Origin of the sequence: Porcincola sp. LCP21S3_C12 (assembly GCF_052118625.1) — a bacterium.
Taxonomy (GTDB): Bacteria; Bacillota; Clostridia; order Lachnospirales; family Lachnospiraceae; genus Porcincola.
Genome location: NZ_JBQKGW010000018.1, coordinates 1 through 57,671, shown reverse-complemented (window position 1 = coordinate 57,671; position 57,671 = coordinate 1). Strand labels below are relative to the sequence as shown.

At 53.5% G+C, this 57,671-nt stretch carries 51 protein-coding genes (1 of these 51 running past the window's edge); 16 read left to right on the top strand and 35 right to left on the bottom strand.

Annotated elements, in window-relative coordinates; genetic code table 11:
• Positions 1-812, bottom strand: partial view of an NAD(P)/FAD-dependent oxidoreductase gene (locus ACTQ1N_RS10045; RefSeq protein ID WP_441956619.1) — the 5' portion only. It extends 154 nt beyond the left edge of the window; 812 of the gene's 966 nt are visible here — the first part of the coding sequence; it begins with the start codon at positions 810-812; its stop codon lies off the left edge, out of view.
• Between the two features lie 307 nt (positions 813-1,119).
• Here ACTQ1N_RS10045 and ACTQ1N_RS10040 point away from each other — a divergent pair, with 307 nt between their 5' ends.
• Positions 1,120-1,398, top strand: coding sequence for a type II toxin-antitoxin system HicB family antitoxin (locus ACTQ1N_RS10040; RefSeq protein WP_441956618.1), 279 nt, complete (start codon positions 1,120-1,122; stop codon positions 1,396-1,398).
• A gap of 165 nt (positions 1,399-1,563) precedes the next feature.
• Here ACTQ1N_RS10040 and ACTQ1N_RS10035 read toward each other — a convergent pair whose 3' ends face one another.
• The 4 genes from ACTQ1N_RS10035 to ACTQ1N_RS10020 all read right to left on the bottom strand — a co-directional run bounded on the left by ACTQ1N_RS10035 (position 1,564) and on the right by ACTQ1N_RS10020 (position 5,029).
• Positions 1,564-2,322 (bottom strand): glycerophosphodiester phosphodiesterase, encoded by a 759-nt coding sequence (locus ACTQ1N_RS10035; protein ID WP_441956617.1) that lies wholly within the window; start codon positions 2,320-2,322, stop codon positions 1,564-1,566.
• A gap of 1 nt (position 2,323) precedes the next feature.
• On the bottom strand, positions 2,324-2,578 hold the full coding sequence (locus ACTQ1N_RS10030) for a kinase to dihydroxyacetone kinase (RefSeq protein ID WP_154525992.1): 255 nt from the start codon (positions 2,576-2,578) through the stop codon (positions 2,324-2,326).
• 157 nt (positions 2,579-2,735) lie between these two features.
• Positions 2,736-3,671: an alpha/beta fold hydrolase gene (locus ACTQ1N_RS10025; RefSeq protein WP_441956616.1), complete on the bottom strand. Its 936-nt coding sequence runs from the start codon at positions 3,669-3,671 to the stop codon at positions 2,736-2,738.
• A 53-nt stretch (positions 3,672-3,724) separates the two neighbouring features.
• Positions 3,725-5,029 carry an O-acetylhomoserine aminocarboxypropyltransferase/cysteine synthase family protein gene (locus ACTQ1N_RS10020; RefSeq protein ID WP_441956615.1) on the bottom strand — a complete coding sequence of 435 codons (1,305 nt, stop codon included), beginning with the start codon at positions 5,027-5,029 and terminating at the stop codon, positions 3,725-3,727.
• Positions 5,030-5,358: 329 nt separating this feature from the next.
• On the opposite strand from ACTQ1N_RS10020, the gene ACTQ1N_RS10015 reads away from it, so the two are divergent.
• Positions 5,359-6,678: a class I SAM-dependent rRNA methyltransferase gene (locus tag ACTQ1N_RS10015; protein WP_441956625.1), complete on the top strand. Its 1,320-nt coding sequence runs from the start codon at positions 5,359-5,361 to the stop codon at positions 6,676-6,678.
• A 59-nt stretch (positions 6,679-6,737) separates the two neighbouring features.
• Here ACTQ1N_RS10015 and ACTQ1N_RS10010 read toward each other — a convergent pair whose 3' ends face one another.
• From ACTQ1N_RS10010 to ACTQ1N_RS09985, 6 genes are all read right to left on the bottom strand, one after another.
• Positions 6,738-7,973, bottom strand: a complete 1,236-nt coding sequence (locus ACTQ1N_RS10010; protein ID WP_441956614.1) for a glycerate kinase type-2 family protein — start codon at positions 7,971-7,973, stop codon at positions 6,738-6,740.
• A gap of 22 nt (positions 7,974-7,995) precedes the next feature.
• A complete protein-coding gene (locus ACTQ1N_RS10005) occupies positions 7,996-8,472 on the bottom strand; it encodes an acyl-CoA thioesterase (protein ID WP_441956613.1) in 477 nt (158 codons plus the stop codon).
• 118 nt (positions 8,473-8,590) lie between these two features.
• Positions 8,591-9,772, bottom strand: a complete 1,182-nt coding sequence (locus ACTQ1N_RS10000; protein WP_441956612.1) for a thiolase family protein — start codon at positions 9,770-9,772, stop codon at positions 8,591-8,593.
• Between the two features lie 203 nt (positions 9,773-9,975).
• Positions 9,976-10,719: a 3-oxoacyl-ACP reductase FabG gene (fabG, locus tag ACTQ1N_RS09995; protein WP_441956611.1), complete on the bottom strand. Its 744-nt coding sequence runs from the start codon at positions 10,717-10,719 to the stop codon at positions 9,976-9,978.
• A gap of 78 nt (positions 10,720-10,797) precedes the next feature.
• On the bottom strand, positions 10,798-12,378 hold the full coding sequence (locus ACTQ1N_RS09990) for an acyl CoA:acetate/3-ketoacid CoA transferase (protein WP_441956610.1): 1,581 nt from the start codon (positions 12,376-12,378) through the stop codon (positions 10,798-10,800).
• Between the two features lie 32 nt (positions 12,379-12,410).
• Positions 12,411-14,015 carry a class I adenylate-forming enzyme family protein gene (locus ACTQ1N_RS09985; RefSeq protein WP_441956609.1) on the bottom strand — a complete coding sequence of 535 codons (1,605 nt, stop codon included), beginning with the start codon at positions 14,013-14,015 and terminating at the stop codon, positions 12,411-12,413.
• Between the two features lie 262 nt (positions 14,016-14,277).
• Between ACTQ1N_RS09985 and ACTQ1N_RS09980 the strand changes: the two genes are divergently transcribed.
• The 6 genes from ACTQ1N_RS09980 to ACTQ1N_RS09955 all read left to right on the top strand — a co-directional run bounded on the left by ACTQ1N_RS09980 (position 14,278) and on the right by ACTQ1N_RS09955 (position 21,130).
• Complete coding sequence (locus tag ACTQ1N_RS09980) at positions 14,278-15,030, top strand: N-acyl homoserine lactonase family protein (RefSeq protein ID WP_441956608.1); 753 nt, start codon at positions 14,278-14,280, stop codon at positions 15,028-15,030.
• A gap of 71 nt (positions 15,031-15,101) precedes the next feature.
• Positions 15,102-16,235 (top strand): ABC transporter substrate-binding protein, encoded by a 1,134-nt coding sequence (locus tag ACTQ1N_RS09975; RefSeq protein WP_441956607.1) that lies wholly within the window; start codon positions 15,102-15,104, stop codon positions 16,233-16,235.
• A gap of 206 nt (positions 16,236-16,441) precedes the next feature.
• A complete protein-coding gene (locus ACTQ1N_RS09970) occupies positions 16,442-17,932 on the top strand; it encodes a sugar ABC transporter ATP-binding protein (protein ID WP_441956606.1) in 1,491 nt (496 codons plus the stop codon).
• The gene (locus tag ACTQ1N_RS09965) at positions 17,925-18,896 is read left to right on the top strand and encodes an ABC transporter permease (RefSeq protein WP_441956605.1); all 972 of its coding nucleotides are present in this window, start codon (positions 17,925-17,927) and stop codon (positions 18,894-18,896) included. Before ACTQ1N_RS09970 ends, ACTQ1N_RS09965 begins: the two co-directional genes overlap by 8 nt.
• Positions 18,896-19,852, top strand: a complete 957-nt coding sequence (locus ACTQ1N_RS09960; protein ID WP_441956604.1) for an ABC transporter permease — start codon at positions 18,896-18,898, stop codon at positions 19,850-19,852. Before ACTQ1N_RS09965 ends, ACTQ1N_RS09960 begins: the two co-directional genes overlap by 1 nt.
• 201 nt (positions 19,853-20,053) lie before the next feature.
• Complete coding sequence (locus ACTQ1N_RS09955) at positions 20,054-21,130, top strand: LacI family DNA-binding transcriptional regulator (protein ID WP_441956603.1); 1,077 nt, start codon at positions 20,054-20,056, stop codon at positions 21,128-21,130.
• 689 nt (positions 21,131-21,819) lie between these two features.
• Here ACTQ1N_RS09955 and ACTQ1N_RS09950 read toward each other — a convergent pair.
• The 5 genes from ACTQ1N_RS09950 to ACTQ1N_RS09930 form a co-directional block, all read right to left on the bottom strand.
• Positions 21,820-22,284: an IS30 family transposase gene (locus ACTQ1N_RS09950; RefSeq protein WP_441956602.1), complete on the bottom strand. Its 465-nt coding sequence runs from the start codon at positions 22,282-22,284 to the stop codon at positions 21,820-21,822.
• 220 nt (positions 22,285-22,504) lie between these two features.
• The gene (locus tag ACTQ1N_RS09945; RefSeq protein ID WP_441956601.1) at positions 22,505-22,726 is read right to left on the bottom strand and encodes a helix-turn-helix domain-containing protein; all 222 of its coding nucleotides are present in this window, start codon (positions 22,724-22,726) and stop codon (positions 22,505-22,507) included.
• Between the two features lie 245 nt (positions 22,727-22,971).
• Positions 22,972-24,465, bottom strand: a complete 1,494-nt coding sequence (locus ACTQ1N_RS09940) for a glutamate synthase subunit beta (RefSeq protein ID WP_441956600.1) — start codon at positions 24,463-24,465, stop codon at positions 22,972-22,974.
• Positions 24,466-24,667: 202 nt separating this feature from the next.
• Complete coding sequence (gene gltB / locus ACTQ1N_RS09935; protein WP_441956599.1) at positions 24,668-29,221, bottom strand: glutamate synthase large subunit; 4,554 nt, start codon at positions 29,219-29,221, stop codon at positions 24,668-24,670.
• A gap of 165 nt (positions 29,222-29,386) precedes the next feature.
• A complete protein-coding gene (locus tag ACTQ1N_RS09930) occupies positions 29,387-30,718 on the bottom strand; it encodes an aminotransferase class I/II-fold pyridoxal phosphate-dependent enzyme (RefSeq protein WP_441956598.1) in 1,332 nt (443 codons plus the stop codon).
• Positions 30,719-31,096: 378 nt separating this feature from the next.
• Here ACTQ1N_RS09930 and ACTQ1N_RS09925 point away from each other — a divergent pair, with 378 nt between their 5' ends.
• Positions 31,097-32,143: a C39 family peptidase gene (locus tag ACTQ1N_RS09925; protein ID WP_441956597.1), complete on the top strand. Its 1,047-nt coding sequence runs from the start codon at positions 31,097-31,099 to the stop codon at positions 32,141-32,143.
• Positions 32,144-32,239: 96 nt separating this feature from the next.
• On the opposite strand, the gene rpiB is transcribed toward ACTQ1N_RS09925, so the two are convergent.
• From rpiB to ACTQ1N_RS09895, 6 genes are all read right to left on the bottom strand, one after another.
• Complete coding sequence (rpiB, locus tag ACTQ1N_RS09920) at positions 32,240-32,680, bottom strand: ribose 5-phosphate isomerase B (RefSeq protein WP_441956596.1); 441 nt, start codon at positions 32,678-32,680, stop codon at positions 32,240-32,242.
• Positions 32,681-32,770: 90 nt separating this feature from the next.
• Complete coding sequence (locus ACTQ1N_RS09915) at positions 32,771-33,712, bottom strand: transketolase family protein (protein ID WP_441956595.1); 942 nt, start codon at positions 33,710-33,712, stop codon at positions 32,771-32,773.
• Positions 33,700-34,539, bottom strand: coding sequence for a transketolase (locus ACTQ1N_RS09910; protein WP_441956624.1), 840 nt, complete (start codon positions 34,537-34,539; stop codon positions 33,700-33,702). Before ACTQ1N_RS09910 ends, ACTQ1N_RS09915 begins: the two co-directional genes overlap by 13 nt.
• Before the next feature lie 38 nt (positions 34,540-34,577).
• On the bottom strand, positions 34,578-35,285 hold the full coding sequence (locus ACTQ1N_RS09905) for an L-ribulose-5-phosphate 4-epimerase (protein WP_441956594.1): 708 nt from the start codon (positions 35,283-35,285) through the stop codon (positions 34,578-34,580).
• Positions 35,286-35,606: 321 nt separating this feature from the next.
• Positions 35,607-36,407, bottom strand: a complete 801-nt coding sequence (locus tag ACTQ1N_RS09900) for a DnaJ domain-containing protein (protein WP_441956593.1) — start codon at positions 36,405-36,407, stop codon at positions 35,607-35,609.
• 66 nt (positions 36,408-36,473) lie between these two features.
• Positions 36,474-37,526, bottom strand: coding sequence for a S66 family peptidase (locus tag ACTQ1N_RS09895; RefSeq protein WP_441956592.1), 1,053 nt, complete (start codon positions 37,524-37,526; stop codon positions 36,474-36,476).
• Between the two features lie 162 nt (positions 37,527-37,688).
• On the opposite strand from ACTQ1N_RS09895, the gene proB reads away from it, so the two are divergent.
• Positions 37,689-38,498: a glutamate 5-kinase gene (gene proB / locus ACTQ1N_RS09890; protein WP_441956623.1), complete on the top strand. Its 810-nt coding sequence runs from the start codon at positions 37,689-37,691 to the stop codon at positions 38,496-38,498.
• Positions 38,499-38,517: 19 nt separating this feature from the next.
• Entirely contained in the window at positions 38,518-39,519 is a 1,002-nt protein-coding gene (locus ACTQ1N_RS09885) for an alpha/beta fold hydrolase (RefSeq protein WP_441956591.1), read from the top strand.
• A gap of 148 nt (positions 39,520-39,667) precedes the next feature.
• On the opposite strand, the gene ACTQ1N_RS09880 is transcribed toward ACTQ1N_RS09885, so the two are convergent.
• The 4 genes from ACTQ1N_RS09880 to ACTQ1N_RS09865 form a co-directional block, all read right to left on the bottom strand.
• Positions 39,668-40,513 carry an SIMPL domain-containing protein gene (locus ACTQ1N_RS09880; protein ID WP_441956590.1) on the bottom strand — a complete coding sequence of 282 codons (846 nt, stop codon included), beginning with the start codon at positions 40,511-40,513 and terminating at the stop codon, positions 39,668-39,670.
• 52 nt (positions 40,514-40,565) lie between these two features.
• Positions 40,566-41,039: an acetolactate synthase small subunit gene (gene ilvN / locus ACTQ1N_RS09875; protein WP_154525962.1), complete on the bottom strand. Its 474-nt coding sequence runs from the start codon at positions 41,037-41,039 to the stop codon at positions 40,566-40,568.
• 12 nt (positions 41,040-41,051) lie between these two features.
• Positions 41,052-42,677, bottom strand: a complete 1,626-nt coding sequence (ilvB, locus tag ACTQ1N_RS09870; RefSeq protein WP_441956589.1) for a biosynthetic-type acetolactate synthase large subunit — start codon at positions 42,675-42,677, stop codon at positions 41,052-41,054.
• A 240-nt stretch (positions 42,678-42,917) separates the two neighbouring features.
• Complete coding sequence (locus ACTQ1N_RS09865) at positions 42,918-43,157, bottom strand: FeoB-associated Cys-rich membrane protein (RefSeq protein WP_441956588.1); 240 nt, start codon at positions 43,155-43,157, stop codon at positions 42,918-42,920.
• A 212-nt stretch (positions 43,158-43,369) separates the two neighbouring features.
• On the opposite strand from ACTQ1N_RS09865, the gene ACTQ1N_RS09860 reads away from it, so the two are divergent.
• The 5 genes from ACTQ1N_RS09860 (at position 43,370) to ACTQ1N_RS09840 (ending at position 47,195) form a co-directional block, all read left to right on the top strand.
• Entirely contained in the window at positions 43,370-43,609 is a 240-nt protein-coding gene (locus ACTQ1N_RS09860; RefSeq protein WP_441956587.1) for a heavy-metal-associated domain-containing protein, read from the top strand.
• A 30-nt stretch (positions 43,610-43,639) separates the two neighbouring features.
• Complete coding sequence (locus tag ACTQ1N_RS09855) at positions 43,640-43,903, top strand: FeoA family protein (protein ID WP_441956586.1); 264 nt, start codon at positions 43,640-43,642, stop codon at positions 43,901-43,903.
• A gap of 50 nt (positions 43,904-43,953) precedes the next feature.
• Positions 43,954-44,172 carry a FeoA family protein gene (locus ACTQ1N_RS09850; protein ID WP_154526124.1) on the top strand — a complete coding sequence of 73 codons (219 nt, stop codon included), beginning with the start codon at positions 43,954-43,956 and terminating at the stop codon, positions 44,170-44,172.
• 223 nt (positions 44,173-44,395) lie between these two features.
• Positions 44,396-46,585, top strand: coding sequence for a ferrous iron transport protein B (gene feoB, locus ACTQ1N_RS09845; protein WP_441956585.1), 2,190 nt, complete (start codon positions 44,396-44,398; stop codon positions 46,583-46,585).
• Positions 46,586-46,751: 166 nt separating this feature from the next.
• Positions 46,752-47,195 (top strand): metal-dependent transcriptional regulator, encoded by a 444-nt coding sequence (locus ACTQ1N_RS09840; RefSeq protein WP_441956584.1) that lies wholly within the window; start codon positions 46,752-46,754, stop codon positions 47,193-47,195.
• Between the two features lie 166 nt (positions 47,196-47,361).
• Here the strand turns inward: ACTQ1N_RS09840 and rbr are convergent, their stop codons facing one another.
• The 9 genes from rbr to ACTQ1N_RS09795 form a co-directional block, all read right to left on the bottom strand.
• Positions 47,362-47,904 carry a rubrerythrin gene (gene rbr, locus ACTQ1N_RS09835; protein WP_441956583.1) on the bottom strand — a complete coding sequence of 181 codons (543 nt, stop codon included), beginning with the start codon at positions 47,902-47,904 and terminating at the stop codon, positions 47,362-47,364.
• A 133-nt stretch (positions 47,905-48,037) separates the two neighbouring features.
• Complete coding sequence (locus ACTQ1N_RS09830; RefSeq protein WP_441956582.1) at positions 48,038-48,685, bottom strand: potassium channel family protein; 648 nt, start codon at positions 48,683-48,685, stop codon at positions 48,038-48,040.
• Between the two features lie 46 nt (positions 48,686-48,731).
• Positions 48,732-50,063 carry a TrkH family potassium uptake protein gene (locus tag ACTQ1N_RS09825; protein WP_441956581.1) on the bottom strand — a complete coding sequence of 444 codons (1,332 nt, stop codon included), beginning with the start codon at positions 50,061-50,063 and terminating at the stop codon, positions 48,732-48,734.
• A gap of 295 nt (positions 50,064-50,358) precedes the next feature.
• Positions 50,359-52,089, bottom strand: a complete 1,731-nt coding sequence (locus ACTQ1N_RS09820) for a bifunctional metallophosphatase/5'-nucleotidase (protein ID WP_441956580.1) — start codon at positions 52,087-52,089, stop codon at positions 50,359-50,361.
• Between the two features lie 295 nt (positions 52,090-52,384).
• Complete coding sequence (locus ACTQ1N_RS09815; RefSeq protein ID WP_441956579.1) at positions 52,385-53,623, bottom strand: permease; 1,239 nt, start codon at positions 53,621-53,623, stop codon at positions 52,385-52,387.
• Positions 53,624-53,863: 240 nt separating this feature from the next.
• Positions 53,864-54,988, bottom strand: coding sequence for a DUF362 domain-containing protein (locus ACTQ1N_RS09810; RefSeq protein ID WP_441956578.1), 1,125 nt, complete (start codon positions 54,986-54,988; stop codon positions 53,864-53,866).
• 59 nt (positions 54,989-55,047) lie between these two features.
• Positions 55,048-55,914 (bottom strand): aldo/keto reductase, encoded by an 867-nt coding sequence (locus ACTQ1N_RS09805; protein ID WP_441956577.1) that lies wholly within the window; start codon positions 55,912-55,914, stop codon positions 55,048-55,050.
• Positions 55,915-56,168: 254 nt separating this feature from the next.
• On the bottom strand, positions 56,169-56,642 hold the full coding sequence (locus tag ACTQ1N_RS09800) for a GNAT family N-acetyltransferase (RefSeq protein ID WP_441956622.1): 474 nt from the start codon (positions 56,640-56,642) through the stop codon (positions 56,169-56,171).
• A 48-nt stretch (positions 56,643-56,690) separates the two neighbouring features.
• Entirely contained in the window at positions 56,691-57,551 is an 861-nt protein-coding gene (locus ACTQ1N_RS09795) for an alpha/beta hydrolase (protein WP_441956621.1), read from the bottom strand.
• Positions 57,552-57,671: the final 120 nt, after the last annotated feature.

Genomic DNA, 57,671 nt, shown 5'->3' with positions numbered 1-57,671 from the left:
GGCAGGTTTGTCGCCATGCTGCGGTCAACCTTCACATGGCTGCCGGAAAGCTCCAGCCCCGGTACCAGCTTGTCCGGTGCAACGCTCTCCCGAAGAAGGAAGATGCAGTCCGCCTCCAGATGATCCGGAAGCTCTCCATCCTGCAGCGTGCCCCCTTCGCCGCCCCTAAGCAAAGCACCTTCGGGTCTGTAGGGTGATTCTGCGATCTGAAGCCGCATCTTCCTGTCTGCCTTCCCGACCGACACCGGCTTTGCCCAAAGTACATGCACCGATGCCGGAAGCGACACTTCTGACCGGTACATCGGAAGATATGTCACCTTCGAGCAGGTTTCACTTAGAAATGCTGCCTCGCTCTCCTCCTTCGGGTTCCATCCGACAACAATGACTTCCTTTCCCTTGTAGAGCGGTGCGTCGCAGGTTGCACAGTAGCTGACGCCGCGTCCGAGGTTTTCATTCTCTCCCGGGAGCGGCTTCCCGAAGGAGGTTCCTGTTGTCAGAATCACGGAACTGGCTTCCAGAAAGTCCTGATCTGCCTGCAGGCTGAAATAGTCTCCCATTGCATAGATGCCTGCCACCCTTTTCTCTGTGATCGGGATGCCTGCAGCCTTTACCTGATCCAGAAGCCTCCGGTTCAGCTCCGGGCCTGTCACATCCGGCAGCCCCGGGTAATTCACAATCATATGCGTCTTCCCGATCTTCTCGGATCCTTTTTCGCTTCCGATCAGAAGAATGCTTTTGTTGCGGCTTTTCGCCGTCAGGGCCGCCGAGATTCCTGCCGGCCCCGTGCCGACAATCGCAATATCATATCTCAATACGGCTTCACCTCCCTGCTTCCGCCATCTCTGCTGCCGCCATCCCCGCCATGGACCGCTGCATAAAGAATAAACAAATTCTTTCATTCATGATTCAATTAGATTGTGTGCAATCTTTATGGCTCCACTATACCTGTACAAAGGATATCTGTCAAGCCCAATTTTTACATGTCCGCAGCACATCCCCACATCCCCTGCTGTATTTCTGTTGTGATGTGTGTTGCGATGTACCCCTGCTGTACGGTTGACACCCTCCGGCAACCCTTTTACAATGGCAGGGTGACAGCAGCATAGAAAGGATATCATCATGAAATTTTATTATCCGGTCGTAATCGGTAAAAAAGATGAGGGAGGGTGGCATGCCTCCTTCCCGGACCTTGCGATGTGCGAGGTTGACGGGACAGATGAATTCGATGTGCTCCAGAATGCACGCGATGCGGCATACAGCTGGATTGACCTGGAGCTTCAGGAAAAAGACCCGAAGCTTCCTTCTCCATCAGACCCGAAGGATGTAAAGACAGCCCCCGGGCAGGAAGTACGGATGATCCTGGTCAATTACCGTATGACTGAAGGCTGGGACGAGTGATTTCCAGCCGTATATTTCTCCCCCAGACAGGAGAGTTGGCTTTTTATACATCCGTACCCCTGCTTCGAGAAAGAGCTGCAGCCCGGGAAGGCTGCAGCTCTTTCTATCTGTTCATATGCTGTTCATATGGGTTCACATCTTTCCTGCAGTTCCAGTCATCCTGCATTATACAGGATAAGACCTGCTGGCACTCATCTCCTCGCGCACTTTGATCGCGCGGTCCGGATAGTTCGTGATGACAGCATGCACGCCGGCCTCCATGCAGGCTTTCATGTCCGCTTCCCGATTGATCGTCCAGACATTGACGTCCAGCCCGAGTCTTCTGCAGTCCTCCATATACCCGGGATACTGCAGGCAGCAGCCCGATGGATGAAGAGCATTGACATGGAGCGCCGCCGCATACTGCGGTACATCGATGAACCCGTCCTCATACAGAAGACCGACCTTCGCCTTCGAATCGATCTGCTGCACACGCCTGACTGAATAATGGTTGAAGGAGGAATAGATCACGCGATCCTCCATTCCGAACTTGTGGACAAGATGCACCGCCGCAGCCTCAATTCCAGGGTAGAAAAAGACGCCGGTTTTCAGCTCGATGTTGATCACCATCTTCGTCTCATCGTGCACATACGCGAGCACTTCCTCCAGCAGCGGAATCTTTGCATCGCCGGCCCCGTACTCCGGATGGAGCTTTCCGAATGACATGCTCCGAAGCTCCTGAAGGGTGTAGTCCTTCACATATCCCTTGTGGTCGGATGTCCGGTCGATTGTCTCGTCATGACAGACGACAAGGCTGCCGTCCGCCGACAGCTGGACGTCCAGCTCGATACCGTCTGCCCCGAGGGCTGCGGCATACTCATACGCCGCCATCGTATTCTCGGGAGCATATCCCGACGCGCCTCTGTGCGCCCACACCTTGACCATCTCAGCCTTTCAGCCCCCTTGCCTGGCGATCCATGTCCTCGACGACAATGTCGTAGATCTCACCGATCGACCTTCCGTACTCAAGCAGCTTCCAGGGCTCATTCGTATGGAAATGAATCTTCACCGGATCTCCGTCCCCTCCGACAGCGAGCAGGCAGTCTCCGTCGAAGTGCTCCGTGATATAATCCCGGATCTCATCCTCGTCCAGATCCTCTCCATCAATCAGCATCTGCGTATCATAACGGTATTGAAGCATAGCCGGCTCCTCTCATCATTCCTGATATACTGAACAAACATGCATGTTGTTTCTGATTCTTCCGTCATTTTAAGGCGGCACAGCCGCCCCTGTCAACAAACAGCGCCTGACTGAAAATGCGAGCCGCCCCGGCTTCCTCCGGCTTTGAAGCTGTCCGCTACACCGGTCCCTTCCCGGTCAGATGCCGGCCTATCCAGTTCCTGATATCCTCGTACACTTCCTCTTTGCCGATTTCATTGGTCAGCTCATGTCGTTTTCCCGGATACAAGTGTATATCCACGTCCTTGATTCCGGCAGCGCGATAGCTTTCGAAGACCTTCTTCACTCCTTGTCCATACGAACCCACCGGGTCTTCTTCCCCGGATATGAACAGAATCGGGATGTCCTTTGGGATCCTTCCGACATGCCTCGGGTCCTGAATGTACCGGATGACATCAAACAAAGTCTGATATCCATTTACCGTGAACGTATAGGTGCAGAACCGATCGGCATTGTATCGATCGACAATCGCCGGATCACAGGTCAGCCAGTCATTCGCCGTACGCGGGTTCTGAATACGATCCAGATATCCCTTGAAGGAAAGCTGTTTCAGAAATGCGGAGCGGTAGCGCTCTCCGTGCGTCAGCCTCAGCCAGCCGGCGATCAGGCCCGCGGCACCCAGAACAGGTCCCGGCGTATAGCCTGTCCCTGAAAGAATTGCGCCATCGAGTTCGCCGCCATATTCCATCAGGTATCTCCTTGCCAGGAAAGAGCCCATGCTGTGTCCGAACAGAAAAAGCGGTACATCTCTGTATGTTTTCTTTGCATACTTGGTAACCTCATACTGATCATCTACCAGCGTTTTGCTTTTTCCCGCCCCGATATAACCCAGGTCCGCATCGCCTGCCGCCGTCTTCCCGTGACCCAGATGATCATTTCCGATTACCAGAATTCCATACTGATTCAGCCAGAGCGCAAAGTTCTGAAAACGTTCGACATACTCGACCATCCCATGCGAAATCTGCAGAATCGCACGGATCTCCCCCTCCGGCTCCCAGACTTCCACATGCAGCTTGTTCTTCTGATCGGTAGAGGGAATCGAAAGCTCTGTCATGATAATCTGCCTCCCATTGCACATTGAAAATCCGGCCGGTTTCAAAAGTGCCGTCAGACAAGTGTATCCAGCGCCTGTTTCAGATCCGCGATCAGATCCTCCTTGTCCTCGATGCCGATGGACAGGCGGATGGAATCCGGATAGATTCCTGCGCCTTCCAGCACCTCCTTCGGCTGGCCGAAATGAGTGGATGTTGCCGGATGAGTGATCAGGGACTTGGCATCGCCAACGTTGACCATGAAGCCGAACAGATGCACCTTCTCAAGCAGAGAGGCAGCATCCGCCTGGCTCCCATTGACCCGGAACATCATCATGCCGCTGCAGCCAAGAGGGAAATACTTCTGTGCGAGCGCATGATATCTGGAAGACTTCAACCCCGGATAGGAGACGGAGCGGACAGCCGGATGCTGCTCCAGGAACTCCGCGACTGCCTGCGCGTTTTTGCAGTGCTCCCGCATCCGGAGCGACAGTGTCTCGATCCCCTGCAGGATCAGCCACGCGCTGACCGGACTGAGATTCGCACCGACATCACACAGATACACCTGGCGAAGTCTCTGGGAGAACATCTCCCGGTCCATCTTCTCAGCGCCGACCCAGTCTCTGTACTTCTGATTGAACGCCTCAAACTGCGGGAATTTCCCGTTCAGCCACGGGAATCCGCCCCTCTCGACGACCAGCCCGCCGATCGTCGTACCGTGCCCGCAGAGATACTTCGTCGCTGAGTACACGACGATATCCGCCCCATGCTCAAACGGCCGAAACAGATAGGGTGTCGCGAAGGTATTGTCGATGACAAGCGGAATCCCGGCATCATGTGCGACCGCCGAGAGCGCTTCGAAGTCTGGTACATTGATCAGCGGGTTGCCCAGACACTCCACATAGATTGCCTTTGTGTGCTCGTCGATCTGTGCCCTGAATGCCTCCGGGTCATCCGGGTTGCTCACAAACTTCCCGGTGATGCCATACTGCGGAAGAATACCGGTCAGAAGGCTCGTTGTCCCGCCATAGATCGTCTTGACCAGGACAATGTTGTCGCCCGCCCGGCAGAGATTCAGGATCGTATTCGTGATGGCAGCCATGCCGCTCCCGAAGGAAACCGCCCGTGCGCCCCCCTCCAGGGAGGCAATACGGCGTTCCAGAACGTCATTCGTCGGATTCTCGAATCTGGAGTAGCTCTGCCCCTCCTTTGCGAACTTGAATACGTCGATACAGTTGTCAATATCTTTCAGGGAATAACAGGCGCTCTGGTAGATTGGAACTGCCTTTGACCCATAAGTATCCTCGTCCGGATTGTAGCCTGCGTGGAGCTGTCTCGTCGTAAAGCCAAGTGTCTGATCCCGGTCTGCCGTGAATGCCATCTCTGTTCTCCTTCCAGACACAGGAGGATCGGTTGGTCTTCCCGTGTCATTATCTGCTGTCTGTAATCAAGTCTTCTCGATATTGTACGCCGAACGCCCCTTTGCTGTCTAATATCCGATTATTGTACCCCGATATAGATGATATCTATATCGGGCAGTGCCCTTTCGCTTCATTTCAGTTATAATATGATGACAGTGTCAAAAGTCCGCCACCACGCCTGCCTGCATGCGAGTGGTGGCAGGACTTATTGACACGCATATCATTACAGCACAAGGAAATCCCGCAGCACAGTCTGCATTCACAGTTATTCCGGAAAGAGAGAATGGATATGACACTGAGCGAATGGTTTGAAACACAGAACTTCCCGGCGGAGGATGAGAACCTGGCATCTTCTTCCTGCCTGTATCTCAAGAAGGGCGCCGGCCGCAGCCTTAAGTCTGGCGGGGGATGGGTCTACGACAACGAGGTCGACCGTACAGAAGGTTCCTTCGACAACGGAGCGATCCTGAAGATTCTGGATTTCGACGGTTTCCCGCTCGGGTACGGCTTCATCAACACGGCATCCAGAATCCGCGTCCGGATGCTCTCAAGATATGAAAAAAATGGAATCACCCCCGCTTTTCTGAGGCAGCGTGTCCGTGATGCCTGGGCGTACCGCAAGGCCGTCATGGATACGGATTCATGCCGGGTTCTGTTCGGGGAGGCGGATTTTCTGCCGGGTCTCACGGTGGATAAGTTCGGGGATGTGCTTGTCGTGGAGTCCCTCGCGCTCGGGACGGAGCCTTACAAAGTGATGATCCTGAACATGCTCGCGGATGCAATGGCCGAAGACGGTATCCGGATCCGAGGCATCTACGAAAGAAGCGACGCCAAGGTACGTCAGCTGGAGGGGCTTCCTCGCACAAAAGGGTTTATCGGACCGGAGTTCGACACGAATGTGCCGATCGTTGAGAATGGCGTCCGGTATCTGGTCGACGTAAAGGACGGACAGAAGACCGGCTTCTTCCTGGATCAGAAGAACAACCGTGCGGCCGTCGCCGGAATCGTCCGGCGGCTTCAGACTCCGTCTGTGCTGGACTGCTTTACGCACACCGGCTCATTCGGACTGAACTGCGCCTTGGCGGGCGCCGGGAGTGTTCTGTCTGTGGATGCCTCCGACCTTGCCATCCATCAGGCGATGGGCAACGCCCGGCTCAACGGCTTGTCCCCTCGCCTGCTGCAGATGGAAGACTGTGTTCCATCCGATCAGAGCGCTCAGACAGGGCTCTGCTATCTGACCGCGGATGTCTTTGATCTTCTCCCAAAGCTTGAGGCGGCAGGCAGGCAGTACGATATTGTCATTCTCGACCCGCCCGCCTTCACAAAGTCCCGGCAGGTCACAAAGAATGCCGTCAAGGGCTACCGCGAGATCAACCTCCGCGGAATGCGGCTTGTAAAAGACGGCGGGTTCCTCGCGACCTGCTCCTGCTCTCATTTCATGGAGGAGGACCTGTTCCGCAAGACCTTGAAAGAGGCCGCCCACGGCGCCCGTCGCAGGCTCCGCCAGGTCGAGTTCCGCACGCAGGCACCTGATCACCCGATTCTCTGGGGCGATGATGAATCCTACTATCTGAAGTTTTATATCTTCCAGGTGGTCAAAGAAATCTAGTTTAAAGGCGTGACAGGGACGTTTCTCTGTCACGCCTGAGTCCCCTGTCACGCCCACTGTCATTCAGAAAACAATGCCACCGCCACATCATTTACGTTGGTCCCGGTCGGTCCTGTTATGATCAGCCCATCCACCGCTTTGAGGGCATGATAGGCATCATTCTGAGCAAGCACCTCGCTGACGGAAAGTTCTTTCTCAGACAGAGCTTCCAGGGTATCTCCATCCACATATCCGCCTGCCGCATCCGTCGGACCGTCCGTTCCGTCACTTCCCACAGAAAATACTGCGGCTCCGCTGATCCCGGCTATGGCCGGTGCAGCCGCCAAGGCCAGCTCCTGGTTACGGCCTCCCAGGCCTTTTCCGGTAAGGTGGACAACGGTCTCGCCGCCTGCGATCCACGCCGCTTTCTGCCCTTCCGCCGCATGAGCCCGGATGATGCTTCCCATAAACCGGCCGGCTTCCCTTGCCTCGCAGGAGAGCTGGTCAGTGAGTAATATCGGCGTATAACCCATTTCACGGCACTTGAAAGCTGCCGCCGCACATAGTTCGCGGACACTGCCGTTGATCTGTGTGGTCACATTATCAAGTTCCTTGGGGGTCTCCTGGTGCAGCAACTCCATTGCCCTGTCGGACAGTTCCAAGTTGTATTTCTTTACGATGGACATTGCTTCTTCGCAGGTAGATGAGTCGGGATAGGCCGGTCCGCTTGCGATCATATCCAGGGGATCTCCCAGGATATCGCTCAGAACGATGCTGAATACATTTGCCGGCGCACAGGCCCTAGCAAACTTTCCTCCCTTAACGGCACTGAGCCGTTTACGGATGGTGTTCATCTCCACGATATCAGCCCCGCAGGCGAGCAGCTGCCTGGTGATGTCCTGTAGTTCCTCTCCCGGGACCAGGGGTTTTTCAAAAAGGGCGCTCCCGCCTCCGGAAAGCAGGAATAATACTGTATCCTTTTCTGTCAGTGAACCGACAAGTTCCAGGGCTTTGGACGCTGCGATGAAGCTGTTTTCATCCGGCACCGGATGGCCTGCCTCATAGCAGGCAACACCGGGGATCTCTCCCATGACATGTTCATATTTGGTGACAACGATACCGTCATCCACCCTTCCCAGTTCATTTACCGCGGCATTGGCCATCTGCCAGGCAGCTTTCCCTGCTGCGACCAGGACGATCTTTCCCTCTGTTCTTTTAAGACTTCCTAAAGCCCGTACCACCGCATTGTCCGGAAGGACCGCATTCAGGCAGGCTCTGATGATCTCATCTGCGTCATTTCTAAGCTTATTATTCATGTTTTACCCTGCTATCTGTTATTCAAAATCCTTCCACACGCCTCTGCCGGCGCAGTTCATATCGCTTTTCCCCGGCGTTCCACTCGGCCTGTTCGGCCTCTGAAGATATTTCCAGAGCCGGAATTTCAACCGCCTTCCCGTCTTCATCGATCGCCACCATAATGACATAGGCACGGTTTATGTTATGCCTGTACCCCTGCAGGTTCTCAATATATGTATCGACGCGCACCTCCATGGAGGTACGTCCCACATAAGTGATCTTTGCGACCAGTACAATCATATCGTTCTGGAAGGCAGGATACTTGAAATTCAGGTTGTCTATCGCCGCGGTGGTGACTGTACTCTTCGCGTAGCGTTTGGCCACGATCCCGGCCGTCTCGTCGATCCACTGCATCAGCTGCCCTCCGAAAAGTCTTCCATAGCCGTTTACGTGAGGCGGCCTGACAGTATAGACCTGCTCTATGACGGTATCACTTGCTTTCTGACTTGAATGGATCATCTTTAATAACCTGCCTTCACTTTGAGATTAATAATGCTGTCATCTGTCCGGATACTCCAAAACAGCACCGAAATGATCAGTGCTGCCCCGGAGTTTTGCCATTCTTATATATCGGATATTACTCAGCTTTGGTAAAGTACATGCTCATGCCCTGGCCGCCGCCGATGCACATGCTGATCATGGCATCCTTCTTGTCGGAGCGCATCAGTTCATACATGACCTTGACTGTCAGGATCGCACCTGTAGCACCAAGCGGATGACCGATGGAGATGCCGCCGCCGTACATGTTCACCTTCTCCATGTCAAGTCCGAGGTCTCTTGCAACGGCAAAAGCCTGGCTGGCGAATGCTTCATTGATCTCGAACATGTCGATCGTTGTCAGATCCAGGCCCAGTTTAGCTGCCAGCTTCTCACTGGAGAACTTGGGAGAATAACCCATCAGTTCCGCATCAAAACCTGCCACGGCAAAACCTTCGATCTTAAGCTTCGGTGTCACGCCGAGTTCTTTTGCCTTTTCTGCAGACATCACGACAACGGCTGCGGCGCCGTCGTTAAGGCTGGAGGAATTGCCGGCTGTGACCGTTCCGCCCTTTACGAAGCAGGGGCGAAGCTTGGCCAGTTTTTCAATGGTCTGGGAATCGCGTGGGCCTTCATCGGTATCAAATACCGTGACGTTGCCCTTGCGGTCTGTTTTTTCCACCGGCAGGATCTCATCCTTGAACAGCCCTTTCTTGATAGCTGCGCAGGCTCTCTGATGGCTCTGCAGGGCGAATGCATCCTGCTCTTCTCTGCTGACATTGTATTTTGTTGCAACGTTCTCGGCGGTCACGCCATTGTGGTTGCCGTCCAGCGGCCAGGTCAGGATATCCAGGACACCGTCCTCGAAAATCTTGTGGCCCATTCTGGCGCCCCAGCGCGCATCCTTTACGTAGTAAGGAAGCTGAGAGACATTCTCCGTACCGCCTGCAACAACGACGTCTGCCTGGCCGGTCTGGATCTGCATTACTGCGTCCGCGATCGACTGCAGCGAGGAAGCGCACTGGCGGTTTACGGAATACGCTGTTGTCTCTTTGGGCATGCCAGCTTTCAGGCTGATCGCCCTTGCGATAAATCCATCCTGTGCCACTTCACCGACTTCACCGATGATGACTTCGTCAACAACAGCCGGGTCAATGCCTGCACGATTAACAGCTTCTTTGACCACCATTGCTCCCATTTCGATGGTCGACACATCTTTAAGGCTTCCTCCAAAGCTTCCTACCGGGAGTCTTACGCCGCTTACGATTACTACGTCCTTCATGATATCCTCCTTATTTGTGTTTGTCTCTTCCGCTGATGTTCCTGTTGTGTTTTTCTTATCTTCCAGTCTTCACGTGATATTAACTGACTGCTTGTTTTATATATGGGGAAGTGCGCTCTGGCACCTCCCCCCTAAAGGGTCCGCGTTTCCGCTGCCGGATATCCGGTCAACAACGTTTTCCCGTTTAGGCGAATACCAGTTGATCAGACGATCATGCCGCCGCCTACGTTGATCACTTCTGCTGTAATATAAGCCGCTTCATCAGAAGCAAGGAATGCCACCATATTACCGACATCTGAGGGCTTACCGGCATATCCCATCGGGATCCTGCTCATCATGCTGTCCCAGGCAGCGCCATCTTTTACCTCTTTCAGTTTTAATGTCATATCTGTCTCAATAAAGCCCGGGCAGATCGCATTACAGGTGACACCCTTTCTTGCTCCTTCGCGTGCCGCTGTTTTCGTGAGGCCGACCACACCAGCCTTTGCAGCAGCGTAATTTGCCTGACCAAGGTTTCCGAGCCAGCTGCCGGAAGAAATGTTGATGATACGGCCATAATTCTTTTCTCTCATATACTTCATTGCTTCCCTGGTGCCGTAGAAACAGCCGGTCAGGTCGACCGCGATGACCAGATCCCAGTTTTCTTTTGTCATCTTATGGAGCATACCGTCACGGTTGATTCCGGCGTTGTTCACCATGATATCCAGCGTTCCATAGGTATCCACCGCATATCTCACCAGCGCGATCATCTCTTCTTCTTCAGATACATTTACACTGAATGCGCTTGCTTCGCCGCCGACTGCTTTAATCTCATCCACCGCTTCCTGCGTTGAACCCATATCCGCGATTACAACCTTTGCGCCTTCCTCTGCCAGTTTTTTTGCAATACCCTTGCCAAGTCCTCTGCCAGCGCCTGTTACGATTGCTACTTTACCCTCGAGTCTCATGATTTATCCTCCTTATAATAGTGATATGAAATGGTTGACATATAACTGATTCCATCGTTTCCGTATATCGGTCTGTCATCAGCTCCGTACAATTTTCGCCAGTCCGAAGGGACCATCTTCGCGATAAAGCTCGGGATCCATGATCTTCAGGTCCTCCGCGATGACCGGCTTAAACTCCATCAGATCCAGGATCTGGGTCTGAAGGTCGATTCCGGGAGCGATTTCCGTCAGTACCAGGCCTTCCTCACGAAGCTCAAATACAGCTCTCTCCGTCACATAGTGCATTTTATGTCCTTTGGACAAAGCAATTTTCCCGTTATAGGATATCTGCTGTACCTTTTTCACGAATTTGATCAGAGAGCCCTCCTGATCGATATGGAGCAGCTTTCCATCAAAGGAGCATTTAAGTCCTTTTCCGGTAAATGTTGAGCAGAAAACAACGTGCTTCGCGTTCGTTGTGATATCAATAAAACCGCCGGCACCGGTCGGGTTCGGTCCAAGTCTGGTGGCATTGACATTGCAGTCCAGATCAACCTGTCCCGCTCCCATAAAGGTGACATCCACACCGGCTCCGTTGTAAAAATCAAACTGATCATCATGGCGAAGCAACGCAAAATTGTTTTTCGCAATACCAAAGTCAACTCCGCCCATAGGAATTCCGCCGTAAATACCGCATTCCACTGTGATCGTCACGTCATCATTAACGCCCTCCTCCGAGAGGATCGGTCCGACCACATCGTTCGGGATGCCGGTGCCGACATTCAGAATATCGTTCTCCCGCAGCTCCATCAGAGCTCTCCGGCCAATCACCTTCCGCACCGTCAGCGGGAGCGTGTCATCACTGGAGACCGGCACTTTGATATCTCCGCAATAGGCCGGATCAAATGCAAAGCTGTGCGTCTGACGGTGATCCTCCTCCGGGTTGGGGCACATCACGACCGCATCGATAAACACACCAGGTACAACGACCTTTTTGGGATGCAGGGTTCCGACCTTCACTTTATATTTTGCCTGTGCGATTACCTTTCCTCCATATTTTTTGCAGGCCATAACCGCGGAGAAGACTTCCAGCACCATAGCTTCCTCATCCGTCGTCAGATTTCCCATCTCATCGACATAGGTGCCGCGGATGATGCAGAAATCCAGCGGGATCGGCTTATAACGCATATATTCTTCCCCGTCGATATGAATAACTTCCACAAGATCCGGGGCATCCTTTGTGATCTCATTCATTTTTCCTCCGTCCTGACGGGGGTCAATGTAAGTACCAAGTCCGACTTTTGTGATCTTTCCGGGCTCACCGCCGGCCATGCTCCTATACAGCTGCGCGAACTGTCCCTGCGGGAAGTTATATGCCAAGATCTTGTTCTCAGCGATCAGCTGCATCATCCGCGGCTGCAGTCCCCAGTGTCCTCCGATAATCCTGTGCAGCATCTTCTCGTGGGCAAAATGCTGGATTCCTCTGTCACGGTCGCTCTGGCCGCAGGAATGAACCAGTGTCAGGCTGTTCGGGCTTCCGGTCTCCAGGAAACGTTTCTCAATCGCCTTCAGGACCGTCTCCGACGCGGAAACCAGTGTCATGCCGATCGTTGCGATCGTGCTATTGTCGGTAATCAGCTGTGCTGCCTGTTCGCCCGTCATAAATAAAGGTTTTCTCATGGCTGCCTCCTTTTTTATAAACCGTAAGCATCTCAGGATGTGTACTCTTCAAAATGTGTCCGAATATATTTCTTGTCTATTTTATTGTTGGGCGTCACCGGTATCTTAGAAACCTTACAGATCCGGGCCGGTACCTGGTAGGAAGCAAGACGGGTCTTCAGTAGCGCTTTCATCTCTTCCTCGGTTTTGTCAAACTCCGGCGTGGTACGGATCAGCGCTGCCGGCACCTCTCCGTATTTTGCATCCGGGATCGCGACCACAGCCGCATCCAGGACGCCATCGATCCGGTAGATCTCATTTTCCACATCAATGCTGCAGATTTTTTCTCCGCCTCGGTTGATCATGTCCTTTTTCCGGTCAACAATGAACAGATAACCCTCTTCATTGACGTATCCCAGATCGCCGGTATCCAGCCAGTTTTCCTGCAGCAGTGGCGTCTCCATCCGGTAATACGAGTCCAGCAGATTGGCTCCGTTCAAATGGATCTCTCCCGTTTCTCCCGGTTCCGCTTCTGTGCCATCATCTCTGAGTATCTTAATGTTCATTCCGGGGATCGGTATCCCGGAGGATCCGATGTAAGGACTTACTGAGGCATCCGTCGGGAAGATCGTTCCCGGAGAGGTCGTCTCTGTCAGGCCATAGACTGTGTGGAACGAACTTTTCGGCAGCCATCGGTGTAGCTGACGGATCTTTTCTTTAGGCATATTGCTGCTTCCGCACGCAAATTTTACAAGTGACGGAAGGGGCGGAAATTTCGGAGCCGTTTCAAGAAGCAGAGAAAACACCGTTGGTGAAGCGTGGATAAAGGTAACATTTTCTTTCTGTACGCAGGAAAGCACTTGGTCTGCACTGAAAAACTGATGAATGAACACTGATCCTCCCACGTATACAAACAGTCCGAACAGTGCGATCAATCCTGTGATCAGATAAAGGGGAACCGGAATGATCGTCACGTCCTTTTCTGTAATCTTCAGCGTTTTCTGATAAGAAACAATCGCATGGGAGATATTGAAGTTCCGGATCATCACACCTTTGCTGCGGGAAGTCGTCCCGGAAGTAAATACCAACAGGGCATCATCAAGAACCGTTCCTTCCATCTCACAGTCCCGGCTGTCCTCATAAGCGCTCCAACCGTATCCGCTATGAATATCACTGCAGGAAATAATCTCCAGTCCCGCTTCTTTATAAGAAGAAAACCATTCCTTAAAATCCGGATCCGTGAGGATCAGCGATGCGTCGGCTTTATCCAGAAGGGCTTCGATCTCCGGCCGCCGGTATTTTGTCTGCATGGGGATCACCACAACACCCAGCTTATTCAATGCCAGAAATGCAACACAGAACTCCAGGCTGTTGTAAAGCATCAGTGCTGCATGCTGGCCATGCCGGATCTTACTATGATAGTGAAGCCAGGAAGAAAAACGGTCCGTTTTCTCCAGCAGCTCCCTGTACATACATGCATGGCCGCAGTCATCTGTCACTGCCGTCTTATCTGGCATTCTTCTTGCGGTCTCCTGAAGCATTCGGTACAGGTTCTCCGGTAAATTCTCATAGGTTTCGATCACTCTCGTTTCAGATATACGGAAGGGTTTCAGTTCATAGGAAATGTAGTCTTTCCATAATTCCTTCCCGGAGTACATATCAGCACCTCCTTGTTCAACGAATTGCGTGTTGCGCAATCATTTTGCGTTATTTGTTTGCGTCAATTAGATGATACTTGCCTTATTTGCGCATGTCAACCATGATATTGCACAATAATTGCGCTCAATTTGTGTGAGAACTGCTGCTTTTTTTAAAAATTGCGTTATTTCTGTTGACGTGTTTGCGTTATTGTGATACATTTCGCTCAACAAAGCAAGTGATACTGCCCAAGTAAACACAAATAATGTAAAGGAGGTTCTCATGAGAAAGCAATGGACCGTGAAAGCCGTTCAGGTTGGAAGCATTACATTGGACCGCTCGGCTATGACACACTTTAAAGGAAAAGGAGAACGCATTGTTGTCCCGATCTGGAGTGCAGCAGCCACAGACGGGGAACACAAGGTCGTCGTTGACACCGGAATTCGGGATATTGATTTCTATAAGATATCAGAGCCCGGCGCAGGACAGACGCCTGATCAGATCTGTGCCGCCGCAATCAAAAAAGCTGTCGGATGGAATCCGGATGAAGTGGATATCGTCATCAATACCCATCTTCACTGCGACCACAGCGGAGGAAACGCTGCATTTAAAAATGCAGAATTTTATGTGCAGAAAACCGAATGGGAAGAGGCTTTCAACCCCATCGTTCCGGAAGCACCCTTCTATGACAAGCTCTGTTATGACAAACATGCCGTCAACTTCTTCCAGTGGCATTTCCTGGAAGGAGATACGGAAATTCTTCCGGGACTAAGGGTGATCACAACGCCCGGTCATACCAGAGGCCATCAGTCAGCCATGTTCGATACCACAAAAGGAGTTGTATGTGTCTCCGGTGACATCTGCAATGTCGCAGAAAACGTAAACGGAAACCTGGAACCGAATATCATTATCCAAGTTACGAAAACCTACGAAAGCTTCAAACGGATCCGCCAGTTTGCCGACTTCATCCTTCCGGGACATGAACCGGGAATCGAAGACGGATCGGAGGACTTCATCCCAGTGATCGACGCCTGAGAAAAAGGTGTTTCATCTAAACAGCAAAAGAGCTCAATGACAGCAACAGACAAAAGAAATGGAGGAAAAACATGAACAAGAAAGCACTTGCAGCCGCTCTTATTACCGCAGTCGCCATGATGAGCACGACACCCGCATTTGCGGATGACCTGAACCTGGTCTTTGAATGTGATAAGACAGAGGGGTTTGTCATCGGATATTCCAACGGCTACTGGGGAAATACCTGGCGGGCCCAGATGGTGGAAGATTTTGAAACCCGCGCAAATGAATATAAGGAAGCGGGCATCATCGCCGATATAATGATCTCCAACACCAACAACGATCCGACCGAACAGCTCAATCAGATCAACGCCATGATCGACTCCGGTGTAGACGCCATCATCATCGACGCTGTTTCCCCGACAACCATCAAATCCGCCGTTGAAAAAGCACAGCATGAAGGCATCCTAGTCGTTGTATCCAACGATCCGGCCTATTACGAAGGAACCATCTGTGTCTGCGGCGACAACTACACCTGGCAGAAGATCCAGGTAGAATGGCTGGTGGATCAACTGGACGGTGCAGGCGAAATCGTTGAGATCGACGGCGTGGCAGGCAACTCTGCAGATACGCTTCGCGTGCAGGCTAACAAAGATGTTCTGGCTAACTACCCGGACATCAAAGTTCTGGCAGCTGCCCCCGGTGGCTGGTCCGAGACAGAGGCCCAGGCACTGATGACCACCTTCCTTTCCAGCTACGAAAAAATCGATGCCGTTCTGGAGCAGGATGTCATGGGTGAAGGCGTGATCAAAGCATATGAGAATGCAGGCAAAGATCTCCCGATCATGACTGGTGATTATACCAAGGCATTCCTGACCAAATGGTCCCAGCTTCCAGATCTGAACTCCATCGGCGTTTCCTATGCTCCCGGCAACTCCGTCCCCGGCCTAGATGTGGCTGTCCGCCTCCTTCAGGGCAAGACCGTAAAACCGGAAGTCCTGGTCCCGAACCCCATGGATGAGAGCAAAGTCAACGCCATCATGGTTGAACCGCCCTACGTTGTAACGAAAGACGGCGATGACTCTGCCGAGTGGGCCCAGAATCTTCCGGAGACCACCCAGCTGATCTCTCTTGAAGAAGCACTTGAAATCATGGCAGATCAGTCTGATACAGCTGCACTCGACGGCTATCCCGCACAGGAAGTCATCGACAGCTATTTCGAATAAAGAATAACCCTGAACGCGGCGGAGGACTTCTGCCCCCGCCGTTTCCCTACACTTTGGTGTTTATCTTTTAAAACCGGGCAAAACCGCGCCAGGCGTTTCTGGGATGGTTTCATCTCCGGGTTTTTTAAAGGATAACCAGCACAGTGCACAACTGTCATTGCTGCGAAGATCAAAACCATTATTCAAGAAAGGAAGGTAGATATACTATGGGACTGTCGATACAGGGAATCGCCAAAAGCTACGGTGCCGTCATCGCAATCAAACAGGCGGATATGGAGATTTCCGATGGTGAAGTTCGGGCCATCCTCGGCGGCAACGGCTCCGGAAAGTCTACATTGGCAAAGGTAGTGAGCGGCCTGATCTCAAAAGATTCGGGAACCATCACATACAACGGTTCAGAACTGAACTTCTCCTCTCCTGCGGATGCTAAAAAGCACCATGTCATCATGACCAGCCAGGAGCTGAGTCTTTTCAACAATCTGACTGTAGAAGAGAATATCTGCATCTGCAATGTTCCGAAAAACGGTATGTTTACAAACCGAAATGCGCTGAAGCAAAAAGCGCAGGAAGTCCTGGACCGGATGCAGCTGGGGCATCTGATGGGCGTCAAGGTTGAAGAGCTGCCTCCCAACCAGCAGTATATGATCGAGCTGGCAAAAGCACTGGTGCAGGATCCGAAGATCCTGATGATCGATGAGATCACATCAGCTCTTTATCGGGCCGATGTAGAGATCGTGGATGATATCATCCGGGAGCTCAAAGAGAAGGGATGCATTATCCTGTTCATCTCTCATCGTATGGAAGAACTCTACGCCATGTGTGACAGTGTCACCATCATGCGGAACGGTGAGACCTTCGGAACCTATCCGATGCAGGAGAAGACCGAAGATGAGCTGCTTTCACTCATGGTCGGTTCCAAAATCGAATCCTATCACGGCCAGGGCAATGAAGGGACCGTCAAGCGGGATATTTTCATTAAAGTCCCGAATATTCCGATCCCTACGTACGGAACCACTCTGAATCTGGAGATCGGCAAGGGAGAGATCATCGGCATTGCCGGTCTGCAGGGACACGGCCAGGTTGACCTGCTCAATGCCCTCTATGGACTAAGCGGGGCGATCCGGATGGACATCGATGGCAGCAGCGTCACCATTCATAATCCGAAAGATGCAGTTTCCCATCATTTTGCCTATCTTTCCGGAGACCGTGAAAAAGACGGGACCTTCCAGGAACGCAGCCTGACTGAAAATCTCGCGGCTGTCAAGGAACTTGTAAAACACGAAGTGCTGGGAGATCCGAGAGCTGCTCTGGACAGTTTCCATGTCAAATACAACGTGCCGGAAGCCCTGATCACTTCCCTCTCCGGAGGAAACCAGCAGAAAGTCGTTGTTGGCCGCTGGCTCGTTACAAAGCCCCGTCTGCTGCTTCTGAACGATCCCACAAAGGGCATTGATGTAAAAGCAAGGAATGATCTTCACCAGATGTTCACTGCTCTGGCCAAAGGAGGGAACGCTGTAGTCATGATCTCCAGTGATGAGGATGAGCTCGTCAATATCACTTCCATGCCCGATGTCTCCCGCGTCCTGGTAATGTATGAAGGAACCATTTCAGCTGTTCTGGAAGGCCGTGATATTACAAGGGAAAACATTTCAGCGGCTTCCATGCCCGGAAAGAAAGAGGTGAAAGATCATGAATAAAATCAAAAAATTGACTTCCTGGAGTGCCTTTCCCTCCATGCTGCTGTTCATCATCTTTTTGATCATCAATGCAATTATCAGCGGTGGTATGAAAGCCTCATTCTTCAGCTCCTTCATCGCCACCAATGCCGGTGCGATCTGTGTTGCTATCGGCGTAACCGCAACAATCCTAGTCGCGGGAACCGACATTTCCCTGGGATCTATAGTATCCCTCGTAAATGTTGTCATCGTAACTCTCTGCGGAAAGGGCGTTCCTGTTCCTGCTGCCGCTTTTGCGGGAATCGGCGTTTCGCTTCTGTGCGGTATGTTGAACGGCTTTTTCGTCGGCGCCATGCGGATCAATCCGCTGCTGACCACTTTTGCCACTTCCACGGCATTTGCCGGAATTGCTCTCTGGATCATGCCATTTCCGGGAGGATCCATTGATTTCGCATTCAGCGACTGGTACAGCGGAAGGCTTTTCAGGCTCATTCCCACGCCGATCTGCATGATCCTGATCCTTATTGTTATCTGGGTCGTCTTCATGAAAATGCCCAGCGGCCTTCATCTGTTTGCTCTTGGTAAAAATGTCAACAAAGCGTATGCTTCCGGTATCAATGCTCCTGCGCTTCGCTTTTTCGTCCACACCTTTGCCGGTCTGTCCGCTGGAATTGCAAGCGTCTGTCTCAGCGCAAATATCTGCGCCGGCAGCCCTACGCTCGGTGCAACAATGAGTATGAACTCAATCGCCGCAGCCGTGATCGGAGGCGTTTCTCTCAACGGCGGCACAGGCAATATCTGGGGAGGCATTTTCGGTGCTGCCTTCTTAAGCATCCTGACCTCCATCGTTGTCTCGGCTAACCTCAGCTCCTATGTACAAAGCTTTATTCAGGGCCTGATTCTTCTGATCGGCATCATTTTCTCTGTGGTTGCCGCAGATAAAGATTTGCGCGCAAAATTCCCCAGAAAGGCAGGTATACGGTAATGGCAAAAGCAAAGAAAATAAATAATCCATACATTCCTGCCCTCGTGGCAATCGTCGCTCTCCTGATTCTGGGGCGCTCAGTTTCCAAAGGTTTTCTTACTTCAAATAACATCTCCAGCATTCTGATGACAACTTCCATTCTGACGATGGCTGCCATCGGACAGGCAGCTGTAGTCATTTCCGGCAACAGCGGCCTGGATATGTCGGTCGGCGCAGTCATGTCCATGACCGCCCTTTTCGGACCAATGGTGAAACTTGGCGGCAGCGGTTTGTCTCTGATCGCCATGATCGTTGTTTCTCTGGCTATGGGAGCAGTTGTCGGTCTTTTGAACGGAATCGGCGTGCAGGTCCTCAAAGTCGTACCGTTGGTCATGACTCTGATCATGTCCACCGTGGTCAACGGTTTTACCATCATGGTGACCAAAGGACAGCCTTCCGTTTCCGTCAGCCCTGTCCTGCAAGGTATCTCCAAAACCCTGTTCGGCCCCTTCCGAATTCTTCCGGTTGTCGTCATCATTCTACTGCTGGTTCTGGAATTCTGGTTCCTTCGCAGAAGCCGGTATGGCAGGTCGCTTTTCCTGGCTGGTTGTAATACCCGCGGCGCAAATCTTTGCGGCATCAACAGCCGCCTGGTCATCATTCTTGCCTACGTGTTCGGAGGAGCCATTGCCGGTCTTGCCGGTCTGATGCTGGTTGGCTACGCGGGAACTGCCCAGATGAACATGGCAAGCAACTACACCATGCTGTCCGTCGCCGCCGTCGTGATCGGCGGAACCAAACTTTCCGGCGGCAAGGGGTCCTTCATCGGCGGTGCGCTCGGTGCGGCAGTGCTGACTCTGATCACTACGATCCTTCAGGCTTTGAATATGGCTGCTGGCCTTCGTTCTCTCATCCAAGGCATCATCCTGATCGTCATCCTTATGATGAACAGCCGCGCACCGAAGCTCCGCCAGTAAACAAAACGATCACCCCTGGCTTCATAGTTTCATAATTTCTGAAATTGAATTTTGGGATAAATCGTTTTATGATAAGGTATATCGTTTGCGTTAGATTTGCGTTACCGCAAAGCTGAACGCACTAGCCGCTATAATCATGATCATAACAGAGTTTTCCTTCAATCAATGTATTAGTAAATGAAAGAAACCAGGTATAGCACTATGAAAGCAACAAAACCAGACGGAACCCGATACAATATCAGCGATATCGCTGATATGCTGGGGGTTGCCCCTTCCACAGTTTCCCGCGCCCTGAACGGAAAAAAGGGCGTCGGGGAGCAGCAAAGAAATAAAATTCTGGCTCTTGCTCAGAAACTTGGTTATGAGATCCCTGCTGTCCGTCAGGAGCCGGCTGTCTCGGCTGTCTCTGCTCTCCCGCCATCTGTCAGCCAGAAGAACAATACGATCGCTCTGGTCATCGGCGATATCCGCAACCCGTTCTATGCAGATCTTGAATACGGTATCCAGGAATGTCTCTCACAGGAAGGATACCAGATCATGATTTTCAACAGTGAGTATGACATTGACAAGGAGCTCTCCATTCTGCAGAAAACCGCCGAAGGCGGTTTCTCCGGGCTCTTTCTGGTAACCGCCCAGTCCGAAAAAATGGAAGCGGTTCTTAAGACCCTGTCTTTGCCGGTTGTCCTTGTCAATCGTAATTTCCCGGGGTTTCCCGGTGACTCTGTTTTCGCCGACAACTTCCAGGCCGGTTATCTGGCTGCGGTACACCTTATTGACCTGTACCACCGAAAAATCGGCTTTATCCGCGGCCCGCTGCTTTCCTCTGCTTCTACACAGCGGTTCGAAGGCTATTCCCAGGCAATGTCCAATTTCGGCCTTACGATAGATGACCGTTTCATTTACGACTGCGACCTGAAAATCGAGAGCGGAAGGCAAAGTGCTAAAGTATATCTCGCCTGTCCTCCCGAAGATCGGCCGTCAGCCATGATCATCGTTAATGATCTGGCTGCTCTCGGCTTCATCGATGAATGCCGCAAGAACGGACTCTCCATCCCGCAGGATGTCTCCGTTATCAGTTTTGACAACATCATCTATTCATCAATAGAGGGAATCAATCTTACTACCGTCAGTCAGCATGTTGATGAGATGAGCCGCGAAGCGGCCCGGTTGATGCTTAAACAGCTCCATGGAGATCAGACTCATCCGGAACGGGTCATAATCACACCGGAACTGGTGGTTCGGGGTTCAACCGCCCGCTCTGCGGACTTTCCGGACTGAAATCGCCTCCAACTGTAAATCAGGGGATGGTTCTTTGATCAATTGTCAATCAAAGAACCATCCCCTGATTTACGAGGTATGCTTTTCTTTTCGGAGATTGAGCTCTATAGTTTTTCTTGTTGTCCCCTTGCAAAACTGCTATACTACATCCGGGTGTTGCCAGTAAAACGGTAGGCGGTTAGTCCCTCTTCGGAGGGCTGTGACCCTCCGATCACTAAGGGGTCCACACTTCGGTGTGAGATTCAAAGGAAAGGAGGGCTGAGCCATGGATATTCTCGGATTAGTTGTGGGGATCCTTAGCTTATGCGGGACCTGCTTCGCAATCGGGTATCAGTTTGGTAAAGATAGTCGTGGAAATAACTGTGGTGAAAGCCACAGGAACAGAAGCGATAAGACGCAGAAATGACCGCCCCACAGCCAATGGATAGCGGTCATTCTGTGATTGCATTATTCAGGGGCTAACCGTCTATCGGCAGCACCTTTTATACTTCTATCTTACAGTATCCCTGAGTTTTGTCAACAGGATCGTTGACTGTTTCTCTTGGTTTTCTACATCTTTTATTATAGCAATTCCCCCGACTGCGTCAATTACAGTTTTAAAGCTGAGTTGCAGTATGTTGTAGATTTGTCTCAATTATCTGAGAATCAATATAACCCATAAATTGCAACAACAAGTTGGACACCCTCCGTTAGGCAGTAGCCTGGTAGATTCGGTCGATTTCCTCCTCAAGGATTTCATCCTGGGTCTTGTAACCCAGGACCTTCCTTTGGAGGCAGTTACACCAGGTCTCCACATCGGAGATCTGCTGACCGGTAAAGCCATCAATCCGCTTACCCTTTGGTATGAACCTTCTGATCAGGCCGTTATACCGCTCTACGGTTCCCTTATCGCGGACGTGTAGGGATGAGCATAGTAGAACAAGCGTATCAACCATCTTCTCAAGCTCTGATAGGTCGGCGAATTCCGAACCATTATCGGTCGTGATTGTTTTGAACACTTCACTGAAGTGTTCGCTGTAAGTCTCCTGAAGCTGTTTGATTGCCTCCATGACACACCCTGATGTCTTATTTGCAATCCGAAGCATCAGGAACTCACGGCTTTTGCGTTCAGCAAGAGTGAGCAGGACCTGATCATCCCGGGTCTTAGCGTCCAATACGAGGTCTCATTCCCAGTGCCTGAATTCCTCACGGGATTCGATCTCCCTTGGACGTTCCGGGGTGCTACGGCCTAGCTTTTTCTTATTGATCCGAGATCTATGTTTCTTGGACTTACGCTTCAGCTTTTCGGGAAAGTTATGGTTCCTGATACCAAAAAGGCCAAGATCAACATAGCGGTAAAGTGTTTCAGCACATACTCCAGAAACGCTGATCTGCTCAAAAATCAGAATGCCGGCGACTGTGCTTTCGGTTATCATCATAAGCTTTCTGACCAGCAGAAGCCTTATAACGGGTCATGTGGCCGTTATACAAGGCAACTGAACCACGTGCCATTTCATTCGAGACAGTGCTCGGTGAGCAGCTGATCTCACGGGCAATTGCCCGGATGGTGTAATTGTCTTTAAGACGAATCTGAATAAGAACTCGTTCCTCATACAAAAGATGTTTGCCTTTTATTATGGGAAGTTATGGTAGAATAAGAGCAGTCCATGGTGGCGATTCTCCTGTAGAAAGTTTGTTGTGGTGACTTACATTCTACCAAAGATCCTGCCATGGATCTTTATTATATTCAGATGTCCAACTTCATTTTACAATCGGCGGCTGAATTCATATGTATATATCCGCGAATGACGCCTGCAGCAGAGGCTGCGGAGGCAGATGTCTCTGCTCAAGCGGCGCAGCGGTTACTGCACCCTGATGTTTGTATAACCCATGAGGCTCTTGTCCACCGCCTCGGCACACTCGCGTCCCTGGCGGATGGCCTTGACAACAAGGGACTGTCCGGTGTGCATGTCGCCGCAGCTGAAGACCTTCTCCACAGAGGTCTGGTAGCCGCCCTCTGCTGTCTTAACATTGGAGCGTTCTGTCGTCTCAACGCCAAACGCATCTGTTACATACTTCTCCGGCCCGAGGAACCCTGCCGCGATTACAAGCACCTCGCACGGAAGCTCCTTCTCACTGCCAGGCACCTCTGTCATCTTCCGCCTGCCGGTTTGCGGATCCTTCTCGAATCTGAGTCCGACCGTCTTCACCGCGCGCAGATTCCCATCCTTGTCCTTGAGGAATTCCTTGACCGTCGTCTCGTAGATCCTCGGATCATGTCCGAACAGGGCAATTGCCTCCTCCTGGCCATAGTCTGTCTTGCTGACTTTCGGCCACTCCGGCCATGGATTGTCCGCTGCGCGCTCGTCCGGTGCCTTCGGCATCATCTCAATGGCTGTGACAGACTTGCAGCCATGGCGGATCGCGGTCCCAGTACAGTCATTTCCCGTATCGCCCCCGCCGACGATCACGACATTCTTCCCTTTCGTCTCGACATACTTTCCATCCTGGAAATGGGAATCCAGCAGGCTTTTCGTATTCCTTGCGAGGAAATCAACCGCAAAATAGATTCCCTTCGCATCACGTCCGGGTCCCTTCAGGTCTCTTGCCTGCTTCGCCCCGCAGGCAAGCACGACCGCATCGTACTCCTTCAGAAGCGCTTTCGGCTTGACATCCTTTCCGACATCCATGCCGGTCAGAAAGGTGATGCCCTCCTCCTTCATGATGCCGACCTTGCGGTCTACGATCTGCTTCTCCAGCTTCATGTTCGGGATTCCGTACATCAGAAGGCCCCCGATGCGGTCATCGCGCTCATACACCGTCACCTGATGTCCTCTGTGATTCAGCATATCCGCGCAGGCAAGCCCTGCCGGGCCGGAGCCGATGATCGCCACCTTCTTTCCGGTGCGCACCTTCGGCGGCTTGGCGGCGGCGTACCCATGCTCGTATGCATATTCAATGATCGCGTATTCATTGTCCCTCGTTGTGACAGCATCACCGTGAACACTGCAGGTACAAGCCTTCTCACAGAGCGCCGGACACACCCTTGAGGTGAATTCCGGAAAATTGTTGGTCTTGTGCAGGCGGCTGTAGGCCTCTTTCCAGTTTCCGTGATAGACCAGATCATTCCACTCCGGGCACAGATTGTGCAGCGGGCAGCCGCTCGTCATGCCGGCGAGTGTCATGCCCGACTGACAGAACGGAACGCCGCAGTCCATGCATCTGGCCCCCTGCTTCTTCTGCTCCTCGAGGGAGAGATGTTCGTGGAACTCATTCCAGTTTTTGATGCGCTCCTTCGGGTCCTCCGAAACCGGATCGACCCTGTCATATTCCAGAAATCCCGTAGGCTTCCCCATCTTCCTGTCCTTTCTTCATACACGCATATCCGGCAGGCTGTCCAAACCACCCCGGCAGCCTGCCCGCTCAGACTGCCGCTTTGCCACGATGGCTGCTTCATTTTTGCGGCTGCATCTTTCCCCTGCCGAATGTGGCTTCACACATGGTTTGTCTGCAGAGGCCGGTACAGCGATTCAGGCAGCCGCCATGTCAGGTACGCCATTACGCACTCTGGCTCTGCTTCATGTAGAACGCTTCCGACTGCGCCTGTTCCGGCGACAGTCCTCTCTCCTCCGCCTTCGCGATCAGTCCCAGCATCTGTTCATAATCGTGCGGGATGATCTTCTTGAACTTCGGAAGATAGTCCTCAAAATGCTCCAGAATCTCTTTGCCTTTCACGGATCCCGTGACCCGCACATGTTCCTCAAGCATTTCCTTCATATCCATGACATCGTACTTCGAGGTAATCTCCCTGGAGGACACCATGGTCTTGTTGATCTTGGTATACAGGTCATTGTCCTCGTCGAGTACATAGGCAACACCGCCCGACATGCCCGCCGCAAAGTTCTTGCCGACCGAGCCCAGAATCAGTGCCTTACCGCCCGTCATATACTCACAGCCATGATCGCCGCAGCCCTCGACCACTGCATTGGCTCCGGAATTGCGGACGCAGAACCGCTCGCCTGCGGTTCCGCAGATATAAGCGCTGCCCGAGGTTGCCCCGTACAGAGCGACATTTCCGATAACGATGTTCGTATCCTGGCGGAACCTGGACGACTTCGGCGGATAGACCACAAGCTCGCCGCCGGAAAGTCCCTTTCCGAAATAGTCGTTGCTGTCGCCCTCCAGCTCCAGCGTCAGCCCCTTCGGGATGAACGCGCCGAAGCTCTGGCCGCCCGCTCCCTCGCAGCGGATGTGGAAGGTATCGTCCGGAAGCGTATTGCCGTACCGCTTCGTGATCTCCGAGCCGAAGATCGTGCCGAATGCCCGGTCTGTATTGCTGACACTCAGGCTCATCGACGCCTTCTCGCCCTTCTCAAGCGCATATCCGAGCTTTTTAAGAAGGACCTTCTCGTCCAGTGTGTTCTCCAGCTTGAAGTCGTAGACCTTCTTCGGGTCAAAAGTGACGCTCATCTTCCGCGCGTCATACGGATTGTTCAGGATCGCAGACAGATCAACCTTCTGCCACCGCTCCGGCAGATTGTCGCGCACCTTGAGCAGATCTGATCTTCCGACCAGCTCATCCACCGTCCGGACGCCCAGCTTCGACATATATTCACGAAGCTCCTCCGCGACGAACAGCATGAAGTTCTCGATGTATTCCGGCTTCCCGCAGAAACGCTTGCGCAGCTCCGGGTTCTGTGTGGCAACACCCATCGGGCAGGTGTCCTTGTTGCAGACACGCATCATGACGCAGCCCATCGAAACCAGCACGGCGGTTGCAAAGCCAAACTCCTCCGCGCCGAGAATCGCCGCAATCGCGACATCCCGCCCGGTCATCAGCTTGCCGTCCGTCTCCAGCCGCACTCTTGAGCGGAGGCCGTTCTGAATCAGTGTCTGGTGCGTCTCCGCAAGTCCCAGTTCCCACGGCAGACCCGCATTGTGGATCGAGCTTCTCGGAGCTGCTCCGGAGCCCCCGTCATACCCGGATATGAGGATGACCTGCGCACCTGCCTTTGCAACACCCGCCGCAACGGTGCCGACACCCGCCTCAGAGACCAGCTTCACGTTGATGTCGGCTGCCCGGTTGGCATTCTTCAGGTCATAGATCAGCTGCGCCAGATCCTCAATCGAGTAGATGTCATGGTGCGGCGGCGGGGAGATCAGAGACACCCCCGGCGTCGAGTGGCGAACCTTCGCGACCCACGGATAGACCTTCGCTCCCGGAAGATGGCCGCCCTCGCCCGGCTTGGCTCCCTGTGCCATCTTGATCTGAATCTCCTTTGCGCTCATCAGATACTCACTCGTCACGCCGAAGCGTCCGGATGCGACCTGTTTGATCGCGGAGTTTCGATCGATGCCATCCTTTCCGACATGGAACCGAGAGGAATCCTCTCCGCCCTCGCCGGTGTTCGACTTGCCATGCAGATGGTTCATCGCGATGGCCATGGTCTCATGGGCCTCCTCGGAAATGGCCCCGAAGGACATCGCTCCTGTCTTGAAGCGCTTCACGATCTCCGATGCCGGCTCGACCTCCTCAATCGGAACCGGCTTCTTTGCATAGTTGAAGTCCATCAGCCCTCTCAGCGTCTTGACGGAGTCCTCGTCCTCAACCAGATCTGAGTAGGTCTTGAACATCTTGTAATCGCCGTTTCTCGTCGCCATCTGCAGCGCATGGATCGTCGCCGGATTGTAGAGATGGTCGTCTCCTCCTGAGCGCATCTGGTGATGTCCGGGGGAGTTCAGCGTCTCGTCTGTCTCAACCTCAAGCGGGTCGAAAACCGCGGAGTGCAGATCATCGACAGACTTCTCGATATCCTTCAGCGTAATCCCGCCGACTCTGCAGACGACGCCCGGAAAATACGTGTCGATGACGTTCTTGTCGATCCCGATCGCTTCGAAGATCTTCGATCCGGAATAGGACTGGATCGTGCTGATTCCCATCTTCGAGGCAATCTTGACGATGCCGTCCCGAACAGCGCGGTCATAGTCATCGACCGCCGCGTACGGATCCTTGTCGAGCATGTGATTCTCAACCAGCTCCCAGACGGTCTCCTGCGCCAGATACGGATTGACTGCCGTTGCGCCGAAGCCGAGAAGGGCCGCAAAGTGATGCACCTCCCTGGGCTCCGCGCTCTCCAGAACGAGGGACACGCTGGTCCGCTTCTTTGTCACAACCAGGTGATGGTTGACCGCAGCCACGGCCAGAAGCGACGGGATCGCGACATGCGTCTCGTCAACGCCGCGGTCGGAGAGGATCAGGATGTTGGCGTTCTCCTTAAATGCGCGGTCGACGTCGATGTACATGCGTTCGATCGCCTTCTCAAGACTGGTGTTCTTGTAGTAAATCATCGGGATCACTTCGACCTTGAAGCCCGGGCGCTTCATGTTCCGGATCTTCATCAGATCGGTGTCCGTCAGAATCGGATTGTCCACCTTCAGCATCTCGCAGTTCTCCGGCTTTTCCTCGAGGAGGTTTCCGGACTTGCCCAGATAGACAGTTGTCGATGTGACGATCTTCTCACGGATCGCGTCAATCGGCGGATTGGTGACCTGCGCGAAGAGCTGCTTGAAGTAGTCAAACAGGGGATGATACGTCTTGGCCAGCACCGGAAGCGGTGTATCGACGCCCATTGCGTCGATCGGCTCATTCCCGGTCAGGGCCATCGGCAGGATGGAGGTCTTAACCTCCTCGTAGGTATAGCCGAAGGCCTTCTGCATCTTCTGCAGCATGTCCTCTCCGTACCGCGGCACTCTCTGATTCGGAATCCTCAGATCCTTCAGGCTGACCATATGGGAATCGATCCACTCGCCGTACGGCTGAGCGCCGGCGTAGTGCTTTTTCAGCTCGTCATCGTCGATCACACGTCCTTCTATGGTATCTACCAGCAGCATCTTGCCCGGATGAAGACGTTCCTTGACCACAATCTTTTCCGGCGGAATCGGCAGTACACCGACCTCCGAGGAGAGAATCAATGTATCGTCGTCCGTAATCAGATAGCGGGACGGACGCAGACCGTTCCGGTCGAGAACAGCGCCCATCATATCGCCATCTGTAAATATAATGGATGCCGGGCCATCCCACGGCTCCATCATCGTCGCGTAATACTGATAGAAGTCCTTCCGCCTCTGGCTCATCGCGCTGTTGTTGTCCCAGGGCTCCGGGATCGTGATCATGACAGCCAGTGGAAGCGGCATTCCGCTCATGACCAGAAATTCCAGCGTATTGTCCAGCATCGCGGAGTCTGAGCCTCCCTCCTTGATCACCGGCAGGACCTTCGCCATCTGGTCTTCGAGATACGGAGACGACATATTCTCCTCGCGTGCCTGCATTTTGTCCGCATTTCCCTTGATGGTGTTGATCTCTCCGTTGTGGACAATGAAGCGGTACGGATGCGCTCTCTCCCAGGACGGGTTGGTGTTCGTCGAGAATCTGGAATGCACGATCGTGATTGCGGACTCAAAGTCCTCATCCTGCAGATCCTTGAAGAACGTGCGCAGCTGTCCGACCAGGAACATGCCCTTGTAGACAATGGTTCTGGAAGACAATGAAAGAACATAGGTTGTCTCCGAGCTCTGCTCGAACAGCCGTCTGACGACATAAAGGCGGCGGTCAAAATCCAGCCCCTTTGCGACGTTCTTCGGCTTCTCGATGAACGCCTGCCAGATATCCGGCATGCAGGAAAGGGCCTTGTGCCCCAGCACCTGCGGACAAATATCAACCTTTCTCCAACCCAGGAACTTCAGGCCTTCTTTCTGTGCGATGGTCTCGAACATCTTCTTCGCACGGTTTTCCGCAAACTCATTCTGCGGGAAGAAGAACATGCCGACGCCGTACTCTCTCTCTCCGCCGATGCTGATCCCGAGTTCCGAGCAGACTTTCCTGAAGAACTTGTGCGGAATCTGGGTCAGAATACCGACACCGTCTCCTGTCTTCCCCTCCGCGTCCTTCCCGGCGCGGTGCTCCAGGTGCTCGACAATTGTCAGAGCATGATTCACGGTCTCATGGCTCTTTTTCCCCTTGATGTTTACACAGCAGCCGATTCCGCAGGCATCATGCTCAAAGCTTGTGTCGTACAGCGGCGACTGCGGCAGGTCTTTCCTTACGTCAAACATGCAGATCCTCCCTGTGATGATGCGGGTATGCCCCACATGGGATATTTACCACAAAAAAGGCGCAAAGAAGCCATTGATGAGCGCTTCTTTGCGACCTTTTCCGTACTATACACCAATTATTTTTGATTGTAAACCATTTCCGAAGAATTTATAGAAGGACAGGGCTTACTGCGCCGCAACCGGTGCCGGTGCCTCGGCTCTTCTCTGTTCCAGAATCTTCGTGCACGCAGCATACTTTGTTGCCAGGCAGAGCAGCTCGGTTGCCGTCTTCAGGTCATTGAGCGGCGGGAAGGACGGCGCGATCCGGATGTTGGCATCATGCGGATCGACGCCGCCCGGATAGGTCGCCCCGGCCGGTGTCAGAACAACACCTGCCTTTGCGCACTTCCGGACAACCTCCTTCGCGCAGCCATCCATCGTATCAAAGGAGATGAAATAGCCACCCTTCGGTTTCGTCCACTTTGCGATCCCCAGTCCGCCGAGCTCTTCCTCGCAGATCTTCTCGACCATCTCAAACTTCGGACGCAGGATGTCGGCATGCTTTCTCATGTGCTCGACCATCCCGTGGATATCCTTGAAGAACCGGACATGACGCAGCTGGTTGACCTTGTCGTGTCCGATCGTCTGCACCCTGAGCTGCTGCTTGACGTCCTCCAGATTGTTGAGGGAGGTTGCCATCGCCGCAATGCCCGAACCCGGGAAGCAGACCTTGGAGGTCGACGCGAACTTGTAAACCAGATCCGGATTGCCTGCCCGCTTGCACTCGGCAAGGATCTCGATCAGGTGATCCTGGTCGTGGTCATACAGATGATGGATAGTGTAGGCATTATCCCAGTAGATACGGAAGTCCTTCGCCGCAGGCTTCAGGCGCGCAAAGCGGCGGACTGTCTCGTCGGAGTAGGAATTTCCGGTCGGATTGGAATACTTCGGAACACACCAGATTCCCTTGATGGACTCGTCGGAGGAAACCAGCTCCTCAACCCTATCCATGTCCGGTCCGGTCTCCAGCATCGGCACACAGACGTTCTCGATTCCAAAGTACTCTGTGATGCGGAAATGTCTGTCATACCCTGGCACCACGCAGAGGAACTTGACCTTGTCCAGCTTGCACCAGGGGGTATTGCCCATCACGCCGTGCGAATAGGAGCGTGAAATCTGATCATACATGACATTCAGGGACGAATTCCCATAGATGATCAGATGATCGTACGGGACTTCCATCATATCGCCCATCAGCTCCATCGCCTCCGGGATGCCAGTCAGGACGCCATAGTTGCGGCAGTCTGTCCCGTCCTCGCAGCGCAGATCGCTGTCGGAACTGAGTACATCCATCATGCCCATGGACAGGTCAAGCTGTTCCACACAGGGCTTTCCTCTTGACATATTCAGCTCGAGCCCCAGCCCCTGGATCTTTTTGTACTCAGCCTTGAGTTTTCTTTCCAGTGTCTCCAGTTCCTCGTTGCTCATCTCAGAATACGGTTTCCTGCCTTCACTCATCGCGTCTCTCCAATCTTCTGTGCCTGCGGTCCATTCCAGGTGCTGCAGCCGCCGTGCGGGCTTTCCCGCAGTGATCTGCCCGACATGCCATATCCAGCAGCCCTTGCGAATTATCATAATCACCGGTTCTTCATTTGTAAACTGGAAATTCGACGATCCTGCTGCCAGAAAAAACTCAACCCAGCAGCGAAATCGTGCGCATGGCAGTGAATACATCCTCCATCTGTCAGGAAAACCGGTAACGGCGTCTGCCTGCGGGGACGCCCGCTGTCGTCCGGTTCGGGCAGCCGGGCGATGCACAGGCGGCTGCTTGCCAGGAAATCCGGCGGGCTGTAAACTGGATGAAAGAAAGCAGAAAGCAGTTCAGGAGAATCATCTATGAAACAGAGATCAGGATATACATTCAAACGCTGCAGCGCCCTCAGATGCGTCTGCCTGCTTGCTGCCTGTACCGGTCTGGGTCTGGCTTTACCCGTGCAGGCCTCTGACCAGCTGCTGATCGGCGCCGGCAGAAGCGAGACCGTTTCCGGTTCCCGCGCTGGGGCAGACGCAGATACAGGCGGTGCCGACAATGGCAGCTCTGGTGCAGCCGGCAATGACAGCACAGGCAGTCGGGCGGGGACGGACACCGAGGCGGAGGGAAGCAGTCTCAGCGACACTTCCCTGGGCGGTGCCGGCTACAACGGCGGCCCGACAATGCTCGGCTCCGGAAGTACGCTCACGGTGGAGAATACGCGGGATGAATATGAGTGGGTCAAGACCAACATGGCCGGCCGGTTCTACCCGTATGTCATCGTCCATGCTGAGGGGAACCCGAATGTCATTCATTTTTTGTATGAATACGGGCACGATTACAAATCTCCGGCAGCCTTCCACTATACAGATGAAGAAAAGAAGACCTTCACGGATACAGGAAAATCCGGCGCCGCCCGGGTTCCGCTGATCATGCAGTGGGATTACCGCTGGGGCTTCAACTGGTACGGAGGAGGCCCGGCCGGACTGACGGCCTGCGCCCCGACCTGTATGACGATGATCGGGCTCGGGCTGACCGGCAAGGAGACTTATACGGTTCCGGCGATGTGCTCCTATGCCGAGGGAAAGGGCTACTGGGTAAGCGGCCAGGGCACCTCCTGGAGTCTTGTGACCGATGCTTTCCCAGATGACCCGATCACATGCCGGCAGATTTCTGTGGATGAGGAGAGTATTGCATCGGCTTTGCAAGCCGGGAATCCGGTCCTCATCAATGTCGGGGTCGGAAAGTTCTCGGCGGTCGGACATTTCATGGTGCTGACCGGTGTGGACAAGGGCGGAAAATTCGTGCTGAATGACCCGAACAACCTTGAGAACAGCTCAAAAACCTGGGCGTGGGCTGACCTTGCCTCCGAGATTCAGGCTGCGTGGGCGTACGCGCTCAGCTCCTCCTGAGTAAAGAAACCGGCTGCAGGCCTCACAATATGCTGCCTTAAGGCAGGCAGCACACCATCACGCCGCAGCCGGTTTCTTCTACATAAATAAATCGTCTCACGCCTCATCCGGCGCGTCGATCATCGCAATCCTTCTCTTGTGCCGCTCTCCCTCCGAGAAAGGTGTATTCAGGAAGGTGTCTACAATCCTGCATGCAAGCCCTGCTCCGAGGACTCTGCCGCCCATTGCCAGGATATTCGCGTCATTGTGCTCCCTGGTCGCAGCTGCCGAAAAGCAGTCCGAGCAGAGCGCCGCGCGGATTCCCTTGTAGCGGTTCGCCGTGATGGAGATCCCGATTCCGGTTCCGCAGATCAGAATCCCCTTATCACTCTCACCCGAGAGGATGCTCTTCACAACCCTCCTGGCATAGATCGGATAGTCGGTTGATTTCGTGTCATAGGTTCCGAAATCCTTGTACGCGATTTTCTGTTCGTCCAGATGCTTCTTCACTTCCTGCATCAGTTCAAATCCGCCGTGGTCACACCCAAGCGCTATCACAATTCCGCCTCCTTCCGGCACGCCGCACAGCTGTGGCAGAGGCGTACTGCCTCTGCCACCCTGTGGTCATCCTCTGCTTTCGGTGTCCACTCAGCCAAGAAATGCCTTGATCTGTTCGTACACGCCCTCTCCATCGAGCTTGTACTTGTGGAGCAGTTCGACAGCCGGCCCAGATTCGCCGAACTGGTCATCGACGCCAATCCGGGCAAGCTTCGTCGGAAGCTTTGCGGAAAGAAGCTCTGCAACTGCCCCGCCAAGGCCTCCCGCGATAAATGCCTCCTCTGCCGTCACGACCTTGCCGGTCTTCGCCGCACTCTTCAGAATGATCTCCTCATCAAGCGGCTTGACAGTATGGATGTTGATGACCTCGGCGCTCACGCCGTCCTTCGCCAGCATGTCTGCCGCTTCCAGCGCGGAGCCAACCTCCAGTCCGGTTGCGACGACGGTCACATCGCTGCCCTCCCGGAGCAGGACACCCTTCCCGAGCTCGAACTTGTAATCCGGCCTGTCATTGATCACCGGAACAGCCAGGCGGCCGAATCTCAGATAAACCGGTCCCTTGTGTTCATAGGCTGCCTCAACTGCCGCCTTTGCCTCAATGTCGTCACTCGGAACAACAACCGTCATGCCAGGGATCATCCGCATCAGCGCGATGTCCTCCAGGCACTGGTGCGTTGCGCCGTCCTCGCCGACGGAGATGCCGGCATGGGTTGCACCGATCTTCACATTCAGGTGCGGATAGCCGATGGAGTTTCGAACCTGCTCAAAGGCACGCCCGGCTGCAAACATGGCAAATGTTGAAGCGAACGGCACTTTTCCGGTTGTTGCGATCCCGGCTGCGATCCCCATCATGTCCGCCTCTGCGATGCCGCAGTCAATGTGACGCTCCGGAAATACCTTCTTGAAGGTTCCGGTCTTGGTTGCGCCTGCAAGGTCAGCATCCAGGACAACGACATCGTCGTGTTTCTTTCCAAGCTCGACAAGCGCGTTGCCGTAGCTCTCTCTCGTTGCAATCTTCTTTACTTCTGGCATAATGCTTCCCCCGCTTTCTCAAGTTCTTCCATGCCCTGCGCATACTGCTCATCATTCGGAGCCTTGCCGTGCCAGCCTACCTGGTTTTCCATGTAGGACACGCCCTTGCCCTTGACCGTCTTCATGATGATTGCGGTCGGCATTCCCTTTGTCTCCCGCGCCTCCTTGAATGCCGCGCGGAGCTGATCCATGTCGTTGCCGTCCGCAACATTGATCACATGGAAATTGAAAGCCTCAAACTTCCTGTCGATCGGATACGGAGAGCAGACTTCCGTGATCGGCCCATCAATCTGGAGATTGTTGTTGTCCACAATGACACAGAGATTGTCCAGCTTGTGGTCTCCTGCGAACATGGAAGCTTCCCAGACCTGGCCTTCCTCCAGCTCACCGTCGCCCAGCAGAGTGTAGACCCTGTAGCTGTCCCCGGAAAGCTTTGCGGACAGTGCCATACCGACAGCAGCCGAGATGCCCTGTCCCAGGGATCCCGAACTCATGTCAACGCCCGGCGTATCCTGCATGCACGGATGTCCCTGAAGACGGGATCCGACATGTCTGAGCGTGGAAAGCTCTCCGACCGGGAAATATCCCCTGTGTGCCAGCGCACTGTAATAGCCCGGCGCCGTATGTCCCTTGGACAGGACAAAACGATCGCGGTCCGGCTTGTCCGGATGCGCCGGATCGATGTTCATTTCCTCAAAGTAAAGATATGTGAACACATCTGCCGCAGAGAGGGATCCGCCCGGATGACCTGATTTTGCCGCATGTACCGCAGTCAGAATGCCCTTGCGGACCTCGACCGCCATCTTCTGTAACTCCAGCGTTGTCATATTGACTCCTTTCTTCGTCTCGATCGGGCTGGTATCCATCAGCCCTTCTTTGTCTGCCCGTAGTAAGCGTTTTTCCCATGCTTCCTCAGGAAATGCTTGTCCAGCATATACTGCGGTGCCGGAACGCTGTTTCTGTCAATCAGCTCCGTCCGAACCGCCATCTTCGCGACTTCCTCCAGGACGACCGCATTGTGGACAGCCTCCGCCGCATCCTTGCCCCAGGTGAACGGGCCATGATGCGCACATACGCAGCCCGGAACATGCATCGGGTTCTTTCCGCGGAAGGTCTCGATGATGACCTTTCCCTGCTCAATCTCATAGTGTCCTGGCTCACCGGCGACTTCCTCCGCCGTCATGACTCTGCAGCACGGGATCTCGCCATAGAAATAATCAGCGTGCGTGGTTCCGTATGCCGGAATCGCTCTCTCGGCCTGTGCCCAGGACGTTGCCCATGGAGAATGTGTGTGGACGACACCGCCGATCTCGGGCCATGCCTTGTACAGCTCCAGATGGGTCGGCATGTCGACAGACGGTTTGTAATCGCCTTCCACAACCTTTCCATCCAGATCCACAACCACCATATCTTCCGGTTTCATGGTTTCGTAGGAGACCCCGCTCGGCTTGATGACAAACAGTCCGCTCTCCCGGTCAATTCCGGAAACGTTCCCCCAGGTGAAGGTGACGAGTCCGCGCTTTGGCAGCTCCATATTGGCTTCAAACACCTGTTGTTTCAGTTTCTCCAGCATATACAGCTCCTTTTCCTTTTGCCGGCTCAAGTTGTGCGTACCAATTTGAGGATGTGCACGCTTTTCCGGTCAGCTGATGCAATACAACTTTAAGCCTATTAAACCACAAAAACGGCTGCGGGTACAGAGGAAACTGTCGAAATCACGAAATTCGCCACTCTCAACTGTCCCGCAGCCGCCTGATTGACCGACTGTACAGACTGACTGTATTCCCGGCAGCTTTTCTGCCCTTCTTCCTGCGCAGCCCCATGGGCTGCATGGACTGCAGCTACTTTTCTCCGCCATATGCGCCGCGGCTATACGCCGCGGCCGGAAAACCGGTCACACCGTCTGCTCCTCACGCATCTTCTGGAACTCTCTCAGCTTCCGAACCTGCTGCGCGGTCAGATTCGTCGGCACATCAATCTGCATCACGAGATACAGATCGCCGCGCTTTGAAGGACTGGTTCTGCTCCTTGCGCCCTTGCCCGGCAGGCGGAACCGCTTGCCGCAGGGTGTCCCTGCCGGAATCCTGAGCATCACATGCTCCGCCTCCGGCGTCGTCACCTTGACCTCACCGCCGAATACCGCAGTCGTGAACGGGACCTTGATGTTGCCTTCGCGATCCAGCTTCTCCACGCGCTGTCCGGCATCCTGACCGTCAAATCCGCTCTGCGCACCGGCGCCGGAACCAAAGCCTCCGAAACCGCCAAATCCACTAAAACCGCTTCGCCTGCCGCCATCGGAACTGAATCCTCCGAAGCCGCTGCCACCGCTGCCGCCGCCGAAGAAATCTCCGAAGATATCTCCGAACATGTCCTTCATGCGGGGATCGTTTGCATTAAAATGGAACTCCTGGTATCCATTGCCGCCATTTCCGTTAAAACCGCCAAAGCCCTGGCCGGCTGCACTTTCGTCAAATCCTGCCATGCCGACCTGGTCATAGATCTGCTTCTTCTTCGGGTCAGACAGAACGCTGTATGCTTCGTTGAGCTCCTTGAACTTTGCCTCCGCCTGTTTGTCTCCCGGGTTTGAATCCGGGTGATATTTCCGTGCAAGCCGGCGGAATGCTTTGCGGATCTCCTCGTCCGAGGCAGTCCTGCTGACGCCGAGGACATCATAGTAATCTCTTTTCTCTGCCATCTGCACTCACCTCTTTTCACACTTACCGTTATAGCCATAATTGTTAGCACTGTCAATAAGAGAGTGCTACTTTTCCTGAAACGCCAGCGTTCCCCTTCCGCCTTCATAGTCCAGCCGGAGAATCGCCCCGTTGATCATCGTCATGTGCGGAATTGTGTGTCCGATATCCATTTCCCAGATCACCGGAATCTGCGGCTGCCCTGGCAGTTTCTCCTGCCCGGCTCCGCCGAACGCCCGCTCCACCGCCTCATCGTATGTCATGCCGGACTCGCTTTTCTCAAACAAGGTTCGCCCCAGCAAAACCGCTTTCGTGCAGCGGAACCATCCCGCATATTTCATCTGAAGGAATGTCCGGTACAGCATCTCGGCACTCAGCGCAAAATTGTCAAAGTACCAGATGATCCCATCCTTCTCTCCGTACCGGTTCACAAACAGGGAGGCCCCGTCACAGGGTGTCCCGATCAGATCCTTGAGGACATCGATGCACCCGCCGATGCACCGGCCTGTTGTGTGGACTGCGCCGATATTCGATTTCCAGATCGTCGGTGTATCAAACTGAATCTTCTCGGCAAGAAACGGCGCACAGCCGAGATGCTTTTGCGAGGTCTCCTGAACCGGGTTCTCCCCCTTCAGGAAACGCAGATTATCCCGCAGATACCTGCTCTCGTCTGCTCCAGTTGCACACTGAGTGTCGCTGCCGTCAGGCAAATCGTAGCTTCCTGCATTGCAGCCGTAGAGTGTCGCCACATCGCAGATGGTTGTATAGGGAAACAGAAGCCCCGTCGGATCCGAAGCGCCCATCAGCCACTTCGGGTTACGTTTCATCTGCTCAAAGTCTGCATATGGAAGCATCTCGTCGAGGAAATCTCCCCCGGATGCCGCCATCACCATCTTCACCTCAGGATCCGCAAACAGCGCATTCAGTTCATCGCCGCGTACCTGTGCGCTGCCTCCCCGTTCACTGTCAAGCCGCACAGATCCGGTCTCCCTGATCCGATAGCCCTCCGCCCGCAGAGTCCTCAGAGACCGGTCAAAGCTCTCCAGCTTTCTGCCGACACCTGCCGACGGCGCGCAGACCCCGATCAGCTCCCCCTTCTTTAAAAATTCCGGATACTTCATCGCTCATCTCTCCTGTTCTTCTTCGTTATTTCTTCACAATACCACAGTCCCGCCTTGTCGGATACCCATCATCGTTGTAAACTAGGCATGTCAGAAAATTCATACCTTGTCCGGTATTCACCGGTGCTTTCAGAAGTTTTCAGAATAGAGGTTTCACAGATGATGAGTCTCGTACAAAATCGAATCGTGGTGAAGGTCGGTACCTCGACCCTCACGAATGACCTGGGGCAGGTCAACCTGCGTTCATTTGACCATCTGGCGCTTGTCTGCTCCGATATCCAGAATATGGGCTATGAGGTCGTCCTTGTCTCTTCCGGAGCGATCGCAGTCGGCGTCAACAAGCTCGGCCTGAAGTCCAAGCCCTCCTCCATGCCGCTCAAGCAGGCTGCCGCCGCGGTCGGCCAGTGCAGAAACATGTTCCTCTATGACAAATTCTTTGGAGACTACGATAAGACGATCGGTCAGATTCTGCTCAATGCCTCCGACATCGAGCAGGAGGAGAAAAAAGAAAACCTGACCAACACCTTCAACACCCTCCTGGAACTCGGCATCATTCCCGTTGTGAATGAAAATGATTCTGTCAGCTACACGGAAATCGAGTCAAAGGACCGGCTCTTCGGAGACAACGACATGCTCTCCGCTGTGGTCGCCGTGCTGGTCCGGGCAAAGAAGCTTGTCATCTTCTCGGACATCGACGGATTCTATGACAAGGATCCCCGCCTTCATCCGGATGCAAAGCTGATCTCCCGCATCGACACCATCGATGAAGAGATCCAGAAGCTGGCGGGCGGCGCCGGCTCCAGGAGAGGCACCGGCGGGATGCGGACAAAGCTCGAGGCCGCGGCTCTGGCCACTGCAAACGGCATCGATACAATTGTGACAAACGGTAAAAAACCGGAGAATCTGTACGACATCGTGCACGGGAAGCCGGTCGGAACCCTGTTCAAGGGGAGCACAAAGATCTTCGTCTGACGAAGAAGAGGAGGCAGCCATGGTTCCGTTTGAAGCAGAAAAATTCGAACCCTACATGAAAACCGTTGTCCGCCCATGGCTTCAGGATCATGTGGAGGACGGTCAGTTTCCGGGGTGGGATGGAAAACTGATTCATTTCTATCGCGCTAAGAACCCTTCTCCGAAGGGCATCATCGTCATGCTCCACGGATTCTGCGGCTTCTTCGGAAAATACCATGAAGTTCTCTACAATTTCTATGAGGAAGGGTATTCCATCTACTTTCTCGAACTCAGAGGCCACGGTCTGTCCTATCGTCCGGTCAGCAGCCCGTCGATGGTGGATGTCGGTGATTTCGACGAATATGTCGAAGACCTGAAGAGCTTTCTGGATACAATCGTGATTCCGGACCAGACCGAAACCTCAGATCTGCCGGACTATACGGCCCTTCCGCTTTTTCTGTACGCCCACTCTATGGGCGGCTGCATCGCCACTTTGTTCCTGGAAAAATACCCGGACATATTTCAGGCCGCAGTGCTTTCTTCGCCGATAATCGATATCAACTTCGGTTCTACGCCTCGCTGGAAGGTCAATCTCACCGCGCTTGGCACAAAGCTGCTCGGCTGGAACGACCGCTATGTACCCGGTCAGGGAGACTTCGACGGAAAGCCTTACTTTGAAGAGAGCGGCGCCTCCTGCAGGGAGCGCTATGACTACAGCTTTCGGCTCCGGCTTGCGCCGGAAAGTCAGGGTGCCAACACCATGAACGGATCCAGCTGCCGCTGGGCGCGCGCATCCCTCCGTGCCATCCGCAGGCTCTGGAAAGACAAATCATCCCTGACGATGCCCCTGCTGATTCTGCAGGCCGGCAAGGATACCTATGTTGACAACCAGGCAGAAAACCGCCTCCGGAACGAGGTCAGGAATGCGCTTCTGATCCGCTTTCCGGAGGCGAAACATGAAATCTTCAATTCAGAGGGGAAGACACTTGAGAAATACTACAAGGTCATCTTCCGCTTTTTGGATCAGTACGCAGACGCCTGACCCCCATCTGTACCGCAGCGCTCCCTGCATGTGTCCGGATCAGGCGGACAGACTGTGTTCTGGTGCTGGCGGCTGGAAGCGCTCCATGCATATATCTGGCTCAGCCTGCACTTCAGTCCTCCGGATCTGGCAAAAGCGGCTGAAATCATCAATATGCCAGCTCGTATGTCACGGACACTTCCGCCTTGATCTGCAGGGTCCCTGCGCTGAGATCCGGAATGGAGCTGGCATCCTGCGCCGCAGCTGCCGTTTCCTTATAGACAGCGCCGATATCGGAGGACTGATATCTGGCTGACAGATCCTGGTACCCTTCTGAAATCGAGACCGCCTTCCCGGCAGACGCTCCCTCGGCCTTCGCAAGGACGTCTGCTTTTTTTCTGGCTGCCTTCACAGCTTCCTGGAGCGCCTCCTCGTATTTTTCATCGTACGTTGAGCAGGTATAGACCACACCCTCCACGTCGTTAACACCGGACTTCACGCTTTCGGAGAGGATCTTTCCGGCATCAGCAATCTTCTGGTCGGACACCTGAAGCGTCGTCCGCACCTCATACCCTGTCAGCTTCGGCTGTTTGTCTGCATCCAGATTGTCATAATCATACTGCGGGGAAATGCTGTAGCCGGAAGTCTGTATGCTTTTTTCATCCACGCCCATCCCCTTCAGCGTTTCGATCACCTGGTTTACTTTTTCTGTATTCTCTGACTGGGCCGCGTCTGCCTTCTCCCCATTTGTCACAATGCCAAACGTAATCTGTGCCATATCCGGCACTTCCATCACGACACCGGTTGCCGAGGCGCTGACCGTGCGGCTTTTTCCGCCGGTCTTCTCCGGTAATTGCTCCTGCTGTACAGCCGATGACTCGCTGCTCCCGGTTTCCTCTGCAACATGCACCTCCGAATTCGGCTGGCTCTCCGAGGCAGCCGCCAGTCCCGCTCCTGCCAGCACCATGCCTGCCAGTCCCAGTGCGGCTGCCGCCGCCCGCATCAGCTTTTTCATCTGCGCCTCCTTTCCGGGTCATTGCCCCGTCCAGTTTACTACATTACAGTGTTTACTTTTTCGACATTGCAATCGTTCCGGTTCGCTGCACCTCCAGGATGCCGTACGGCTTGCACAGCATCACGAACTCATCCAGTGTCTCCGGCTCCTTTGCCAGCTCGATGATCATATACTTCATCGTCACATGCATAATCTTCGCGCCCATCACACTGCACAGCTCGATCAGCGAAGCCCGGTTTGTCGCTGAGTAGGAAACCTTGATCATCATCATTTCCAGCTCGACTGCCTTGGACTCCTCCAGCCTTCTCACCTTGATGACATCCGGCTTCTTGTTCAGCTGCTTTTCGATCTGGTCAATCGTCCGTTCGTCGCCTGTCGATACAATCGTCATGCTGGAGACATCATGCTTGTCCGTCTCCCCGACGGCAAGGCTGTCGATGTTGTATCCTCTTCGGGCAAACAGTCCGGAGATCCCGGACAGGACACCGTCTTTATTCTCCACAAGAACCGAAAATATTCCTTTCATCCCTGTCCGTCCTCACTTTGTATTGTTCGCACTGTCGATGTTCACAACCATCAGCGCCGCACCATCCGCCTTCAGAAATGCGTCCAGCCTGTCATCCAGTTCCTCGTTGCTCCAGGCCTCGAAATACTGCATATCATAGGCCCTCGCAAGATGATCATATCTGGGATAGTCCTCCAGCTGTGTGCCGAAGTAGTGTCCGTCATAGACCTTCTCCTGATGTTCCCGCACCAGCCCGAGGTATCGGTTCTTCACCACGATGATCTTCATCGGCAGCTTTGCGACCGCAATGGTTCCCAGCTCGTACATGCTCATCTGGAAAGCGCCGTCTCCGCAGACCGTGACGACTTGCCGGTCCGGTGCCGCAAACCGCGCCCCGATGGAGGCCGGGATCGAATAGCCCATGGTTCCCATACCGCCCGTTGTGAGGAACCGCCCTTCCTTCATGATGTAATTGTCAGCGGACCACAGCTGATTCTGTCCGACATCTGCCACATAGATGGCATCCCTGTCCATCTTGTCAGAAAGGGTCTTGACGAAGGTCATCGGGTTCACCAGCTTGTCGCTGAAAACCCTGTGGTCCACCGTCGTCTTCTTGACCTCCTCCAGCTGCATGAGCCATCCGCTGGTATCAATCTGAATATCCGCCTCCAGAAGCTGGGCAAAGATATCCTTCGCATCTCCTACAAGCGGCAGCGTCGGTCCCATGTTCTTCCCAATCTCCGCCGAGTCAATGTCGATGTGGATGACACTGACCTTCCGTTCCAGCTCGTCCGGCTTCGGAACCGCCCGGTCCGCCACCCGTGCACCGACGATGATCAGAAGATCTGATCCTGCGACCGCCTTGTTCGCATAAGGCTTTCCATTGTTCCCCAGCATTCCGAAATACAGCGGATGTTTCTTCGGCATGACGCCGATTCCCATCATCGTGCTGACCATCGGAATCCGGAACTTCTCACAGAATGAGCGAACCTCCTTCTGTGCCTGTCCCAGGATCACCCCGCCTCCGACGCAGATCAGCGGCTTTTTCGCCTTGTTGATGCTTTCGATCACCTTCTCCATCTGCTGGCGGTTGCCCTTTGTGTTCGGCTTGTATCCCCGGATGTCAACCGACTTCGGATAGGAGAATTCCTTCTTCAGGGTCATCTTCTGGATATCACAGGGGATGTCGATCAGCACCGGGCCCTTGCGGCCGGTGTTCGCGATATAGAACGCCTCTTTGAATATCTGCGGAATGTCATTCACGTTCCGGACCAGATAACTGTACTTGACAAATGATTCTGTCGCACCTCTCATATCTGCTTCCTGAAACACGTCACGTCCCAGCAGCGTGCTCGCCACCTGGCCGGTGATCGCGATGATCGGGATACTGTCCGCGTAAGCAGTCGCCAGCGCTGTGATCAGATTTGTCGCCCCGGGACCGGACGAAGCGACACAGACGCCGGGTCTCCCGGAGATCCTGGCATATCCGCTTGCCGCGTGCCCCGCCGCCTGCTCCTGCCGGACCAGGATGTGGGTGATTTTATCCTGATTCTCGTACATCGCCTCATAGAACGGCGCAATCGCGACCCCCGGAATCCCGAAGATCGTATCGACGCCCTCCTCCAGAAGGCACTGCACCATCGCCTCCGCACCATTCATGGAAAGCTCCTCCTGACTCTGAACATGTTTAACAGACTGACGCCATTATAGCATGGCGCCGTACAGATTGCGAGACTGGTAAAGCAGGCAAGGCTTCCTGTCCGCGCGAAGGATACGTTTGAAACAAAGTCCGAAGCAGGGTTTCTCTGGAAGCGGAAAGCGGCAGGCTTCTGCCGCCTGCCGCTTTCCATCGTCTGCTTGATCCTGGAAGCCTGTCAGGGCATCCGCCCTCCCGGGTCGTCAACCTCTTCCAGAAACCCTTTCCTCTTTCACCCGCCTGTCTGCGTGCCTGACTTCATGTTTTACAGACACCTGACGGCTGCAGGAGCAGGAACAGCCGCCTCCGCACTTTCCGCAGTCTCCGCTGCATCCGTACGGGTTCCCCTTTCCTGCTTTCATACTGCTCAGAATGTGCCAGATCAGATAGCCGGCATACCCGCCGATCGCTGCAATCAGAATCACGTCTACCAAAATTCCCATATTCGAAATCCTTTCTATATAGAACCAGGTGCTGATCATTTCATCCGGTTTCAATATAGCACCTTCGGCTTCACATTGGAAGCCCAGACATACAAAAGTTTTATAATTCGTATTCTTGACAGCTATATCTTACTTATGTTAGCATTTACTTACGATAAGGAAATCGAAAGAATATTTCCGGAAAAGGGGTGAAGGACTTGAAGCAGGTTACCATGAAGGTGACTGGAATGCGGTGCGGCATGTGCGAAGCCCACATCTGTGATGTGATCAGAAAGCTGTATCCTTCAGCAAAAGCTGTTCATGCTTCGCATGGGCATGATCGCGCATCTTTCCGCATAGAAGGTGAAATCGATCAAGGGGAACTCCAGAAAGCAGTCGACGATACCGGCTATCGCTGTGAGTCTGTTTCCATCGAGCCTTATGAAAAGAAGGGGTTCTTCCACAGACGTTGAACAGGGTAATCCCTCTGCCTGCATGGTGCCATGGCAGGGGAGAGCTCCCGCGTCGGGAGCGGAAAGGAGCATATGATGCCGCTTGCACTATCTCAGGCAGGAGACACGGTCGTCATCAGAGGAATCAAAGGCTGCGAGGATGTCCGGCAGCATCTGGTCGAGCTTGGTTTCATCACAGGCGACCAGGTAACAGTCGTGTCCGAACTGGCCGGGAATCTGATTCTTCAGGTCAAGGACAGCCGGATTGCACTGAACAGAGGAACAGCCAGCCACATTCTGGTGGATCCCTGCTGATCATTGCAGCATTTTGATACAAAAAAATATTGGAGGAGGAGAAAATCATGATGTCACTCAAAGATGTCCCGGTCGGGCAGACGGTCAGGGTCGTCAAAATTGACGGAGACGGCGCTGTCAGAAGAAGGATCATGGATATGGGGATTACAAAAGGGACGGAGCTCTACGTCCGTAAGGTTGCCCCGCTCGGAGATCCGGTCGAGCTGACCGTCCGCGGATATGAGCTGACCGTCCGCAAGAATGACGCAGACATCATCAAAGTCGGTTGATGAAACCGATTTTTTATTTGAATGATAGTTAGTTATATGCAACTTAATATAGGCACGTTTAATTCCAGTTCTCCGGACACGTTCGGACGGTCAGCCGTTTCAGACAGGCCGTCATGTCGGAACAGGGATAAGACTGCCGTACCTGACAAGGAAAGTCGGCCGCCACAGACATCAGGATGTCCAGGCGCCCGAACCGGACGGATCGAAACAGATGGAGGAACCTATGGCACTGAAATTTGCACTTGCCGGCAACCCGAACTGCGGGAAGACAACGATGTTCAACGCCCTGACGGGAAGCAGCCAGTATGTCGGAAACTGGCCTGGCGTCACTGTTGAGAAAAAAGAAGGAAAGATGAAGGGGAAATTCGGCAGCAGCGATACGATCGTCACCGATCTTCCCGGCATCTACTCGCTTTCTCCCTACACACTTGAAGAAGTCGTCAGCCGGGACTATATCCTGGGTGAGAATCCGGACGTCATCATCGACCTGGTCGATGCAACCAACATTGAACGGAATCTGTATCTGACCACCCAGCTGATCGAGACTGGCGTCCCGGTTGTCATCGCCCTGAACATGGCAGACCTGCTGAAGAAGCGCGGTATCCGCGTTGACACCGAACGACTCGGCTCTATCCTCGGCTGCGAGATTGTACCGACCTCCGCCCTGCGCGGAGAAGGCCTGGATCAGCTTGCAAAGCAGGCAGCTGCAACAGGCGCCGAAAACAGCCATGCCCTTCCTCCTGAAATATTCTCAAAGGAGCTTGAGGCCGCTATCAGAAATGTGGAAATGATTCTACCGGTTTCCATCCCTCAGCAAAAGCGCAGATGGTATGCCATCAAGATGCTGGAGAATGATTCCAAGGTCTCCGCACAGCTTTCCCTGTCTGAAAGTCAGCTCAAGGTCATAGCCGCCGAACGCGCTGCCATCGAGAAGAAGGAGGATTCCGATATGGAATCCATCGTCACCGATGAGCGATATGCCTTTATCCAGAAAGCGGTGAAGGCTGCCGTGAAGAAATCCGGCGAGAAGCTGACGACCTCTGACAAGATTGACCAGATCGTTACAAGCCGGATCTTCGGAATCCCGATCTTTGCCGGGATCATGTTCCTGGTCTACTATCTTTCCATCAACAGCATGGGCGGCTTCTTCACAGACTGGATCAACGATGTCGCGACGCCCTTTGTCCAGGAGGCTGTGGTAAATGGTCTGACTGCTCTGCACGCGAACAGTGTGCTCATCAGCGCCATATCCGATGGCGTGATCGGCGGGCTCGGCGCCGTCCTCGGCTTCACGCCGCAGATGGCTTTCCTGTTCCTGTTTCTGTCCATCCTTGAAGACTGCGGCTACATGGTTCGCATCGCTTTCGTCATGGACCGGGTATTCAGACATTTTGGTCTGTCCGGAAAAAGCTTCATCCCGCTGCTGATTTCATCCGGCTGCGGCGTCCCGGGCATCATGTCCAGCAAGACCATCGACCAGGACAACGACCGCCGTCTCACCATCATGACAGCAACCTTCATCCCGTGCGGCGCCAAGCTCCCTGTCATCGCGCTGATGGGCGGCATCATCACCAGCTACTCCGTAACCGGAACATTCACAGCGGGCGGTTGGATGGCACCCATGATGTACTTTGTCGGAATCGCTGCTGTCCTGATTTCTGCCGTCATGCTCAAAAAGACAAAACCGTTCTCAGGTAAAGCAGCTCCGTTTGTCATGGAGCTCCCGCAGTACCACATTCCGCAGCCAAAGACCGTTCTGATGCATGTCTGGGAGCGGCTGAAGGCTTTCCTGAAGAAGGCGGGAACCGTTCTCTTCATCGCAACCCTTGTCATGTGGTTCCTGTCCAGCTTCGGTATGGAAAACGGCCGCTTCGGTCTTGTTGACAGTCCGAATTCCTCTGTTCTCGCTGCGATCGGCGGCGCAATTGCCGTCATCTTCCGTCCGCTCGGCTTTGGCGAGTGGCAGCCTGTCGCCGCGACAATCTCCGGCTTCACAGCGAAGGAATCCATCGTCTCTACGATGGGCGTCCTGGCGCATGTCGCCTCCGACGCTTCCGAAGACACGGCTGTGGTCGGGCAAGCCATCGCTTCCTGGTTCCCGAGTGCGGCGGCAGCCTTCTCCTTCCTGCTGTTCAACCTGCTGGATTCTCCGTGCCTTGCGGCAATCGGTACCATGGCAGCGGAAATGAACGACCGGAAGTGGTTCTGGTTCGCGATTCTGTATCAGAATGTGTTCGCCTATGTCTCCAGCCTGATCGTCTATCAGCTCTGGATCCTGCGTGCGAATGGATTCACAGCCTGGACAGCGGCTGCAGTGATCCTTCTGATCATCATGCTGTATCTGCTCTTCAGACCAGACCCATACAAGAATACAAAGACATACAGCAAAAGATCCGTATCGGAAGCAGTATAATTTCTGTTCATTCACAATCTGTTCTGAATTCATCCGGGAGAGCCCACGGCCGGCCTCTCCCGGATTATTGTTGCGCTCAATTTAATTTGTGTCTCTTGATTGACAAGGATGCCTCCTGTGTGCTAACATTCGTTAGAAATATCTAATAATGTAAAGGAGAATCGCTATGAGTGAGACCACATTACACTCTTCACGTCCATATCACACAACCGAATCCGCCCAGAACTATCTGGAAGCCATCCTGATGCTCAGCGAGCAGAAGCCTGTCGTCCGCTCCGTCGACGTCGCGAATGAGCTTGGCTACAAGAAATCCAGTATCAGCATTGCGATGAAAAACCTCCGTGAGAACGATCTGATCACTGTGACGCCGGAGGGATATATCTATCTCACAGACGAAGGTCTGAAGATTGCCAGCACAATCTACGAACGCCACAAATTTTTTTCCTGCTGGCTGACCAGTCTTGGTGTCGACCAGACGACAGCCGCTGCTGACGCCTGCAAGATCGAGCATGACCTCAGTCCGGAGAGCTTTGCGGCAATCAAGCGCTATATCACAGAGCAGGGTGAAAAGGAACAAAAGAGCACGGCGGCGGACACAGACAGGCAGTAATAGAAAGCAGTCATACAAATAGAGAAGCGGTTCAGCCTGAATGATATGCGATCCTGGCTGTACCGCTTCTCTTTTGCCTTATGGCACGATCTGCCATGCTGTTCAGGCTCCTTCACCGTTCCGGAGCCGTGTTTTCTCATCAGGCTCTGCTGGGCAGCACTGCCTGTCAATAGTTCTCTGCGCGAACCTCAAAGAAAGACTGCGGATGATAGCAGACCGGACACACATCCGGAGCCTTTGTTCCGACAACGACATGTCCGCAGTTTCTGCACTCCCAGACTACTACGCCGCTCTTCTCGAAGACTTCCTTCGCCTCGACGTTGTGAAGAAGCTTGCGGTAGCGCTCTTCATGTGTTTTCTCAATCGCTGCTACCCTTCTGAACTGCTCCGCCAGCTCATGGAATCCTTCCTCATCGGCATCCTTCGCCATGCGGTCATACATGTCCGTCCACTCGTAATTCTCACCCTCTGCCGCCGAAGCCAGGTTCTCAGCTGTGTCGCCGAGAAGTCCAAGATGCTTGAACCACAGCTTCGCATGCTCCTTCTCATTGTCAGCGGTCTTCTGGAACAGCGCCGCAATCTGCTCATACCCTGCCTTCTTTGCGACAGAAGCAAAGTATGTATACTTGTTTCTCGCCATTGATTCGCCTGCCAGGGCTTCCTGAAGATTTTTCTCTGTCTTGGTACCTGCGTACGGATTTTTTGCCATCTCTTTCTTTCCTTTCTTTTCAATGCCGTGATTCTGCAGGTTCTCTCCTGCAGAGGTTTCTCGTCTGCTGTGACTACATTCTAGCATGCCCGAAAACCGGATGCAAGCACTTTTTCAGTAATTATTATTATTTTCATTGAAAGCATTTATCGATGTTTTCTTTTCGTCCCAGTACAACCAGTCTCTGATTCGCCGTTAAAGGCTTTGTCGGATCCACGCCGGGGATCAGGACATTGTCCTCCTTCAGTGCAATGATATTTAAATGATAAAGCTTCCTGATATCGAGTTCATGAACCGTCTTCCCTACCCAGCGCTTCGGGACATCGATCTCCGCAATTGAGAACTGGTCATCCAGTGCCAGATAGTCGAAGATGTGATTCGAGGCGAAGCGGATCGCTGTCCATGTCGCAAGCGTCTTCTCAGGAAAAACAACCCTGTCAGCTCCATTTCTCAGCAGGAGCTTCTCCTGCGCATCGGACGTCGCGCGGGCTACCACATATTTTGCTCCGTAATCCTTGAGAAGAGCTGTTGTCTGAAGCGAGCTGAGGAAGTCGTCTCCGATTCCGACAATACAGAAATCGTAGTCATTCACACCGAGGCTGGCGACAAACTTCTCATCGGTCGCATTGCCGATTCTTGCATTCGTCACAAAGGGAAGTGCCAGATCAACACGCTCCTCGCTCATATCGACCGCCATAACGTCCTGTTTGTACTCCGTCAGCTTTTTCGCAACTGTCATTCCAAAATATCCAAGACCGATCAACAGGATATTGTTTTTCATCCGTCTCTCCATTTCCCCGCAAAACGCGGCTCCTTGTAATTGATGTTTACCCTACGTTCAGATCCTCCTGCGGCAGACATGAGGACCCTACTCTGGACCTCCTGAAGGTCGCATACATGAAGGTCAGGCCTCCCACTCTCCCATAGAACATCAGAGTGATCAGAATCAGCTTTGATACTGCATGAAGCGAGGGTGTCAGGCCAAGCGTCAGGCCAACCGTTCCGATCGCGGAAGCTGTTTCAAAGAAGCTTCTCAGAAGGGACCGGTGCTCCATCGCACTGATCGCCATGCCGCCTGCCAGAAACAGTGTGACATACATCAGAACAATGGAAAATGCAGCCCTTACCGTCTTCGCCGGAATCCGGCGCTGATGCAGGACGGTGCTGCTCCGCCGTCCGCTCAGGCTCAGGAAAGTACCGACCACAACAGCGATGGTCGTCGTCTTCATGCCGCCGGCGGTTGATCCCGGGGACCCGCCGATCAGCATCAGCATAATCATGATCAGAAGATCATTTTCCTTGAATTTTGTGAGATCCGAGGTATTGAAGCCTGCAGTCCTGGTCGTTACAGACTGGAAAAATGAAGACAGAACCCGCTCCCCTGCCGGCAGCGACCTGTACTCCGCAAAGAAAAAGATGACAGCCGGAACAAGAATCAGAATTGCCGTGGTCGTCACAACCACCTTTGTCTGCAGCGTATACCGACTGAAATGAAGCCTGTTTCTCTGCAGATCTCTCCAGGTGTAAAAGCCCAGGCCGCCGAACACGATCAGCGCCATGATCACCAGGTTGATCACCGCATTGCCCTGGTAAGCAGCAAGAGAAGAATACCTCTCCCGAACGCCCATCAGGTCAAAGCCCGCATTGCAGAATGCCGAGACGGAGTGAAACAGTGCATACCCCGCTCCGGTTACTGGTCCGAAATCCCGGGCAAACACAGGATACATGACGAGGGCTCCGCCCAGCTCCACCGCCATAACCATCTTTATGATGTACAGCGACATCCGGATAATCCCCTGCACATTGTCCCCGGATATGGAGTCCTGCAGAAGCGTTCTCTGAATCAGAGAGATCTTGGAACCTATAATGACACGAATCAGAAATGCAGTAGTGATGACGCCCAGTCCGCCAACCTGGATCAGTGACAGGATGACAATCCTTCCGAACAGGTTCCAGTGTGTCGCCGTGTCATAAACGACAAGTCCGGTCACACAGGTTGCCGACGTAGATGTAAACAGACAGTCCAGAAATGGCGTTACCCTTCCCTCCATACTGGCAATCGGAAGCATCAAAAGAAGTGCCCCCGCCAGAATGACCAGAAAAAAGCCTGCCAGAATAATCTGGGCGGATGTCAGTCGAAAGTTTTTCTTCAGTCTCATATCGAAAAATACCTGTTCGTCTTTTTGGATCGCTCATTGACGGCGTGATTATAGCACATCGGCATACGGACTTCCATGTCTTTTCATATGTGCATAAGCAGGCCCGTCAGAGGGATCCGGAGGAGTATCATCCCTCACTCGATGATGAACAGCCGCTTTCAAAAAAGAAGGAAGGGCTGAAATCTCAGCCCTTCCCGCAGCTTCCGCCGCCTGCGGCATTGCCGCCTCTGTCGCCACAGACTGCTTCCACTCTGTCAGAATGCCGCTTCTGTTACCACAGACTGCTTCCACTCTGTCAGGATGCCGCTTCTGTCACCGTTTCTGCGGCGCCTTCTGTCTGTGCACTTCCCTCAACTGCCACAATTCTGCCGTCGCCATAAGGATTCTCATACGCATCCCCGACAGTCCCGCCGAGATCGTCCGCAACGAAGTTGATCAGTGCCTGATTGTCCAGCATAAACTCGTCCTGCAGGATCTTTGCGTCGGTAAACATATTGTAGCCATCCCCCTGCTGCTTCAGCATATAGTTGTGGGTTGCCACGGTGTATGTCTTCTCCAGTTCGAGTGCCTTTCCGCCAACCATGACGTTCTTCACCCGATACTCTCCCTCATGCCCCGTCCACAGGCCATTTTCATCCTGCGTGCAGTGATCCGGGACGTCTGTATGGATCTCGTATGTCAGTCCTGAAACCTGAAGGAAACCGCCGTTCTCACTCGGAACCGTGCGGGCTCCCCACTCCAGCGCATCCAGGACCTGCTGCCCGGTCAGCTCCGCCACACAGACCATGTTGCCATATGGCTGAACCGTGAGGATATCGCCCTGTGTAATGTCGCCCGCCGGGATATTGGCACGGATGCCGCCTCCATTTGCAAATCCGATGTCCGCCTTTCCCGCTGCCCGGTATGCATCCGCTACCAGGTCACCCAGATTTGTCTCTGCGTTGCGGACAATCCGGATCGGTTCGCCCGCGTCATCGACCGCAGTCGGATCCACAATCGTCAGATTCACATCCGTATGTCCCACAACTGTTTTCAGACTTTCGTCCAGCTTCTCCTGGGCCTTCTTTACCTCCTCCGTGACGGAGTTGCTGAAGCCAAACGTATCCTTCGCAGACCCTTCCAGTCCCCAGGTCAGGAGCTGGCTGCTGACGGTACCATCCATCCCGAACTTCACAGTGCCGATGCAGGCAAGCTTTGTCCCGCAGGCGCTCCGGATCACATCCTTTCCGTCTTTGTTCTTCATCGTCACCTGATCCGTATCATGGCTGTGTCCGTCAAGGAGCACATCGATCCCGGTTGTATTGGAAATCACCTGATCATAGCGCCATGGCGAAGCCGTATCCTCGTTCCCGAGGTGCGCCATGGCGACAACATACTGCGCGCCCTCTGTTCTCGCCTGATCGACCGCCTCCTGAACCTTTGCGTATAGTTTTTCTCCCGTCTCGTCCTGGCAGAAATCATACACAAAGTTTCCGGCGTCATCCTGGAAATAAGCCGGTGTGGACGAGGTGATGGTCTGCGGTGTCGTCATGCCGACAAACGCAAACTTGATGCCGTCAAATTCCTTGATGACATAAGGGTCGAAGACCAGTTTCCCATCCTTGTTGAAATTACAGCTGATGTACGGGAACTTTGCTTTCCCGGTCAGCGCCAGGAACTGATCCATCCCATAGTCAAATTCATGATTGCCCGGAATGGCAATGTCATAGCCTGCCGCGTTCATCAGCTCCAGCGGTGTCTCCCCCTTCGTCATCGTACCGATCGGTTCGCCCTGGATGAAATCCCCGTCATCCACAAGCAATGTGTAACACCCCTGATCCTCATAATACTTCCGGACCTGGTACAGCCCATCGAGGCCAAAATTCTGATCCACACCACAGTGGACATCGCTCGTAAACAGAATCACCAGGTCCTTCGACAGTCCGCTCTCCGATTCTCCCTCCGCAGCTGCCACCGGAACCGCTGTCAGGAATACCACAAGCATCAGCGACAGCAGATACACACTCAGCTTACCTGCCCTTTTCATATCTCCGCTCCTTTCATTGTTTTTGCCTGCCCATGGCAGGCTCACTTATATCTGATTAATGTAATAATACTAAATAACTATCTGTTTATCATCCATGAATTAGCACAAATAACTGTATATTTCTTTGTATAGTCTTTATATTCTCAATCTTATGATTGCAGTGTCAAAAGGCCGTCACCACGCATACCTGCATGCAAGTGGTGGCAGGGCTGATTGACACGTCATCATAAAAAAAGATCTGCGGATTTCTCCGCAGATCCCTGTCTCTCTTATCGCAATATTGATATTGACTGAATCAGTGCAGCAGCAGAATCAGGAACTGGCAGACCAGCACAACCGTGATCAGCGCGATCGGGTAAGTTGCCGCATATGCAGAAGCGACAGCCTCTGTCTTCGCAACCTTGATCAGGGTTCCAAGCGCCGGCGTGGATGTCATGCCGCCTGTAATGCAGCCAAGCGCATTCATCAGATGCAGCTTCACGGCCTTCATCGCGACAATAAAGCCGATGATCATCGGGATCAGGGTCATGAACAGGCCGTACACGAAATAGATCGGCTTAAAGTACTCGATGAACTTGGAGCCGCCGGACACACCTGCCCCGATCAGGAACAGGATCAGGCCGAATTCCTGGAAGGTCTTGAGCACCTCGCTCTTCACATGAAGAGAAATCGCGCCAAGGTGTCCGAAATGTCCCCAGATCAGTCCGGCAATCAGCACGCCGCCCGTCGTCGTCAGGGAAAATGAAGTCCCGGCAAGTCCCTTCGAAGTGAGCGGGATATGAACCGCCCCAAGGAAGATCCCCGTCAGGATGACGAATGCGAAGGCGCCAATTCCGAACGGATCAATCTCAATATAGTGCCGGCCGTCCTTCCGCCTCTGCCCGGCCGAAACATCCGTGATCTTCCGGACCTCCTCATCGATGTTCGCGTGGAGAATCTTCGGAATGAGCTGAACGAACAGCACGACACCGATGACCCCGAAGATATAGGAGATTCCGTATCCGACGGTCACCGCACTTTCATACTCCGGCGCGACGGTCGCCTTCGCCGCCGAGAACGCCGGCGTGGATGTGAGGGCTCCTGAGAGCAGACCGGTCAGAAGCGCGACAAACTGCTTCGTATCAGCTTCCCCGCCTCTTCCGATGAAGTAGCACGCAACCGTCGTCAGACCGCCGCTCAGAATGATCACAACCCCGAGCAGGATATAGGACTTGAAATTCTTCTTCAGATTGGAGAAAAAACTCGGCCCCGCGATCAGGCCGACGGAGCAGACAAACAGAACCAGTCCGCAGTTCTCGATGATCTTCAGTGCATCGGGGCTGAAGTCAATCCCGCTGAAATTCATTGTGTCAGCCAGCTGCTTCGAATGCAGGATTCCATATATAATGGAAGCAATGAAGACACCTGCCGTCCCCAGCGAGACGCCTTTGATTGAGATCTTGCCGATCAGATAGCCGCCGACAATAATTGCAAAGATACTCATCACGAAGAACGTAATCCCCGTGATGTTGATCACACCGCCAAAAAGACTCATTTTCTCCCTCCCGTTTCTGTGCAATCTGAAAAGTCCATTAGAGAGAATTGTAAGATATTTCCAACAAAATTACAAGAGACCGCTCTCCCCTGCTCATTCTTTCAGCCTATCCCCGAAAGTTCCCCGCGGCAGTTACTTCCTGGACATTTCCAGCGCTGATCTGGCTATGTGATGTCTCAGAGCGTCAGCCGTCATGCTCATCCGGCTGCAGGCCAGCGATCAACCGATCGTTCGTGAAATTTACATGGTAATCAGTTCGTACTCCCTGGTGCCCAGACCAATCTTCTCGGCGTGTTCCAGCGTCTCCTTCCACGCCACATTCGGGTTGTTGTCCTTGAAGTGCTCGTGGTAGTGGTGCCAGTCCGGTCTGGCCAGGTTGTCGCCAAGCTGGGAATTCCGGATTGGTGTCTGCTGCTCACACAAATCCACACAAGCCTGGTCGAGCGCCACCGGGTCAAATGAAGCCAGCATCCCGACATCAGGAAGGATCGGAGCGTCATTCTCGCCATGGCAGTCACAGTTCGGCGAGACATCCTGAATCAGGCTGATGTGGAAGCACGGCCGGCCGTCACAGACTGCCTGCGTATACTCTGCCATCTTGCAGCCAAGCACTTCGTTCGCATTCGCATTGTCGTTCTCAATCGCATCAAAGGCACAGGCCCCGATACAGCGCCCGCATCCCTTGCAGATATCCTGGTTGATGTGCGCCACGCCCCGCTCGTAGTCGATCGCATCCGAACCGCACTCCCGGGCGCAGCGGTGACACTTCCTGCACTTTTCCTCGATCACGTGCGGTTTCCCATCGTTGTGCTGCTGCATCTTTCCCGCGCGGCTCCCGCAGCCCATCCCGATGTTCTTGATGGTCCCGCCAAATCCGGCTGCCTCATGCCCCTTGAAATGGGTCAGGGAGATGAACACATCTGCATCCATGACAGCCTCTCCGATCAGCGCCGTCTTCAGGTACTCTCCGTTCCGGATCGGTACTTCCACCTCGTCCGTTCCGCGCAGTCCGTCTGCGATGATGACATGACAGCCGGTTGTAATGGAGTTGAACCCATTCATTTCCGCACATGTCAGATGCTCCAGTGCGTTCTTGCGGCTTCCCGGATACAGCGTATTGCAGTCCGTCAGAAATGGCAGTCCGCCATTCTCCTTCACGACATCCGCGACCGCCTTCGCGTAATTCGGTCTCAGGAACGCCAGATTCCCCAGCTCCCCGAAGTGCATCTTGATCGCGACAAACTTTCCATCCATGTCAATCGATCCGATCCCAGCCTTCCGGATCAGCTTCTGCAGCTTTGCTGTCAGCGGTACATCAACCTTTGTCCTGAAATCCGTAAAATAAACTTTTGCTTTTTCTCCCATCTGTCTGCTCTCCTGTTTTGGCTTTCCTCACGCAGCCTGTCTGCGCTTCGTGTGTCTGCTCACCCTTCATGTGCCTGGATATGGATATCGACACGTTCCCGCTCCGGATGCTCTCCCGACCACCCGTAGTCCGGCATCGTATCGATGCGATACATATCGATCTGGGAGATTTTGAAATCGCCCAGGTTCAGGTTCTGACGCATCCGCTCCGGCGAAGACGCTTTCGGGATGACCATCACGCCTCGCTGCAGATCGTACTGCAGACAGAGCTGCGCGGATGACACCCCATACTTCTCCGCAAGTGAGACAATCAGCGGATCTGTCAGCACCCGGCTTCTGCCAAGCGGACTCCACGCCTGCACCTGGATCCCCTTCTCCTGGCAGAACCGAAGCGTCACCTCCTGCGTATGACCTGGATGGAACTCCAGCTGATCTACAGCCGGCACCACCTCCGCGTGCTCTATCAGGTTAAGCAGGTGCTGCGGAAGAAAATTGCTGACGCCGATCGCCCGCACTTTCCCTTCCTGGTACAGCTCCTCCATCAGCTTCCATGTATCCAGGTCAAGCTTTTCCCATTCCTGATAGTCTGGCGCGGGCAGCGGCCAGTGAATCAGGTACAGGTCAAGATAATCTGTCCGGAGCCTTTCAAGCGACTTTTCAAACGCCGCACGCACCTCCCGGTACCCCAGTTCACTCTTCCAGGCCTTTGATGCAATCTGAAACGCGCCGCGTTCCAGATTGCTCTGTGTCCATGCCTTCCCGAGGGCCTCCTCCGTCCCATAGAACGATGCTGTGTCGAAATACCGATACCCCGCCTGGATCGCCTCACTGATCACCCGCTCTGTACCATCCGCCGCAGCCTTGTAGGTACCGAATCCAATTTTCGGGATCGTCATCCCGTTATTCAGTCTGAACCTCTCTGTCATGGCCATCCTCCTGTCATTCTGCCTGAAACAGACGATCTGTAATTTAATTGTACAACAAAAAGTCGGGGAAAATCACATTTTCCTCGACTTTTTGTGAACGATTTTACACGATTTAACAAGAAAGGCTTCAGAAACAATGCGGCCTGTCCCCGACAGCGTACAGGAAAGAGAAACGCACCGGCGAGCAGACGAAGACCTGAAGCCTGATCCATTTCCGAACGTCCGCCCCGATTTGGGTCAAAGAATGTTCCGGGTCAGGACAGAATGTACTCCATCTGCCGCTCCTTGGTCTTCATGCCCATCTTCTCATAGAACTTCTCCGCAGATGTATTTCCTTCCCAGACATTGAGCGTCACCTCGTAACAGCCCAGCCTCTTTGCCTCTTCTTTTACAAATGCGAACAGACTCTCTCCTATATGCTGTCCCCTCATCCTCTCATCGACGCACAGATCATCGATGAACAGAGACTGAAACGGTACCATATTGTTGGAAAATGGCTGCTTCCGCAGCTGACAAAATGCATACCCCTCGCATATGTCCTGCTCGTCCGCCGCGACATAGACTGGTTTTGCATCATCCCGGATCAGCTCCCGAAGCTCCTCGTCCGTATATTTTGTCGTTCCGGCAATGAAAATATCCGGCCGAATGGCTGCATGAATCTGAAGCACCTGCCCCAGGAGCTCATGCAGTCTCGGAATATCTTTCTCTGCTGCTCTTCTGATCCGTATCATCGATAATCTCCTTTGCATGTAAAACGTATAACAGCCAACAATCATTCAGGCAAAAAGCCCTTTGAAGAATTCACATTCATCCTCATTGCACTGATGAGCCTCATCCAGCTTTTGGTTTACATGGAAGACATGTCCCATGTATGTCTGCTCCGGCTTTCCGTACAGATGCAGTTCACACTTTACTCCGAGTCGGCTCAGGTGATCGTGCAGAGGAGCTGCGCAATCCCTCAGAAAATCATTCGCAGCTGTCATGACGAATGCTGGCGGGAAATTTTCATCCATGAAATTCCAGGCATCCACCAATTCCTTGACATCCTCTTTCCTGCTTTCATAGAGATCCCCCAGAAACTGAACAAAGGCATTGTCAACTTCTCCACCCTGAAGGGACTCTCTCATTTTGTAGATGCCACAGTTTAACGCTACTCCCCGAAGACGGAGTTGATCGTATGGGACATTAAACTGGTATGTTTCATCCGGTTGCATATTCTCATCAGGGATATTTTCTGTCGTTTCCGGATCAAAAGCGTCTCCCACATCTTGACGTGCATATTCCTCCCATGTAAAAGCCGCTGTCTCTCCGTTGCCTGACAGAGGAAACTTCTCCAGGTAAACATCTCTGAATCTTTGACTGCTGAGTAGAGTTGCATACCAGGATGCCATCTGACCACCCGCAGAGTCTCCAACCATGAACACACGGTTCAGGTCAAGCCCAAAGTGCTCCCCGTTTCCTTCCACCCAGTTCATTGCTCTGTTGACATCTGTGAATGCCGCAGGGAAGCAATCTTCAGGGGCAAGCCTGTAATTGAACCCGATCACTGCAAATCCGTGCCGGGCTAATGCGATGTTATAATGCCTGTATAACTCCTTGTCCCCGTACTGCCATCCTCCGCCATGAATATCAAAAATGACCGGAAGTGTTATCCCGCATTTTATCTGGTCCTAAACCATACCACATTCAATCAAATTAAAAAGAGGCACAGCATAAATTATTCTGATGGATTTTACATCGGATTGCTTTATGCCGTG

What these genes read in the sequence shown, in the direction of transcription:
- ACTQ1N_RS10040 (WP_441956618.1), top strand. Translation starts at nt 1,120, where the DNA reads ATGAAATTTTATTATCCGGTCGTAATCGGTAAAAAAGATGAGGGAGGG.
- ACTQ1N_RS10035 (WP_441956617.1), bottom strand. Translation starts at nt 2,322, where the DNA reads ATGGTCAAGGTGTGGGCGCACAGAGGCGCGTCGGGATATGCTCCCGAG.
- ACTQ1N_RS10030 (WP_154525992.1), bottom strand. Translation starts at nt 2,578, where the DNA reads ATGCTTCAATACCGTTATGATACGCAGATGCTGATTGATGGAGAGGAT.
- ACTQ1N_RS10025 (WP_441956616.1), bottom strand. Translation starts at nt 3,671, where the DNA reads ATGACAGAGCTTTCGATTCCCTCTACCGATCAGAAGAACAAGCTGCAT.
- ACTQ1N_RS10020 (WP_441956615.1), bottom strand. Translation starts at nt 5,029, where the DNA reads ATGGCATTCACGGCAGACCGGGATCAGACACTTGGCTTTACGACGAGA.
- ACTQ1N_RS10015 (WP_441956625.1), top strand. Translation starts at nt 5,359, where the DNA reads ATGACACTGAGCGAATGGTTTGAAACACAGAACTTCCCGGCGGAGGAT.
- ACTQ1N_RS10010 (WP_441956614.1), bottom strand. Translation starts at nt 7,973, where the DNA reads ATGAATAATAAGCTTAGAAATGACGCAGATGAGATCATCAGAGCCTGC.
- ACTQ1N_RS10005 (WP_441956613.1), bottom strand. Translation starts at nt 8,472, where the DNA reads ATGATCCATTCAAGTCAGAAAGCAAGTGATACCGTCATAGAGCAGGTC.
- ACTQ1N_RS10000 (WP_441956612.1), bottom strand. Translation starts at nt 9,772, where the DNA reads ATGAAGGACGTAGTAATCGTAAGCGGCGTAAGACTCCCGGTAGGAAGC.
- fabG (WP_441956611.1), bottom strand. Translation starts at nt 10,719, where the DNA reads ATGAGACTCGAGGGTAAAGTAGCAATCGTAACAGGCGCTGGCAGAGGA.
- ACTQ1N_RS09990 (WP_441956610.1), bottom strand. Translation starts at nt 12,378, where the DNA reads ATGAGAAAACCTTTATTTATGACGGGCGAACAGGCAGCACAGCTGATT.
- ACTQ1N_RS09985 (WP_441956609.1), bottom strand. Translation starts at nt 14,015, where the DNA reads ATGTACTCCGGGAAGGAATTATGGAAAGACTACATTTCCTATGAACTG.
- ACTQ1N_RS09980 (WP_441956608.1), top strand. Translation starts at nt 14,278, where the DNA reads ATGAGAAAGCAATGGACCGTGAAAGCCGTTCAGGTTGGAAGCATTACA.
- ACTQ1N_RS09975 (WP_441956607.1), top strand. Translation starts at nt 15,102, where the DNA reads ATGAACAAGAAAGCACTTGCAGCCGCTCTTATTACCGCAGTCGCCATG.
- ACTQ1N_RS09970 (WP_441956606.1), top strand. Translation starts at nt 16,442, where the DNA reads ATGGGACTGTCGATACAGGGAATCGCCAAAAGCTACGGTGCCGTCATC.
- ACTQ1N_RS09965 (WP_441956605.1), top strand. Translation starts at nt 17,925, where the DNA reads ATGAATAAAATCAAAAAATTGACTTCCTGGAGTGCCTTTCCCTCCATG.
- ACTQ1N_RS09960 (WP_441956604.1), top strand. Translation starts at nt 18,896, where the DNA reads ATGGCAAAAGCAAAGAAAATAAATAATCCATACATTCCTGCCCTCGTG.
- ACTQ1N_RS09955 (WP_441956603.1), top strand. Translation starts at nt 20,054, where the DNA reads ATGAAAGCAACAAAACCAGACGGAACCCGATACAATATCAGCGATATC.
- ACTQ1N_RS09940 (WP_441956600.1), bottom strand. Translation starts at nt 24,465, where the DNA reads ATGGGGAAGCCTACGGGATTTCTGGAATATGACAGGGTCGATCCGGTT.
- gltB (WP_441956599.1), bottom strand. Translation starts at nt 29,221, where the DNA reads ATGTTTGACGTAAGGAAAGACCTGCCGCAGTCGCCGCTGTACGACACA.
- ACTQ1N_RS09930 (WP_441956598.1), bottom strand. Translation starts at nt 30,718, where the DNA reads ATGAGTGAAGGCAGGAAACCGTATTCTGAGATGAGCAACGAGGAACTG.
- ACTQ1N_RS09925 (WP_441956597.1), top strand. Translation starts at nt 31,097, where the DNA reads ATGAAACAGAGATCAGGATATACATTCAAACGCTGCAGCGCCCTCAGA.
- ACTQ1N_RS09915 (WP_441956595.1), bottom strand. Translation starts at nt 33,712, where the DNA reads ATGCCAGAAGTAAAGAAGATTGCAACGAGAGAGAGCTACGGCAACGCG.
- ACTQ1N_RS09910 (WP_441956624.1), bottom strand. Translation starts at nt 34,539, where the DNA reads ATGACAACGCTGGAGTTACAGAAGATGGCGGTCGAGGTCCGCAAGGGC.
- ACTQ1N_RS09905 (WP_441956594.1), bottom strand. Translation starts at nt 35,285, where the DNA reads ATGCTGGAGAAACTGAAACAACAGGTGTTTGAAGCCAATATGGAGCTG.
- ACTQ1N_RS09900 (WP_441956593.1), bottom strand. Translation starts at nt 36,407, where the DNA reads ATGGCAGAGAAAAGAGATTACTATGATGTCCTCGGCGTCAGCAGGACT.
- ACTQ1N_RS09895 (WP_441956592.1), bottom strand. Translation starts at nt 37,526, where the DNA reads ATGAAGTATCCGGAATTTTTAAAGAAGGGGGAGCTGATCGGGGTCTGC.
- proB (WP_441956623.1), top strand. Translation starts at nt 37,689, where the DNA reads ATGAGTCTCGTACAAAATCGAATCGTGGTGAAGGTCGGTACCTCGACC.
- ACTQ1N_RS09885 (WP_441956591.1), top strand. Translation starts at nt 38,518, where the DNA reads ATGGTTCCGTTTGAAGCAGAAAAATTCGAACCCTACATGAAAACCGTT.
- ACTQ1N_RS09880 (WP_441956590.1), bottom strand. Translation starts at nt 40,513, where the DNA reads ATGAAAAAGCTGATGCGGGCGGCGGCAGCCGCACTGGGACTGGCAGGC.
- ilvN (WP_154525962.1), bottom strand. Translation starts at nt 41,039, where the DNA reads ATGAAAGGAATATTTTCGGTTCTTGTGGAGAATAAAGACGGTGTCCTG.
- ilvB (WP_441956589.1), bottom strand. Translation starts at nt 42,677, where the DNA reads ATGAATGGTGCGGAGGCGATGGTGCAGTGCCTTCTGGAGGAGGGCGTC.
- ACTQ1N_RS09865 (WP_441956588.1), bottom strand. Translation starts at nt 43,157, where the DNA reads ATGGGAATTTTGGTAGACGTGATTCTGATTGCAGCGATCGGCGGGTAT.
- ACTQ1N_RS09860 (WP_441956587.1), top strand. Translation starts at nt 43,370, where the DNA reads ATGAAGGTGACTGGAATGCGGTGCGGCATGTGCGAAGCCCACATCTGT.
- ACTQ1N_RS09855 (WP_441956586.1), top strand. Translation starts at nt 43,640, where the DNA reads ATGGCAGGGGAGAGCTCCCGCGTCGGGAGCGGAAAGGAGCATATGATG.
- ACTQ1N_RS09850 (WP_154526124.1), top strand. Translation starts at nt 43,954, where the DNA reads ATGTCACTCAAAGATGTCCCGGTCGGGCAGACGGTCAGGGTCGTCAAA.
- feoB (WP_441956585.1), top strand. Translation starts at nt 44,396, where the DNA reads ATGGCACTGAAATTTGCACTTGCCGGCAACCCGAACTGCGGGAAGACA.
- ACTQ1N_RS09840 (WP_441956584.1), top strand. Translation starts at nt 46,752, where the DNA reads ATGAGTGAGACCACATTACACTCTTCACGTCCATATCACACAACCGAA.
- rbr (WP_441956583.1), bottom strand. Translation starts at nt 47,904, where the DNA reads ATGGCAAAAAATCCGTACGCAGGTACCAAGACAGAGAAAAATCTTCAG.
- ACTQ1N_RS09830 (WP_441956582.1), bottom strand. Translation starts at nt 48,685, where the DNA reads ATGAAAAACAATATCCTGTTGATCGGTCTTGGATATTTTGGAATGACA.
- ACTQ1N_RS09825 (WP_441956581.1), bottom strand. Translation starts at nt 50,063, where the DNA reads ATGAGACTGAAGAAAAACTTTCGACTGACATCCGCCCAGATTATTCTG.
- ACTQ1N_RS09820 (WP_441956580.1), bottom strand. Translation starts at nt 52,089, where the DNA reads ATGAAAAGGGCAGGTAAGCTGAGTGTGTATCTGCTGTCGCTGATGCTT.
- ACTQ1N_RS09815 (WP_441956579.1), bottom strand. Translation starts at nt 53,623, where the DNA reads ATGAGTCTTTTTGGCGGTGTGATCAACATCACGGGGATTACGTTCTTC.
- ACTQ1N_RS09810 (WP_441956578.1), bottom strand. Translation starts at nt 54,988, where the DNA reads ATGGGAGAAAAAGCAAAAGTTTATTTTACGGATTTCAGGACAAAGGTT.
- ACTQ1N_RS09805 (WP_441956577.1), bottom strand. Translation starts at nt 55,914, where the DNA reads ATGACAGAGAGGTTCAGACTGAATAACGGGATGACGATCCCGAAAATT.